Origin of the sequence: Cupriavidus gilardii (assembly GCF_008801915.1) — a bacterium.
Classification (GTDB): domain Bacteria; phylum Pseudomonadota; class Gammaproteobacteria; order Burkholderiales; family Burkholderiaceae; genus Cupriavidus; species Cupriavidus gilardii.
Map to the genome: position 1 here is coordinate 1 of NZ_VZOV01000025.1, position 55522 is coordinate 55522.

At 66.7% G+C, this 55522-nt stretch carries 52 protein-coding genes and 3 tRNA genes (1 of these 55 cut by a window edge); 20 read left to right on the plus strand and 35 right to left on the minus strand.

Annotation, left to right across the window (positions count from 1 at the left end; translation table 11 throughout):
• Positions 1 to 255: 255 nt before the first annotated feature.
• The 3 genes from F7Q96_RS22000 to F7Q96_RS22010 all read right to left on the minus strand — a co-directional run bounded on the left by F7Q96_RS22000 (position 256) and on the right by F7Q96_RS22010 (position 3501).
• Positions 256 to 1641 (minus strand): radical SAM protein, encoded by a 1386-nt coding sequence (locus F7Q96_RS22000; protein ID WP_151023294.1) that lies wholly within the window; start codon positions 1639 to 1641, stop codon positions 256 to 258.
• A gap of 458 nt (positions 1642 to 2099) precedes the next feature.
• Positions 2100 to 2813, minus strand: a complete 714-nt coding sequence (locus F7Q96_RS22005; RefSeq protein WP_144425763.1) for a hypothetical protein — start codon at positions 2811 to 2813, stop codon at positions 2100 to 2102.
• A 292-nt stretch (positions 2814 to 3105) separates the two neighbouring features.
• Complete coding sequence (locus tag F7Q96_RS22010; RefSeq protein ID WP_144425762.1) at positions 3106 to 3501, minus strand: hypothetical protein; 396 nt, start codon at positions 3499 to 3501, stop codon at positions 3106 to 3108.
• A gap of 638 nt (positions 3502 to 4139) precedes the next feature.
• Between F7Q96_RS22010 and F7Q96_RS22015 the strand changes: the two genes are divergently transcribed.
• The 3 genes from F7Q96_RS22015 (at position 4140) to F7Q96_RS22025 (ending at position 5184) form a co-directional block, all read left to right on the plus strand.
• The gene (locus tag F7Q96_RS22015) at positions 4140 to 4478 is read left to right on the plus strand and encodes a hypothetical protein (protein WP_053821575.1); all 339 of its coding nucleotides are present in this window, start codon (positions 4140 to 4142) and stop codon (positions 4476 to 4478) included.
• Positions 4479 to 4500: 22 nt separating this feature from the next.
• Positions 4501 to 4653 (plus strand): DUF4224 domain-containing protein, encoded by a 153-nt coding sequence (locus tag F7Q96_RS22020; RefSeq protein WP_082371428.1) that lies wholly within the window; start codon positions 4501 to 4503, stop codon positions 4651 to 4653.
• A gap of 264 nt (positions 4654 to 4917) precedes the next feature.
• Entirely contained in the window at positions 4918 to 5184 is a 267-nt protein-coding gene (locus F7Q96_RS22025) for a hypothetical protein (protein ID WP_053821574.1), read from the plus strand.
• Between the two features lie 197 nt (positions 5185 to 5381).
• On the opposite strand, the gene F7Q96_RS22030 is transcribed toward F7Q96_RS22025, so the two are convergent.
• From F7Q96_RS22030 to F7Q96_RS22090, 13 genes are all read right to left on the minus strand, one after another.
• A tRNA-Pro gene (locus F7Q96_RS22030) sits at positions 5382 to 5458 on the minus strand.
• Between the two features lie 58 nt (positions 5459 to 5516).
• Positions 5517 to 5960 (minus strand): MerR family transcriptional regulator, encoded by a 444-nt coding sequence (locus F7Q96_RS22035; RefSeq protein WP_053821573.1) that lies wholly within the window; start codon positions 5958 to 5960, stop codon positions 5517 to 5519.
• Positions 5961 to 6106: 146 nt separating this feature from the next.
• Positions 6107 to 6523 carry an integration host factor subunit alpha gene (locus tag F7Q96_RS22040; protein ID WP_023265013.1) on the minus strand — a complete coding sequence of 139 codons (417 nt, stop codon included), beginning with the start codon at positions 6521 to 6523 and terminating at the stop codon, positions 6107 to 6109.
• 61 nt (positions 6524 to 6584) lie between these two features.
• The gene (gene pheT / locus F7Q96_RS22045) at positions 6585 to 9032 is read right to left on the minus strand and encodes a phenylalanine--tRNA ligase subunit beta (RefSeq protein ID WP_053821572.1); all 2448 of its coding nucleotides are present in this window, start codon (positions 9030 to 9032) and stop codon (positions 6585 to 6587) included.
• A 120-nt stretch (positions 9033 to 9152) separates the two neighbouring features.
• Positions 9153 to 10190: a phenylalanine--tRNA ligase subunit alpha gene (gene pheS, locus F7Q96_RS22050; RefSeq protein WP_170265979.1), complete on the minus strand. Its 1038-nt coding sequence runs from the start codon at positions 10188 to 10190 to the stop codon at positions 9153 to 9155.
• 177 nt (positions 10191 to 10367) lie between these two features.
• Positions 10368 to 10724: a 50S ribosomal protein L20 gene (rplT, locus tag F7Q96_RS22055; protein WP_006575465.1), complete on the minus strand. Its 357-nt coding sequence runs from the start codon at positions 10722 to 10724 to the stop codon at positions 10368 to 10370.
• A gap of 28 nt (positions 10725 to 10752) precedes the next feature.
• A complete protein-coding gene (gene rpmI, locus F7Q96_RS22060) occupies positions 10753 to 10950 on the minus strand; it encodes a 50S ribosomal protein L35 (protein ID WP_006575466.1) in 198 nt (65 codons plus the stop codon).
• 161 nt (positions 10951 to 11111) lie between these two features.
• Positions 11112 to 11633 carry a translation initiation factor IF-3 gene (gene infC / locus F7Q96_RS22065; protein ID WP_082371427.1) on the minus strand — a complete coding sequence of 174 codons (522 nt, stop codon included), beginning with the start codon at positions 11631 to 11633 and terminating at the stop codon, positions 11112 to 11114.
• Between the two features lie 41 nt (positions 11634 to 11674).
• On the minus strand, positions 11675 to 13582 hold the full coding sequence (gene thrS / locus F7Q96_RS22070) for a threonine--tRNA ligase (protein ID WP_151023296.1): 1908 nt from the start codon (positions 13580 to 13582) through the stop codon (positions 11675 to 11677).
• A gap of 328 nt (positions 13583 to 13910) precedes the next feature.
• A tRNA-Val gene (locus F7Q96_RS22075) sits at positions 13911 to 13987 on the minus strand.
• A gap of 21 nt (positions 13988 to 14008) precedes the next feature.
• Entirely contained in the window at positions 14009 to 16237 is a 2229-nt protein-coding gene (locus tag F7Q96_RS22080; RefSeq protein WP_053821570.1) for a RelA/SpoT family protein, read from the minus strand.
• Between the two features lie 90 nt (positions 16238 to 16327).
• Entirely contained in the window at positions 16328 to 16690 is a 363-nt protein-coding gene (locus F7Q96_RS22085; RefSeq protein ID WP_151023298.1) for a RidA family protein, read from the minus strand.
• Positions 16691 to 16743: 53 nt separating this feature from the next.
• Positions 16744 to 17634: an alpha/beta fold hydrolase gene (locus F7Q96_RS22090; protein WP_053821569.1), complete on the minus strand. Its 891-nt coding sequence runs from the start codon at positions 17632 to 17634 to the stop codon at positions 16744 to 16746.
• Positions 17635 to 17839: 205 nt separating this feature from the next.
• Between F7Q96_RS22090 and F7Q96_RS22095 the strand changes: the two genes are divergently transcribed.
• A complete protein-coding gene (locus F7Q96_RS22095; RefSeq protein WP_053821568.1) occupies positions 17840 to 18616 on the plus strand; it encodes a 3-hydroxybutyrate dehydrogenase in 777 nt (258 codons plus the stop codon).
• Positions 18617 to 18636: 20 nt separating this feature from the next.
• The gene (locus F7Q96_RS22100; RefSeq protein WP_053821567.1) at positions 18637 to 19137 is read left to right on the plus strand and encodes a DUF411 domain-containing protein; all 501 of its coding nucleotides are present in this window, start codon (positions 18637 to 18639) and stop codon (positions 19135 to 19137) included.
• 106 nt (positions 19138 to 19243) lie between these two features.
• Here the strand turns inward: F7Q96_RS22100 and F7Q96_RS22105 are convergent, their stop codons facing one another.
• The gene (locus F7Q96_RS22105; RefSeq protein WP_006575475.1) at positions 19244 to 19882 is read right to left on the minus strand and encodes a CoA transferase subunit B; all 639 of its coding nucleotides are present in this window, start codon (positions 19880 to 19882) and stop codon (positions 19244 to 19246) included.
• Between the two features lie 18 nt (positions 19883 to 19900).
• Positions 19901 to 20602 (minus strand): CoA transferase subunit A, encoded by a 702-nt coding sequence (locus tag F7Q96_RS22110; protein WP_053821566.1) that lies wholly within the window; start codon positions 20600 to 20602, stop codon positions 19901 to 19903.
• 173 nt (positions 20603 to 20775) lie between these two features.
• Between F7Q96_RS22110 and F7Q96_RS22115 the strand changes: the two genes are divergently transcribed.
• Entirely contained in the window at positions 20776 to 21321 is a 546-nt protein-coding gene (locus tag F7Q96_RS22115) for a PAS and helix-turn-helix domain-containing protein (protein WP_006575476.1), read from the plus strand.
• Between the two features lie 79 nt (positions 21322 to 21400).
• Here F7Q96_RS22115 and F7Q96_RS22120 read toward each other — a convergent pair whose 3' ends face one another.
• The 5 genes from F7Q96_RS22120 to F7Q96_RS22140 form a co-directional block, all read right to left on the minus strand.
• Positions 21401 to 21802: an acyl-CoA thioesterase gene (locus F7Q96_RS22120; protein ID WP_053821565.1), complete on the minus strand. Its 402-nt coding sequence runs from the start codon at positions 21800 to 21802 to the stop codon at positions 21401 to 21403.
• Positions 21803 to 21902: 100 nt separating this feature from the next.
• Positions 21903 to 22931: a DctP family TRAP transporter solute-binding subunit gene (locus tag F7Q96_RS22125; RefSeq protein WP_151023300.1), complete on the minus strand. Its 1029-nt coding sequence runs from the start codon at positions 22929 to 22931 to the stop codon at positions 21903 to 21905.
• An 83-nt stretch (positions 22932 to 23014) separates the two neighbouring features.
• Positions 23015 to 24319 (minus strand): TRAP transporter large permease, encoded by a 1305-nt coding sequence (locus tag F7Q96_RS22130; RefSeq protein ID WP_170265977.1) that lies wholly within the window; start codon positions 24317 to 24319, stop codon positions 23015 to 23017.
• Positions 24316 to 24921, minus strand: coding sequence for a TRAP transporter small permease (locus F7Q96_RS22135; RefSeq protein ID WP_053823055.1), 606 nt, complete (start codon positions 24919 to 24921; stop codon positions 24316 to 24318). The genes F7Q96_RS22130 and F7Q96_RS22135 overlap by 4 nt, the downstream gene beginning before the upstream one ends.
• Positions 24922 to 25308: 387 nt before the next feature.
• Complete coding sequence (locus F7Q96_RS22140) at positions 25309 to 26094, minus strand: SDR family oxidoreductase (RefSeq protein ID WP_053821564.1); 786 nt, start codon at positions 26092 to 26094, stop codon at positions 25309 to 25311.
• 417 nt (positions 26095 to 26511) lie between these two features.
• Here F7Q96_RS22140 and F7Q96_RS22145 point away from each other — a divergent pair, with 417 nt between their 5' ends.
• On the plus strand, positions 26512 to 28200 hold the full coding sequence (locus tag F7Q96_RS22145) for an electron transfer flavoprotein-ubiquinone oxidoreductase (protein ID WP_053821563.1): 1689 nt from the start codon (positions 26512 to 26514) through the stop codon (positions 28198 to 28200).
• A gap of 158 nt (positions 28201 to 28358) precedes the next feature.
• On the opposite strand, the gene F7Q96_RS22150 is transcribed toward F7Q96_RS22145, so the two are convergent.
• The gene (locus F7Q96_RS22150; protein WP_053823054.1) at positions 28359 to 29237 is read right to left on the minus strand and encodes a flagellar brake protein; all 879 of its coding nucleotides are present in this window, start codon (positions 29235 to 29237) and stop codon (positions 28359 to 28361) included.
• Positions 29238 to 29580: 343 nt separating this feature from the next.
• Here F7Q96_RS22150 and F7Q96_RS22155 point away from each other — a divergent pair, with 343 nt between their 5' ends.
• Together F7Q96_RS22155 and F7Q96_RS22160 are read left to right on the plus strand one after the other, a co-directional pair.
• Positions 29581 to 30300, plus strand: a complete 720-nt coding sequence (locus F7Q96_RS22155) for a FadR/GntR family transcriptional regulator (protein WP_053821562.1) — start codon at positions 29581 to 29583, stop codon at positions 30298 to 30300.
• Between the two features lie 107 nt (positions 30301 to 30407).
• Entirely contained in the window at positions 30408 to 31508 is a 1101-nt protein-coding gene (locus F7Q96_RS22160) for an NAD(P)/FAD-dependent oxidoreductase (RefSeq protein WP_053823053.1), read from the plus strand.
• 82 nt (positions 31509 to 31590) lie between these two features.
• Here F7Q96_RS22160 and aroC read toward each other — a convergent pair whose 3' ends face one another.
• From aroC to F7Q96_RS22175, 3 genes are all read right to left on the minus strand, one after another.
• Complete coding sequence (gene aroC / locus F7Q96_RS22165) at positions 31591 to 32703, minus strand: chorismate synthase (RefSeq protein WP_053821561.1); 1113 nt, start codon at positions 32701 to 32703, stop codon at positions 31591 to 31593.
• 92 nt (positions 32704 to 32795) lie between these two features.
• Positions 32796 to 34703, minus strand: coding sequence for an MFS transporter (locus F7Q96_RS22170; protein WP_053821560.1), 1908 nt, complete (start codon positions 34701 to 34703; stop codon positions 32796 to 32798).
• Positions 34704 to 34873: 170 nt separating this feature from the next.
• On the minus strand, positions 34874 to 35320 hold the full coding sequence (locus F7Q96_RS22175; RefSeq protein ID WP_006578180.1) for a CBS domain-containing protein: 447 nt from the start codon (positions 35318 to 35320) through the stop codon (positions 34874 to 34876).
• Positions 35321 to 35630: 310 nt separating this feature from the next.
• Between F7Q96_RS22175 and F7Q96_RS22180 the strand changes: the two genes are divergently transcribed.
• Positions 35631 to 36980: an O-acetylhomoserine aminocarboxypropyltransferase gene (locus F7Q96_RS22180; protein ID WP_053821559.1), complete on the plus strand. Its 1350-nt coding sequence runs from the start codon at positions 35631 to 35633 to the stop codon at positions 36978 to 36980.
• On the plus strand, positions 36980 to 37807 hold the full coding sequence (locus F7Q96_RS22185; protein WP_053821558.1) for an alpha/beta fold hydrolase: 828 nt from the start codon (positions 36980 to 36982) through the stop codon (positions 37805 to 37807). The genes F7Q96_RS22180 and F7Q96_RS22185 overlap by 1 nt, the downstream gene beginning before the upstream one ends.
• A gap of 93 nt (positions 37808 to 37900) precedes the next feature.
• Here F7Q96_RS22185 and F7Q96_RS22190 read toward each other — a convergent pair whose 3' ends face one another.
• Complete coding sequence (locus tag F7Q96_RS22190) at positions 37901 to 39268, minus strand: YihY family inner membrane protein (RefSeq protein WP_053821557.1); 1368 nt, start codon at positions 39266 to 39268, stop codon at positions 37901 to 37903.
• 122 nt (positions 39269 to 39390) lie between these two features.
• Between F7Q96_RS22190 and wrbA the strand changes: the two genes are divergently transcribed.
• The 8 genes from wrbA to F7Q96_RS22230 all read left to right on the plus strand — a co-directional run bounded on the left by wrbA (position 39391) and on the right by F7Q96_RS22230 (position 47185).
• Positions 39391 to 40011, plus strand: coding sequence for an NAD(P)H:quinone oxidoreductase (gene wrbA / locus F7Q96_RS22195; RefSeq protein WP_053821556.1), 621 nt, complete (start codon positions 39391 to 39393; stop codon positions 40009 to 40011).
• On the plus strand, positions 40008 to 40448 hold the full coding sequence (locus F7Q96_RS22200) for a DUF2069 domain-containing protein (protein WP_053821555.1): 441 nt from the start codon (positions 40008 to 40010) through the stop codon (positions 40446 to 40448). The genes wrbA and F7Q96_RS22200 overlap by 4 nt, the downstream gene beginning before the upstream one ends.
• 50 nt (positions 40449 to 40498) lie before the next feature.
• Positions 40499 to 41932 (plus strand): FAD-binding oxidoreductase, encoded by a 1434-nt coding sequence (locus tag F7Q96_RS22205; protein ID WP_053821554.1) that lies wholly within the window; start codon positions 40499 to 40501, stop codon positions 41930 to 41932.
• A gap of 137 nt (positions 41933 to 42069) precedes the next feature.
• Positions 42070 to 43479, plus strand: a complete 1410-nt coding sequence (locus tag F7Q96_RS22210) for a selenium-binding protein SBP56-related protein (protein ID WP_053821553.1) — start codon at positions 42070 to 42072, stop codon at positions 43477 to 43479.
• Positions 43476 to 44132: a hypothetical protein gene (locus F7Q96_RS22215; protein WP_053821552.1), complete on the plus strand. Its 657-nt coding sequence runs from the start codon at positions 43476 to 43478 to the stop codon at positions 44130 to 44132. The genes F7Q96_RS22210 and F7Q96_RS22215 overlap by 4 nt, the downstream gene beginning before the upstream one ends.
• A gap of 200 nt (positions 44133 to 44332) precedes the next feature.
• Positions 44333 to 45328 (plus strand): Bug family tripartite tricarboxylate transporter substrate binding protein, encoded by a 996-nt coding sequence (locus F7Q96_RS22220; RefSeq protein WP_053821551.1) that lies wholly within the window; start codon positions 44333 to 44335, stop codon positions 45326 to 45328.
• A gap of 142 nt (positions 45329 to 45470) precedes the next feature.
• Positions 45471 to 46826 carry an acyclic terpene utilization AtuA family protein gene (locus tag F7Q96_RS22225; protein ID WP_053823052.1) on the plus strand — a complete coding sequence of 452 codons (1356 nt, stop codon included), beginning with the start codon at positions 45471 to 45473 and terminating at the stop codon, positions 46824 to 46826.
• An 8-nt stretch (positions 46827 to 46834) separates the two neighbouring features.
• Positions 46835 to 47185, plus strand: coding sequence for an AtuA-related protein (locus tag F7Q96_RS22230; RefSeq protein ID WP_082371426.1), 351 nt, complete (start codon positions 46835 to 46837; stop codon positions 47183 to 47185).
• On the opposite strand, the gene F7Q96_RS22235 is transcribed toward F7Q96_RS22230, so the two are convergent.
• Both F7Q96_RS22235 and F7Q96_RS22240 read right to left on the minus strand, forming a co-directional pair.
• The gene (locus F7Q96_RS22235; RefSeq protein WP_053821549.1) at positions 47153 to 47989 is read right to left on the minus strand and encodes an IclR family transcriptional regulator; all 837 of its coding nucleotides are present in this window, start codon (positions 47987 to 47989) and stop codon (positions 47153 to 47155) included. The two genes, F7Q96_RS22230 and F7Q96_RS22235, sit on opposite strands and share 33 nt — an antisense overlap.
• Positions 47990 to 47999: 10 nt before the next feature.
• The gene (locus F7Q96_RS22240) at positions 48000 to 49193 is read right to left on the minus strand and encodes an acyl-CoA dehydrogenase family protein (protein WP_053821548.1); all 1194 of its coding nucleotides are present in this window, start codon (positions 49191 to 49193) and stop codon (positions 48000 to 48002) included.
• 345 nt (positions 49194 to 49538) lie between these two features.
• Between F7Q96_RS22240 and F7Q96_RS22245 the strand changes: the two genes are divergently transcribed.
• The gene (locus F7Q96_RS22245) at positions 49539 to 50705 is read left to right on the plus strand and encodes a mechanosensitive ion channel family protein (protein WP_053821547.1); all 1167 of its coding nucleotides are present in this window, start codon (positions 49539 to 49541) and stop codon (positions 50703 to 50705) included.
• Between the two features lie 126 nt (positions 50706 to 50831).
• Here the strand turns inward: F7Q96_RS22245 and F7Q96_RS22250 are convergent.
• The 5 genes from F7Q96_RS22250 to F7Q96_RS22270 all read right to left on the minus strand — a co-directional run.
• Positions 50832 to 50925: transfer RNA gene (locus tag F7Q96_RS22250), tRNA-Ser, on the minus strand.
• Positions 50926 to 51059: 134 nt separating this feature from the next.
• Positions 51060 to 52310, minus strand: coding sequence for an aspartate kinase (locus F7Q96_RS22255; RefSeq protein ID WP_053821546.1), 1251 nt, complete (start codon positions 52308 to 52310; stop codon positions 51060 to 51062).
• Positions 52311 to 52491: 181 nt separating this feature from the next.
• Positions 52492 to 53994 carry a tRNA lysidine(34) synthetase TilS gene (tilS, locus tag F7Q96_RS22260; protein ID WP_170265931.1) on the minus strand — a complete coding sequence of 501 codons (1503 nt, stop codon included), beginning with the start codon at positions 53992 to 53994 and terminating at the stop codon, positions 52492 to 52494.
• Entirely contained in the window at positions 53960 to 54931 is a 972-nt protein-coding gene (locus F7Q96_RS22265; RefSeq protein WP_023264370.1) for an acetyl-CoA carboxylase carboxyltransferase subunit alpha, read from the minus strand. The genes tilS and F7Q96_RS22265 overlap by 35 nt, the downstream gene beginning before the upstream one ends.
• 158 nt (positions 54932 to 55089) lie before the next feature.
• A protein-coding gene (locus F7Q96_RS22270) for a DNA-3-methyladenine glycosylase family protein (protein WP_151023302.1) crosses the window boundary here: on the minus strand, positions 55090 to 55522 show its final stretch. 485 nt of this gene lie beyond the right edge of the window; the window shows 433 of its 918 coding nt (coding positions 486-918); its start codon lies beyond the right edge, outside the window; it ends in the stop codon at positions 55090 to 55092.

Consider the following 55522-nt stretch of genomic DNA (forward strand, 5'->3'; position numbering starts at 1 on the left):
CCTGTCGCTGGGCTGTCGTCTGCGCCATCCTGCACTCCTTCGTCATGGTTACCCGGTAACGTCCCGTATTGCGTACGTTACTGGGTAACGGCTCGACTCAACAAGGTGTGCTGGATTTAGCGGTTACAATCAAATACGAGATTCCCTCGGAATTGGGCGGCGCGTCCTCGGCACCGCCTTCGCGAGGCGGTCAATTGGGACGACAGACGACCGGTACGGTCTGTTGCCTCACTCGCTTCGTGCCGCCGAATCCATTCAAATGAACTTTCTCTCAATATAGGTAAGCGGCTTGGTTGTCGCAGAAGGGGCAAGCTCCCCAGCGATATAGGAACATGACGCCCCTGAGCAGCCCTTCGGAATGATCCCGCGAATGGCATCGCTCCGTGCCTCGATAACAGCGGGATGCCGGTCAAAGTTCATCGGTCCCACTTCGCGCCAATTGAACAACGGAGCTGTCTGGACACAGCACATCTGCGCATTTCCGTTCGCATTGAAGAAATGCTGCCGATGAATCAGAGGACAATCTTTGACACCTTCCTTGTTTATAGGTGCGAATGCACCGTCTTCTTCTCCACCCCAAGAGTATTGGAACGCATCCACAACAGTAACTCCGAGCCGTTCAGCCTCCGCTGCGATCCGTTGAGCCATCGCATGCCAACGGCGACCGTCCCGGGGTATCTGTTCGTCATAGTTGAAGTTTGACGTCGTGCCATGAAACGGGGTTACCCAGGATTCACCTCCGTGCAACCCAGACCCGACCAAAGGCCAATAGCGGAACATGCCATCGAGCTTTGCCGCGTGCGCCACGACTCCATGAACCTCCTCCATGAACTCGTTCATCACGGTACATGTGATCATAATCCGCGGGAAGTGAAGACCTGCTGCATCGCGAGCTTCTTTGAACGCGATGACGTTCTTCATGATCGTGGCTAACGAAGTGCCGCGGACCTTGTAGAACGACTCTTCAGATGGGGCGTCAATCGAAATGGAGATGTTTCGCACCGGGGGCGAGTTCTCCAGCAAACGCCTAGCCACCTTTGATTTCAGAGCTGTTCCGTTGGTGTTGAAAGCGATGTACTTGTGCGGCGGAATCATGTCCAAGAGCTCGCCAAGTTTTGGACTAAGCAGGCTTTCACCTTGGTGGTTGATCTCGATGCATTCGCACTGCAGCAGCATCGGCCTTAGAAGCTCCAGGTCCTCAGAACTAAGCGGTCCGGAGTGAACCCCGAAAGCCTGAGGGCAGATAACGCAACGCAAATTGCAACGTCCGTCAAGCTCAATTTGGACGTTCTTGGGTGAATGGTGATAGATCGGGAATAGCCTACCATCCTCGGCCTCGACCAACATCCCATAGTCATGCGCTTCAGTCGATCCGCCTGGAAGAAGTGCAACGTCCTTCTCAAATGCAAGCGCTCCTTCAGGCAAATCTGACCGTTCGAAGAACTCAGCAACCCGACCAGAAAGGGCGTCTAGCGTTGTGTCATAACAATTCACGCTGCGGACAGCGCCCGCCTCCACCTTCGCCCACCCGCGCAAGCGGAGAACCGGCCCGCCTTCTGTTTGCGCAATGCCAATATCATCAAGGAATCCAACGAAACCATCGCCTCTGGCCTGCCGATACTGCTTTCGCACGAACTCCATGTCGTTTTCCAATCAGTGGGGTCAGGCCACGCATTGTATCTCGTTCCCTCTGAGACTAGGCAGGAGCCGGCCAGGATGGTTTGACATGCGTCGGAAGCGCCATGTAGTACGCGTGCCAGCGAGGGTCCGTTGCTTCGACCACACCTAGGAAATTCCAGTGTTTGGGATCCTGCGGAGACAGGAAAACAGGAGACGATAGTCTGTTCAGTTTCGTCCGCAAACTGGACATGGATCGTTGCCATGGGGGAATTCCTTTCAAAAGGTGTAGCTGCTGCAGTACGCGGTGTACTGGCGAGTACCGGCGCCGTTCAACGTAGCGACCCGATAAATGTATATCGTCTGCTGCGTTGCTAGCGGGACTTCCGTCCAAATCAAGCTGTGACCATATGCGGCTGCGCAGGAGGAGTTAAACGTCTGATTCCCCTTGCCAGTCGCATCAGAGGCAAAGGCAAAGTTCGTTACTCCTCCAACCGTGATCGACGCGTCGCCGGCGGCACTGCACCAGAGAGGCTGATCGGCTGGAACGAAGATGCATCAGTCGTCGAATTAAACACCCCAATTCCAGCGAATGCGACCTTTCTATCCCTCTGAATGAACGGCTTGAGCTGCCCGCTCGGATTCGTCGCTACGATGCTCACCACGGCCGATGCCGTGTATCCGACCGGCATGTTGGCGCCGCCATAGACTTCAGGAGCAACGTTGCTCCCAGTGTTGTAACCCAGCAGTGCGCTTGCGCCGGTAGAAGGGTTGTAGATCAAATAGATCGCGACCCAGGTGCTAACCGGAGAAGCCCCGGTGTCCATGCCGCCGGCACCGGTCGTTGCTATGTTGATCGTCTTGTTCACGTTGGCAAGACGGATTGGGGCGCCTCCAACAGCCGTTGTGACTACGACTTCGTCGGCGGTGAAGGTCGCCGTTGAACTTGCCGCAGCAATACTCATGCTCGCGTTCCGCATCCCGCCGACTACACCGCCGGTTCGGTTCGCAAAAGCCGTAGTTGCGATGGTCGTATCGTTGCTACCTCCTGCGGCAGTCGGTGCAGTGGTCTTCGCCTCGAGGACATTCGTACCGTCGCAGACCAGTTCGGTGTTCTTCCCCTGCGCGACCACGATGCCGGTACCCGCGGCGGTTTTGACAGTCAGCGAGAACGCACCAGTCGTCTTGTTGAGCACGACCCACCGGCCGGCGACGGTCGGAACGACCACGGTCCTGTTGCCCGTCAAGGCGCCGGTGAACTCCAGGATTGCATAGCCAGCCTAGGTTGCCGTCAACGTGACCGTGCCTGTGCCCGTGCCAGCAACGGACTTCGAAAGGCGGCCATTGACGGACGACTGGACAAAGGCGGTCGATGCGGCCGACGTGTCGTTATCGCGGACGGCCGCGGTCGGCACAGCGACAGGGCCAGGGATTTGACAAGCTGGTCAGCTAAGGAAGCTAGGCAACGCATGGGAGTAGCGGCATGACCTACAGTGCCAACGCGATTCCGAGCCCGACAACGAAACAACCGCCAATAAACGCGGCCATTGCCGCCGCAATCCACAGGGTCGATTTGATGTCGCGTTGTACTGCCGTGTCCTTGTCGCCCACCAGGATCGAACGGAATACTGAGGATCGGTGGCCAAATGCCGTAACGACGCAAAACGTCCCCACTAGGAAAATTAGCACGGCAAGCAATGCGCACCACTTGAAGGTGCTATTTGGCCCACGCGTGAGGACAGCTTGGAGCAGCCCCAGTGTGGCCACAGCAGAACCGCCATTCAAAACAAGACATGCCTTAATGGCTTCAATCAGCGCAGTGTCGAGACTGTTCCAGTGCCGCCGCGCATCCTCGGCGGCAAGACGAAGCTCGTCTGAAGTCATGTGCTTCCCCGGCAAGAAAATATGAAGGCTAGCATGACGAAAGAACGCCCCATCCTCTTTCCCGGCGCCTTGGTGCGCCATTCTCGACGGCGGAAGACGCAGACCGCCGGATGGTCAAGCCGCAGGGCAGCTCCGTGCAGCCGGACGGGCTGTACAACGGTGTCCCGATGTTCGTTACCGACGCGCGACACCGTTACGGATCCACGACGAACATGCCCTGCCCTTACGGCCGGCCTGGCGACCGCCTGTGGGTGCGCGAGACCTGGACCCAACCGGTGGCTCTGGATCCGGGCCCGACCGTCTACCGGGCCGACTACCCCGCTTGCGTGCCGGCAGGTTTCGAAATCATCCCGCGTGGGCCATCACCTAGAAGCGAGCATCCACATGCCGCGTGCCCTATGTCGCCTCGTGCTGGAGATCACCGGCGTGCGCGTTGAACGGCTCTAGGCCATCACCGAAGCGGACGCAGTACTGCAGGCGCCGAGCCGATCCTTGTCCCGTCAGATGGAGGCTCGTGCCCGCATTACGAAGGCTTCCGTGCGCTGCGGGGCCGCATCAACGGCGCCGGCGCTTGGGATGCAATCCGTTCGTCTGGGTGGTTGAATTTCGGCGGGCCGACGGCCTTGGAGCATTGAACGATGCACGAAGACTGGTTGGCATGCCCCTTCTGCGGCGACGACGGCGAGAAAAGCGAAGTCGAGATGACTGTGTTTCCCTCGCCGAACCAATACAAGGTCATCCGGTGCCAGACCTGCGGCGCCTCGTGCCCGTGGATGAACTGGAACATGCGTGCAGGACAACAGATGGTTGCCACCGCGCCGGCACCGACCTTCGCCGACTGGCAGGCCCTCCACGACTCGCTGCCTCAGGCCGGCGCCACTGAACAGGAGATCGCCGAGGCGCTGGCTGTGTGCGACGAGACTGGGGCCGAGATGCTGGCCGGTGCGATCGGAAAGGCGACGGCTCATCAACCGTGACGACAGCGGTAGAGGCATTGGAATGGACAACAGATTGATGAGCGAGCAGGACCTGCGCGACGTGACCGGCTTGAAGCGGCACAAGCTGCAGATCCTGTGGTTCCAGCGGCAATTTGGCGTCACGCCGGTCCAGCGGGCCGACGGCCGGATCATCATGAGTTGGTCGGTCTTCTAGGCGCTGCAGGCCAAGCGCGCCGGCGTGCTGCCGCACGCAGACGAGGCGATCGACCGCCCCGCTCTTCAACGGTTGCCGAGGGCTCCATGAAGGGCCGCAGGAGATCGCGTGCCGACGGATTGCCGCGCTGGTTCTACACGAAGGGCGGGAGCTTCTACTGGGTGCGGCCGACAGACCGGAAACGGTTCCGCCTTCCCGCGTCGACGAGTGCGAGACGACGATGCTTCATTGCCTCGCAGGGGAAAAGTGGAAAGTCGAGGCACCATGTCGCGCCTGGTCGCGATCTACATGGATCAGGAAGCAGGCAAGTACGCCGACTCGTTCCGGAACGAGTGGAAGCGCCGAGGCGAGGACGTTCGCAAGGCCTTCAACGCATTCGCCATTCAGCAGGTCGACGCAGCTTCTTTCGCCGATTTCTCGAAGGGGACTGGGGCGACAAGCTGCCGACGCAGCGGCCATGAAAGGATGGCCGTCGACGTTCTTCAGCTGGGCCGTCCTGAGCCGTCACGTCGCCACGAACCCGTGCCGTGAGGTCAGAGTGAAGAAGCCGAAGCCCAAGGCTACCTACATGCCGCATGACCATTTCATAGCCATCGAACGTCCGACTGCATCCGCCGATTGGCTATGCCAAGCAGGCTAATTAGAAACCTTCTAACTACCTGTCGACAGGCCACTACCGTGCCAAAAGCAAAAGCCCGCGCAATCTTGCGATTACGCGGGCTTCAATTTGGTCGGGGCGAGAGGATTTGAACCTCCGACCACCTGCACCCCATGCAGGTACGCTACCAGGCTGCGCTACGCCCCGAAAGCACAAGAGTATATCAGAAGCCCCACCGAAATGAATAGGCGGTTGGGCGCATTTTTTAGCCCTTGGCGGCGATCTGCTTCAGTTGCGCGAGCACGTGCTGCACCTGGATCAGGTCGGCGCGCAGCGCGGGGACGTCGACAGTCAAGACGGACGCGGACGGCGCGATGCCGGTGCTGGCCGGAGGCAGCGGCGCGGCCTCTTCGGGCATGGCCGGTTCGGCGTGATGCCGCCCTTCGTCGAGCCGGTTGCGCGCGCCGTTGATGGTGAAGCCTTGCTCGTACAGCAGTTCGCGGATGCGGCGAATCAGCAGCACTTCGTGGTGCTGGTAGTAGCGCCGATTGCCGCGTCGCTTGACGGGCTTGAGTTGCGTGAATTCCTGTTCCCAATAGCGCAGCACGTGTGGCTTGACGGCGCACAGTTCGCTGACTTCACCGATGGTGAAATAGCGCTTGGCGGGAATAGGCGGCAACGTGATGCGCTCGCTCGATTTATCCGACATGCAATGGACGGACGGGTTTCAGGCCAGGCCGGCGGTGGTTGGAGGGGGATGGCGCGCGCCGACACGGCGCGCAGCAGCAGCATACAGACTGGCCGCCGGAGCGGCAATGGACCGGGTCGTTACGGCAATCGACTGTCGTCGGTGGGTCAGTCGCTGGACGCCAGCCCGGCGCGTTCCTCGACCAGGCTCTTGAGCTTCTGGCTGGCGTGGAAGGTCACCACGCGGCGGGCAGTAATCGGGATGATCTCGCCGGTCTTCGGGTTGCGGCCGGGACGCTGCGGCTTGTCGCGCAACTGAAAGTTGCCGAACCCGGACAGCTTGACGCTGTCGCCCTGCTCCAACGCTTCGCGGATCACGTCGAAGAACGCTTCGACCATGTCCTTCGATTCCCGCTTGTTGAGACCGACCTGGTCGAACAGCATCTCGGCAAGTTCGGCCTTGGTCAGGGTAGGCACCTCGGTGACGCGCGGTTCCGGCGCTTCTTCCGGCTGCGTAGCCGCGCGCCGGTCGTCAGCTTCGCCCAATGCTGCTGCGGTCATCAGAGTCGCGTGTTGGTCGTTCATCTCGTCAGTCTGCCGCCCGGATGCGGGTGCCCGGGCGGCCCATTCAGGGTTCGGGCTGTGGCTAGCCGCGCAGCCGGGCGCCGAAGGCGGCGGTGGCGGCTTCGACCATGCAGCGCACGGCGCTGTCGACGGTCTCGTCCTGGAGGGTCGCCCCAGTATCTTGCAAGGTCAAGCGGAAGGCAAGGCTTTTCTCGTCCGCGCCGATGGCTGCGGAAGCGGCCTTCGGGCGGAACTCGTCGAACAGCACGAGGCTCTGCAGATAGCGTCCGAAACCCTGCTTGTCGAGCGCGGCGCGCATCGCGTCGGTCAGGTCCTGCACGCGCACGGACTGCTTGACCACCAGCGCCAGGTCGCGCACGGCAGCCGGGAACTTGGAGATCTCGGCATAGCCAGGCAGACCGATGTCGCGCACGGCATCCAGGTCCAGTTCGAACAGCACCGGTGCGTTGCTCAGCTCGTATGCCTGCAGCCACTGCGGATGCAGCTCGCCAATGACGCCGACCGGCTTGCCGTCGAGCAGTACCGTAGCCGCGCGACCCGGGTGCAGTGCGGGATGCGAGACCGGTTCGAAGCGCGCCTGGCGCGGATGCAGCAGCGCTTCGACATCGCCCTTGATGTCGAAGAAATCGACCGGCCGCGTCGGCACGCCCCACTGTTCTTCGAAGGCCGGGCCGTAGGCGATGCCGGCCACGCGCATCGGCTGATCGTAGCCTGCGACCGTCAGGCCGCCATCGGCGGTAGCGGCATTGCGCAGGAACACGCGGCCGACTTCGAACAGGCGCACGCGTGCGGCCTTGCGGTTCAGGTTGTAGCGGACCTTGTCGAGCAGGCCGCCGATCAGCGTCGAACGCATCACGGCCAGTTGGCTGGCGATCGGGTTCAGCAGACGGATCGGGTTGTCGTTGGCGGCGAAATCGCGCTCCCACTTCTCCTCGACGAAGGCGAAGTTGATCACCTCCTGATAGTCGCGGGCGGCGACGGCATGGCGCACCGCATGGGTCGAGCGGCGCGCCTCGCCGGTCGGGCGCATCTCGCTCTCGGCGACCGGCGGCCGGGCCGGAATCCGCTCGAAGCCGTAGATTCGGGCGACTTCCTCGATCAGGTCTTCTTCGATTTCCAGATCGAAGCGATAGCTCGGCGGCGTGACCTCAAAAACGGTGCCTTCGGCGCCCTCGCTCTGCGCGAAAGGCAGGCCCAGCCGCTGAAACACGTCGGCGATGTCGGCGGGATTCAGCGCGATGCCCAGCACGCGCTCGGCGCGCGCGACACGCAGGCGCACCGGCGGACGCTGCGGCAGATTGACCGCCTGATCGTCGACGGGGCCGGCCTGGCCGCCACAGATCTGCAGGATCAGCGCGGTGATGCGCTCGATATGCTCGACCGTGGTCGCATAGTCGACACCGCGCTCGAAGCGATGCGCGGCATCGGTCGAGAAGTTGTAGCGGCGCGCGCGGCCCTGGATCGCCTGCGGCCACCAGAACGCGGCCTCCAGGTAGATATTGGTCGTGTCCAGCGTCACGGCGGTGCTGTCGCCGCCCATGATGCCGGCCAGGCTCTCGATCTCCTTGTCGTCGGCGATCACGCCGACGGTCTCGTCGACCTCGACGGTATTGCCGTTCAGCAGCTTCAGTTGCTCGCCCTTGCGGCCCCAGCGCACGTCGAGGCCACCGTGGATCTTGTCGAGATCGAACACGTGCGACGGACGGCCCAGTTCGAGCATCACGTAGTTCGAGATGTCGACCAGCGCCGAGATGCTGCGCTGGCCGGCGCGCTCGAGCCGCTGCACCATCCACGCCGGCGTCGCGGCACGCGCATTGACGCCGCGGATCACGCGGCCGCTGAAGCGGCCGCACAGGTCGGGCGCGGAAATCTTGACCGGCAGGCGGTCATCGATGGTGACCGCCACCGGTTCCATCGCCGGCAGCGTCAGCGGCGCGCCGGTCAATGCGGCGACCTCGCGCGCGACGCCGTGGATCGACAGGCAATCGGCCTTGTTCGGCGTCAGCTTGATCACGAAGACCTGGTCGTCGAGATCCAGGTAGCGGCGGATGTTCTCGCCGACCGGAGCGTCCTCGGGCAGGATCAGCAAGCCTTCATGGTCCTCGGACAGCTTCAGTTCGCGCGCCGAGCACAGCATGCCGTAGCTGCCGACGCCACGCAGCTTGCCAACCTTGATCTCGAACGGCTTGCCGCCGGCTTCGGTCGGCGGCAGCACGGCGCCCACCAGCGCGCACGGCACCAGGATGCCCGGCTTGACGTTGGGCGCGCCGCAGACGATCTGCAGCGTCTCGCCGGTGCCGGCGTCGACCTGGCAGACGTTGAGACGATCGGCGTTCGGATGACGCTCGGTGGCCAGCACGCGGGCGACTACGATCTTGTCGAACGGCGGCGCGACCGGCCCGACCTCCTCGACTTCCAGCCCTGCCATGGTCAGGCGGTGCGAAAGCGCGTCGGTGGTCAGATTGTCGGGATTGACGAAGGTACGAAGCCAGGATTCCGAGAATTGCATGGCGCTACTGATCCGGTGGGTATGCTGTGGGCGGCGGCACGGCGCCGCCAGGGTTCGACGATGACGCTACGGCCGTTCGGGCAGGCAGGCAAGGCGCGGTGAAATCACGCGCCCGGGCCTTCACGCAAACTGGCGCAGGAAACGCACGTCGCCTTCGAAGAACAGGCGCAGGTCATTGATGCCATAGCGCAGCATCGTCAGCCGCTCCAGCCCCGAGCCGAACGCGAAGCCGATATAGCGCTCGGGGTCCAGCCCCATGTTGCGCATGACGTTCGGGTGCACCTGGCCCGAGCCGGAGATCTCCAGCCAGCGGCCCGCATTCTTGCCCTCCTCGAAGGCCATGTCGATCTCGGCCGACGGCTCGGTGAACGGAAAGTACGACGGACGGAAGCGCACCTGGATATCGTCGCGCTCGAAGAACTTGCGCAGGAAATCGGTATAGACGCCCTTCAGGTCGGCGAAGCTGACGCTCTCGCCGATCCACAAGCCTTCGACCTGGTTGAACATCGGCGAATGGGTCGCGTCGCTGTCGACGCGATAGGTGCGGCCCGGGCAGATCACCTTGATCGGCGGCATCGCCTTGCCGCGGTACTTCTCGACGTGCATGCGCGCATAGCGGACCTGCATCGGGCTGGTATGCGTGCGCAACAGCAGCAGCTTGTCTTCGCTGTCGCGGCCGTCGACATAGAACGTGTCCTGCATCGAACGCGCCGGGTGGTTGTCCGGGTTGTTCAATGCCGTGAAATTCATCCAGTCGGTCTCGATCTCGGGACCGTCGGCGACATCGAAGCCGATCGAGCCGAAGATCTGCTCGACGCGCTCCCAGGTGCGCATCACCGGATGCAGGCTGCCGCGCGCGACGGCGCGTCCGGGCAGCGTGACATCGATCGCCTCGGCCGCCAGCCGCGCGTTCATCAACGCGTCGGCCAGCGCCTGGCGGCGCGCCTGCAGCGCGGCCTCGACCTGCTGCTTGGCCTGGTTGATGCGGGCGCCCTGCTCCTTGCGGGCCTCCGGGTCCAGTTTGCCGAGGCCCTTGAGCAGCTCGGTCAGCGCGCCGGTCTTGCCGAGAAAGCGCGCTTTCTCGTTTTCCAGCGTGGCGTTGTCGTTGGCGGCGGCGAAGGCGGCCTGCGCGTCGGCGACGATTTGGTCCGGATCCAGTGACATGGCGGTGGTCGGCGATGAATGGTGTATGGCTCTGGGCCCCGCACGCGGCGGGACCGGCAAAAAAAAACGGGACTCGATTGGGAGCCCCGTTTCGGCGACCCCTTGGCGGAGGCCGCTTTCGACCTTGCGGTCGGTGCATGCGCCCGGCAGCTTGCGCGACCGGAACCGGCATCAGGCAACGGCGGCTTTCACCTGGTTGACGATGGCGGCAAAGGCAGGCTTGTCGTGAATCGCCATGTCCGACAGCACCTTGCGGTCCAGCTCAATCGAGGCCTTCTTCAGACCGTTCATGAACACGCTGTAGGTCATGCCATGCTCACGCGTCGCCGCGTTGATACGTGCAATCCAGAGGGCGCGGAACACGCGCTTCTTGTTGCGACGATCGCGGTATGCGTACTGGCCAGCACGCATGACCGCCTGCTTGGCGATGCGATAGACATTATTGCGACGGCCGCGGTAACCCTTGGCAGCGTCAATGACTTTCTTGTGGCGGGCCCGTGCGGTGACCCCACGTTTGACTCGAGGCATGAAACTCTCCTTTCGTTTTCGTCAGGGGTTAGGCGTAGGGCATCATCGCGCGAACGGACTTCAGGTTCGTCTCATGGACGTCCTGAGTGCCACGCAGTTGACGCTTGTTCTTGGTGGTCTTCTTCGTCAGGATGTGACGCTTGAAGGCCTGGCCACGCTTGAACGAACCGTTCGGACGCGCAGTAAAGCGCTTGGAAGCGCTCTTCTTGGTCTTCATCTTCGGCATGAAAAACTCCAGCTCTATGACATGCATGCAGGTGGACGGCTGACGCCGACGCTTGCAAGACCCGCATCCACTTGTTTTGCACGGCGCCGCAAGCGGCCCGCGCTGTGTTCGCGTGTCGTCCGGACGCACAGCAGGCGTCCGCACGCCACGCAAAACCCGGCTTACTTTTTCTTCTTGGGCGCCAGCACCATGACCATCTGGCGGCCTTCCATCTTCGGCATCTGCTCGACCTGGCCGAACTCCTCCAGGTCGCTCTTGAGCCGCTCGAGCATGCGCGCGCCGATTTCCTGGTGGGCCATCTCGCGACCACGGAAACGCAACGTGATCTTGGTCTTGTCGCCGTCTTCCAGGAATCGCTTCAGATTGCGCAGCTTGACGTTATAGTCGCCATCATCCGTGCCCGGGCGGAATTTGACTTCCTTGACCTGGATGATCTTCTGCTTCAGCTTGGCCTCGTGGGCACGCTTGGCTTCCTCGTACTTGAACTTGCCGTAGTCCATGATGCGAACCACGGGAGGAGACGCGTTGGGCGCGATCTCCACCAGATCCAAGTCCTTGTCTTCCGCCTGGCGCAGTGCGTCCATGAATTTGACGATGCCCAGCTGCTCGTTATCAACCCCTACCAGGCGCACTTCGGGCGCGCTGATCTCGCGGTTGATGCGATGACCTTTGTCCGTAGCGATGTTCCGTTACCTCAAGAAGAAAAAAACAAGCCGTGCTCCCATCAGGCTTTGGTGGCGACGTCGTTGTTCAGACGCTCCACGAACGCGGAGACGGGCATCACACCCAGATCCACGTTGCCACGGGCACGCACGGCCACTTGATTGGCGTCCCGCTCCTTGTCGCCGACCACGATCAGGTACGGCACCTTCTGGAGCGAGTGCTCGCGGATTTTATACGTAATTTTCTCGTTACGCAAATCCGCCTTGGCCCTAAACCCTTGTTTTTGCAGCAGTTGCACGACGTTTTCCGCATATTCCGCCTGCGAATCCGCAATATTCATCACCACGACCTGCTCCGGGGCCAGCCAGGCGGGCAGCGCGCCGGCGTGGTTCTCCAGCAGGATGCCCAGGAAGCGCTCGAACGAGCCCAGGATCGCCCGGTGCAGCATCACGGGACGCTTGCGGGAATTGTCCTCGGAGACGAACTCGGCATCCAGCCGCTCGGGCAGCACCAGATCCAGCTGCAGCGTGCCGCACTGCCACGAACGGCCGATCGCGTCCTTGATGTGGTATTCGACCTTCGGGCCGTAGAAGGCGCCCTCGCCCGGCAGTTCCTCCCACTGCACACCGCAGGCGCGCAGCGCCATCCGCAGCCCCTCTTCGGCGTGGTCCCAGACCGCGTCCGAACCGGCACGCTGCTCGGGACGAAGCGACAGCTTGACGGCGACGTCCTTGAAGCCAAAGTCGTCGTAGACCGAGAACGCCAGGTCGTTGAAGGCCTTGGCCTCGGCGACGATCTGCTCTTCCGTGCAGAAGATGTGGGCATCATCCTGAACGAAGCCGCGCACGCGCATCAGGCCGTGCAGCGCGCCGGACGGCTCGTTGCGGTGGCAGGAGCCGAACTCGGCCAGCCGCAGCGGCAGGTCGCGATACGAGCGCAGGCCGTGATTGAAGATCTGCACATGGCCGGGGCAGTTCATCGGCTTGATCGCGTAGTCGCGCTTCTCCGACTCCGTGACGAACATGTTTTCCTTGTAGTTCTGCCAGTGGCCGGACTTCTCCCACAGCGAACGGTCCATCACCTGCGGCGTGCGTACTTCGCTGTAGCCGGCCTCCGTCAGCCGGCCACGCATGTACTGCTCGACCGCCTGCCAGATCTGCCAGCCCTTCGGGTGCCAGAACACCATGCCGGGCGCCTCTTCCTGCAGATGGAACAGGTCCAGCAGCTTGCCGAGCTTGCGGTGGTCGCGCTTCTCAGCCTCCTCGAGCATGTGCAGGTAGGCGTCCTGGTCTTCCTTGCGGGCCCAGGCCGTGCCGTAGATCCGCTGCAGCATCTCGTTGTTGGCATCGCCGCGCCAGTAGGCGCCGGCCACCTTCATTAGCTTGAATACCTTCAGCTTGCCCGTGGACGGCACGTGCGGGCCGCGGCACAGGTCGACGAACTCGCCCTCGCGATACAGGCCGATTTCCTCGCCGGCCGGAATCGACGCGATGATCTCGGCCTTGTACTTCTCGCCCATCGACTCGAACAGCTTGACCGCCTCGTCGCGATCCCAGACCTCGCGCGACACCTTTTCGTCCTTCTTCGCCAGCTCGGCCATCTTCTTCTCGATGGCGGCCAGGTCTTCCGGCGTGAAGGGACGCTTGTAGGCGAAGTCGTAGTAGAAGCCGTTCTCGATCACCGGGCCGATCGTGACCTGCGCGTCGGGATAGAGCGACTTGACCGCATAGGCCAGCAGGTGGGCCGTCGAGTGGCGAATGACCTCGACGCCCTCCGGATCCTTGTCCGTGACAATGGCCAGCGAGGCATCGCGATCGATCAGATAGCTGGTATCGACCAGGTTGCCGTCGACCTTGCCGGCCAGCGCGGCCTTGGCCAGGCCGGCACCGATGCTCTGCGCGACCTGGGCGACCGTGACGGGTTCGGGGAACTCGCGGCGGGAGCCATCCGGCAGCGTGATTGCGATCATCTTGGACCTCTTACAGGGAATCCGCCGGCAACGATCGTGGCCTCGGGGCGGATGAATAGTTCTCGACTGGCCGCCCCGCACGGGACCGGGCGACCGGCAGCTTATCAGGGTGCTGGCAGGCGACAGACGAAAAAAAACGCGGCCAAGGCCGCGTTTTTCATAATTTCACCCAATCGATCGACCCGATGTTCCGGGCGACCTGGGACGAAGACGCACCTCGACCTACTGTCGCTTGTCAGCGGTAGTAGTTCGCGGTGTCATAACCATGGCGTCTGGATATCCTTCGGTGAAATGTCTGGGTACTGCTGTCTTCGGTACTGCAATTCGTTGGTAGGCTCGATTGGACTCGAACCAACGACCCCCACCATGTCAAGGTGGTGCTCTAACCAGCTGAGCTACGAGCCTAGCGAAGCCGCAAGTATAGCATCACTTTCTTTGAGCCTGCAACACCCCGGACACCTCTTCGATCAGACCGAGCGCGCGCTGCAACTGCGTCGCCTCCGCCACCTCGGCGGTGAACTGCATCCGTGCCACGCCCTTGCTGCTCAGCGTCTTGACCCCGGTGACGTTGATCTTCTCGCGCGACAAGACCTCGGAGATATCGCGCAGCAGCCCCTGGCGGTCGATCGCCTCGACGTGGATCGCCACCGGATAGACCGCGTCGCTCTTCTTGCCCCACTCGGTCTGGATGATCCGCTCGGGCGCGCGCGCCGCGAGCTGCTGGAAGGTATGGCAGTGGCGCCGGTGGATCGACACGCCGCGTCCGCGCGTGACGAAGCCGACGATGTCGTCGGGCGGCGCCGGCTTGCAGCAGCGCGACATCTGCGTCATCAGCGAATCGACGCCGACCACCAGCACGCCGCTCTTGGCGCCGCGGGCGACGCTGGTGGCGCGGCTCTTCTTGGTGACCGCCTCCTCCTCGCTGACCTGCGGCGCCGCCTCGCCTTCCGGATGGCGCAGCGCCTGCTCGACGTGGCGCAGGCTGAATTCTTCCTTGGCCACCGCCGCATACAGTTCGTCCGGCGTCTTGAAGCCCAGCCGCGTCGCCAGCACGTCCAGATTGACCGCGGTCTTGCCCTCGCGCTGCAGCGTCTTGTCGATCAGCACGCGGCCCTGAGCGATGGTCTCCTGCGAATCGAGCGCGTTGAACCACGCGCGCACCTTGGCGCGCGCCCGCGAGCTGACCAGGTAGCCGAGGTCCGCATTGAGCCAGTCGCGCGAGGGCCCGCCCTGCTTGACCGCGACAATCTCCACCGTCTGGCCGTTCTTCAGCGGCGTGTTCAGCGGCACCATCGCGCCGTCCACGCGCGCGCCGCGGCAGCGATGGCCGAGGTCGGTATGCAGGTAGTAGGCGAAGTCGACCGGCGTCGCGCCCTGCGGCAGCGCCACCACGCGCGCCTGCGGCGTCAGCACGTAGATGTGGTCATCGATCGCCGCATGCTTGAGCTGCTCCCACGGCGACTCGTCGTGCGCCACCGTGTGGTCGGCATCGTCCTTCCACGCCAACAACTGCCGCAGCCAGGCGATCTTCTCGTCGTAGCTCTCGTTGGCGGCGAACTGCCCACTGTAGCCCTTGCCGCCGGCCTCCTTGTAGCGCCAGTGCGCGGCCACGCCGTACTCGGCGAAGTGGTGCATCTCGTGCGTGCGGATCTGCACCTCGAAGGCGCGCCCATCGTCGCCGATCACCACCGTGTGCAGCGACTTGTAGCCGTTGGCCTTGGGGCGGGAGATGTAGTCGTCGAACTCGCGCGGAATCGGTTGCCACACGTGGTGCACGATGCCGAGCACCGCGTAGCAGTCCTTGATGTCGTCGACGATCACGCGGAAGGCGCGCACATCGTACAGATCGGCGAAGTCGAGATCCTTGCCGCGCATCTTCTTCCAGATGCTGTAGATGTGCTTGGGCCGGCCGCTGACCTCGGCGCGGATGCCGGCCGCGGCCAGCTCGCGCTGCAGCCGTTCGATCGCCTGCGAGATGTAGCCCTCGCGCTCGATGCGCTTCTCGTCGAGCAGCCGCGCGATGCGCTTGTAGGTGTCCGGCTGTTCGAAGCGGAAGGCCAGGTCTTCCAGCTCCCACTTCATCTGCCAGATGCCGAGCCGGTTGGCCAGCGGCGCGTAGATGTCCAGCGTTTCCCGCGCCACGCCGGGCAGCGGCGCGTTCTTGGTCTGTGCCAGCCAGCGCAGCGTCTGCAGCCGCGAGGCCAGACGCACCAGCACGACGCGGATGTCCTGGGCGAAGGCCAGCAGCATCTTGCGCAGCGCCTCGACCTGCTCGTGGCGCGCCTGCGCCTCGTTGCGCGAGGACGGCGCCTCGACGGCATCGCCGCGATTGACGGCGATCGCGCCAATGCGCAGCAGCTGGCGCACGTCCTTGACCAGGCGGGTGACCTCGTCGCCGAAGCGTTCGGGGATCTCGGCTTCGGTGTCCGGGACGAAGGCCGCCACCGGGAACAGGCAGGCCGCGGCGCGCGCGGCGTCGTCGATGCGCAGGCCGTCGAGAATGCGCAGCATCCCCTCGGCATGCGACAGCACGCTCTCGCCGGTGGGCAGCGCTACCGCCTGGCCATGCTCGCGAGCGTACGCCAGCGCCTGCTCGACCAGGCCCGCGTCCGGCGTACCGGCGATCTGCCCGGCCGCGTCGGTGGACGTCACCATGTCACCACTTCCCCTGCTGCACCTTTCAACCTACCTTCAATGCACCCTCAACGCACCTTCAACGCCATTCGAACCAATACGCGTTCCGGCTCAATTCAGCGCCGCGGTGACCACCACTTCGATCCGATACTTCGGATTGGCCAGCTTCGCTTCGACCGTCGCGCGCGGCGGCGTATTGCCCTGCGGCACCCATTCGTCCCAGACCTCGTTCATCGCGCCGATATCGGCGATGTCGGTCAGGAAGATCTGGCACGACAGGATGCGCGTCTTGTCGCTGCCGGCCTCGGCCAGCAGTCGGTCGATATGGCCGAGCACCTCGCGGGTCTGGCCGCGGATATCGGCGTCGGGATCGACCTCGGGCACCTGGCCGGCCACGTAGACCACGCCGTTGTAGACGGCATATTCGGAAAGGCGTTTGCCCACATTGGCGCGTTTCAGTTCGGTCGTGCTCATCGTTCTATGAAGGCAGCCTGCGCTGCTCTGGGTTGACTGGCGCGGCAAGGGGCTCAGGCCCCTGCCGTGCCGATGAAGAATTCTCGCGCAATGGCGATCTGCGCCGGATCGACGAAGGTCGGCGCATGGCCCACGTCCGGCACCTCGACCGAACGCACCTGCTTGCCGCGCGACACCATCTCGGCGACAGTTTCGCGCGTCAGCAGGTCGGACTGCGCGCCGCGCACCACCAGCACCGGCACCGGAATCGCCTCGAACATGCGCCACATCGTCGCCTCGCCGGCCGCGGCCATCTCGGGCGTGGTCTCGCGGAACGGCACCGCCAGCGCGGGATCGTAGTGCAGGCCCCATTCCAGCCCTTCCGCGCCCTGCACCGGCTTCAGGATCGCGCCATTCAATTCGCGCCACTGCTCCGGCGTATGGCGGCCGAACGACGCACTGATGGTCTGCAGATACGCCAGCCCCTCCTCGAAGGTCTTGAAGCGGACCGGCAGCCCCAGATAGGAGCCGATCCGCTCCAGCGCCGAGGCCGCGATGCGCGGGCCCACGTCGTTGAGCAGCAGCTTGCGCACCGGACTCTTCGGCAACGCGGCCAGCCCCATGCCGATCAGTCCGCCCATCGAGGTGCCGAACCAGTCCACCTGCTCGACGTTCAGTCGCGCGATCAGCGTCACCATGTCCGAGACGTACTGCGGCACGATGTAGCGGCGCGGATCGGCGAGCCAGTCGGAACGCCCGCGGCCGACCACGTCGGGACAGACCACGCGATATTCGCCGCTGAACGCGCGCGCGGCCTCATCGAAATCGCGGCCGGTGCGCGTCAGGCCGTGCACGCACATCAGCACGCGCGGATTGCTTGGGTCGCCCCACTCGTGGTACGCCATGCGGTGCAGGCCAGCGGGGCTGATGCACTGCACGAAGCCGAGGCGCGGACTGGCTGACATCTTGACTCCCTACGCGAGGAACGCGAATAAGGCGCGGCAATGGCGCGCGACGGTAACCGCGACACATGAGCGTCGCGCATGACGCCGCGGGGCGGCGCCGGCTGGGCAAAGCCCGATTGTACGCCAGCGCTACAATGCGACAGCAACGACGGCCGTGCCGCGGCGGCACGGCGCATTGCCATCCCATTTCTCCACGGAGGCTCATATGCTGAAGGGCAAGACGGCGCTGGTGACCGGTTCGACCAGCGGAATCGGTCTGGGCATCGCCCAGGCGCTGGCGGCGCAAGGCGCGCATCTGATCGTCAACGGTTTCGGCGATGTGGACGGCGCCAGGCGCCAGATCGAGCAGGCCGGCAGCGGCATCCGCGTCGGCTATCACGGCGCCGACATGAGCAAGGCCGCCGAGATCGAGGACATGATGCGCTATGCCGACAGCGAGTTCGGCGGCGTCGATATCCTGGTCAATAACGCCGGCATCCAGCATGTGGCCAATATCGAGGACTTCCCGATCGAGCGCTGGGACGCGATCATCGCGATCAACCTGACCTCGGCCTTCCACACCACGCGGCTCGCGCTGCCCGGCATGAAGCGCAAGGACTGGGGGCGCGTGATCAACGTCGCGTCGACCCACGGACTGGTTGCCTCGGCGCAGAAGTCCGCCTATGTCGCCGCCAAGCATGGCATCGTCGGCCTGACCAAGGTCACCGCGCTGGAGACCGCGCAGACCGGCGTCACCGCCAACGCGATCTGCCCGGGCTGGGTGCTGACGCCGCTGGTGCAGAAGCAGGTCGAAGCCCGTGCCGAGCGCGAGGGCATCCCCATCGAGCAGGCCAAGCGCGAGCTGGTGCTGGAGAAGCAGCCCTCGGGGCAGTTCGTCACGCCGGACGAGCTCGGCGCGCTGGCGGTCTTCCTGGCAAGCGACGCCGCGCGCCAGGTGCGCGGCGCGATCTGGAACATGGATGGAGGCTGGGTCGCGCAGTGATGGCGTGCTCAGCAAAGACGATGAAGCGAAGAGAAGTCCTGAAGGGCCTGCTTGCAGGCGCTACGCTGTCGGCCGGCCTGCTGCCGCTCGCCGGGGCCGCAACCCCGGCGGCGAAGGCCTCGGCCACCGGCACCCCGATCGAGGTCTACAAGAGCCCGCTGTGCGGTTGCTGCGATGGCTGGGTCGCGCATCTGCGCGAGCATGGCTTCGAGGTCAAGGTGCACGACGTCCAGGACACCGGCGTGCACCGCGCGCGCCTGGGCATGCCGGAGCGCTTCGGTTCCTGCCATACCGGCGTCGTCGGCGGCTATGCGATCGAGGGCCATGTGCCGGCCGCCGAGATCCGCAAGCTGCTGGCAGGCAAACCGAAGGCGGTCGGGCTTGCCGTGCCAGGCATGCCGGTCGGCTCGCCCGGCATGGAGCAGGGATCGCGTGTCGATCCGTATTCGGTGCTGCTGGTGCGGGCCGACGGCGGCGCGTCGGTTTTCGCGCGCTATCCCGCTTCCGCCGTGGCGCGCTGACCGGCGCTGACCGGCGGTGAGCGGCGCTGACCGGCGCCCTGGTCAATAAAAAACCCCGCCTCCATCGAGGCGGGGTTTTACGTTGCGCCAGGCGACCGCGCCCGCCTTACAGCAGCGGCACGCCGGTCTTGCTCTGGATCTCCTCGCGGCTGACGCCCGGTGCGGTCTCGACCAGCTTCAGACCTTGCGGCGTGACATCCATCACGCCCAGGTCGGTGATGATCTGGTCGACCACGCCCACGCCGGTCAGCGGCAGCGTGCAGGCCTCCAGGATCTTCAGGTCCTCGCTGCCGTCCTTCTTCTTGGCGGTATGTTCCATCAGCACCACCACGCGGCCGACGCCGGCCACCAGGTCCATCGCGCCGCCCATGCCCTTGACCATCTTGCCGGGGATCATCCAGTTGGCCAGGTCGCCCTTCTGGCTGACCTGCATCGCGCCGAGGATGGCCAGGTTGATATGGCCGCCGCGGATCATCGCGAACGAGTCCGCCGACGAGAAGATCGACGAGCCCGGCAGCGTGGTCACGGTCTGCTTGCCGGCATTGATCATGTCGGCGTCGACCTCTTCCTCGGTCGGGAACGGGCCGATGCCCAGCAGGCCGTTCTCGGACTGCAGCCACACCTCGACGCCCGGCGGCACATGGTTGGCCACCAGCGTCGGCAGGCCGATGCCCAGGTTCACATAGAAGCCGTCCTGCAGTTCGCGCGCGGCGCGCGCCGCCATTTCATCACGTGTCCATGCCATGATCTGTCTCCTTGATCGTCAGGCCGCGGCACGCACGGTGCGCTGCTCGATGCGTTTCTCGGGATGGGCATTCAGCACGATGCGCTGCACGAAGATGCCCGGGGTGTGGACCTCGTCCGGATCGAGCTCGCCGATCTCGACGATCTGCTCGACCTCGGCGATGGTGACCTTGCCCGCCATCGCGCACATCGGGTTGAAGTTGCGCGCGGTGCGGCGGTAGATCAGGTTGCCGGCCTTGTCGGCCTTGTACGCCTTGACCAGCGCGACGTCGGCGGTCAGGGAGCGCTCCATCACGTATTGCTCGCCGTCGAATTCGCGGATCTCCTTGCCTTCGGCGACGATGGTGCCGACGCCGGTCTTCGTGAAGAAGGCCGGGATGCCGGCGCCGCCGGCGCGCAGCTTCTCGGCCAGCGTGCCCTGCGGCGTGAATTCGAGCTCGAGTTCGCCGGCCAGGTACTGGCGTTCGAACTCCTTGTTCTCGCCGACATACGACGAGATCATCTTGCGGATCTGCCGCGTGGCCAGCAGCAGGCCCAGGCCGAAGCCATCGACGCCGGCATTGTTCGAGATGCAGGTCAGCCCTTTCGCGCCGCTGTCGCGCAACGCCGCGATCAGGGCCTCGGGGATGCCGCACAGGCCGAAGCCGCCGACCGCGATGGTCTGTCCATCGCGGACCACGCCGGCAAGCGCCTCGGCGGCGCTGGCGTAGACCTTGTTCATATCGTCTCTCCTTCCTCGATGATGTTCCCGGACGAGGCGGCGACGCCGCCCGCGGGTAACGTTACAATCGCTACGGCCGCGCCGGGCGGGACCCGGGCGCCGGCCGTCGACAGCGCTCCAAAGGATACGCAAGCCCCGCAGCGGACGCCAGTACGTAGAAATACATAAGGACAATGCCTGCCATCGACTATCAGACCGCCTTCCAGCTGGCGCCGGTCGGCCTCGTGCTGTCGCGCGAGCGCAGGATCGAGGACTGCAACGACGAGGTCTGCCGCATCTTCGGCACGACGCGGGAGGCGCTGATCGGCCAGTCGTTCCAGGTACTGTATCCGACCGCCGACGAGTTCGAGCGCACCGGCGCCCGCATCGTGCCGATCATGAACGCGCGCGGGCTCTATTCCGACGAACGGATCATGAAGCGGGCCAACGGGGAACTGTTCTGGTGCCATGTCACCGGCCGCGCGCTGGACCGGCAGCAGCCGCTCGGGGCCGGCATCTGGAGCTTCGAGGACCTGTCGCAGAAGCGCCCGGTGACCGCGCAGCTGACCGCGCGCGAGCGCGATATCGCGGCCCAGCTGGTCGAGGGCAAGACCAGCAAGCAGATCGGCAAGTCGCTATCGATCAGCCCGCGCACCGTCGATATCTACCGGGCGCGGCTGATGAAGAAATACGGCGCGCATACCGCGGTCGATCTGGTGCAGCGGCTGGTCAATCATTGACCGTTGCGGCCCACCCAAGTCGCCACTCTCCCGCCCCTCTCCCGGCCACTCTCCGCACACGAGAAAGGGGCGCAAACCCTCAGCCTTCCAGCAATTCCCGGATCGCCGCCGGCAGCGGCACCGATTTCTCCGCCTCGTAGTCGCACCAGACCACCTTGGCGCCGCCATCGGCGAACACGGTGTCCGCGTCGTCGCAGCGGCGGATTTCCGCCCGCGTCTCGAAGCTGCTGCGGCCCAGTTCGCCGGCGTAGACGCGGCATTCGATGTCGCCCGGATAGCGCAGCTGGCGCCGGAAATTCATATGGGCGTTGACGATCACCGGGCCCTGGCCGTTCTCGTCGCGGCCGTTGCAGCCCAACGATTCGAACCACGAGATGCGCGCCTGCTCCAGGTAGCGGAAATAGACGGTGTTGTTGACATGGCCCATCGCGTCCATGTCGCCCCAGCGGATCGGCATGCGCAGCGTGAAGACGTGTTTCATCGCGTATGGTTCGAGGTTGCCGTGTGGTTCGGGATCGGGCCGGATGGGCGTTCCCGCGCGGGCAGGCGCGGGAACGCTTCACGCCGGGCTCGCGCAGAAATCAGCGCTTGGCGATGGCCGCCTCGGCCTTGCCGACCAGGTCGGCGCCGATCTGCTTCTTCCACTTGTCGTAGACCTTGGCGGTGGCCTTGCGGAAGGCGTCGTGCTCGGCGGGGCTCAGGTGCGTGACCTTGACGCCGTGCGCCTCCATCTCCTTCCAGGCCGGCGCGCCCGGCTCGGCCAGCCCCTTGCGGGCCAGCGCGACTTCCTGCTTGCCGGCATCGATCGCCGCCTGCCTGACGATCTCGCGGTCGGCCGGCGTCCAGCTTTCCCAGATCTGCTTGTTGACGACGAAGATCAGCGGGTCGGCGACATAGCCCCAGGTCGTCACGAACTTCTGGCCGACCGTGTACAGCTTGGCGGCGGCGAACACCGACTGCGGGTTCTCCTGGCCGTCCACCGCGCCCGAAGCCATCGCCGGCTGCGCGTCGGCCCAGCTCATCTGCGTCGGGTTGGCGCCCAGCGCGTTGAACGTGTCGATATACAGCGGCGAGCCGACGACCCGCAGCTTCAGGCCCTTCAGGTCTTCGGGCTTGCGGATCTCGCGCTTGGAGTTCGACACCTCGCGGAAGCCGTTTTCGCCCCAGGCCAGCGGCACCACGCCGGCCTTCTCGAGCGTGGCGAACAGGTGCTTGCCGACCTCGCCTTGCGTCAGCGCATCGAGCGCCTTGTAGTCGGGCATCAGGAACGGCAGCGAGAACAGGTTCAGCTCGCGCACCTGCGGCGACCAGTTGATGGTCGAGCCGATCGCCATGTCGATCACGCCCTGGCGAATCGCCGAGAATTCGCGGGTCTGGTCGCCGGCCACCAGCGAGGTGCCCGGATAGAGCTTGATATTGATGCGGCCGTTGGTGCGCTGGCGGACCAGATCGGCCCAGATCTCGCCGCCCTTGCCCCACGGGAAGGCCGGGCCGAGCACCAGCGACATCTTGTATTCGGACTTGTAGGTCTGCGCCATCGCACCGGCGGGCGCGAGCGCGGCGGCGGCGATGGTGGCGGCCATCGACAGCATCAGGACACGGCGTTTCATGAGTCAGTTCTCCTCTCGGGAATCGTTATTTGGACTGAAGATCAAGCAGAAAATACGGGGCCGGGGCACACGCACCCCGGACCTCAATAGCCGAGCCGCGCCGGCAGCCACGTCGCCAGCGGCGGGAACGCCAGCACCAGCAGCATCGCGCCGAACATCGCCAGCAGCATCCACACCACCCACGGCACGGTCTCCTCCATCCGCACGCGGGCGATCCGGCAAGATACCATCAGGTTCACCGCGAGCGGCGGCGTGAACTGGCCGAGCGCGACCTTCAGCGTCAGCACCACGCCGAACCACACCGGGTCCCAGTTGAACGCATTGGCGATCGGCAGCAGCAGCGGCACGAAGATCAGGAAGATCGAGATGCCGTCGAGGAACATGCCGACCGTGATCAGCAGCAGCACGATCAGCGCCAGCACGCCGTATTCTCCGACGCCCGAATTGGCGATCGCCTGCGCGAGCGGGTCGATCACGCCCAGCGTCGACAGCGCGTAAGCGAAGATGCCGGCCAGCGCCACCACCAGCAGGATCACCGACGAAGTCTCGGCGGCCTCGCGGAAGATCACGTACAGGTCGCGCAGGCCGATCGAGCGGTAGACCACCATGCCGACGAACAGGCCGTAGACCACCGCCACCACCGCGGCCTCGGTCGGCGTGAACCAGCCCGCGCGCATGCCGCCCAGGATCAGCACCGGGGCGAACAGCCCCCAGGCCGCCTCGCGCAGGCTGCGCCAGAACGGCGGCCGCGGCAGCGAGGCCTCGGCCGCGCCCATCCGGTGCTTGCGCGCCAGCCAGACCGCCGGCACGATCAGCGCGATGCCGGCCAGCACGCCGGGAATCATGCCCGCGGCGAACAGCGCCGGCACCGAGGCGCCGGGCACCAGCACGCTGTAGACGATGAAGGCGACCGACGGCGGAATCAGGATGTCGGTGGCGGCGGCCGCGCCGACCACGGCGGCGCTGAACGAGCCCGGATAGCCGGCGCGCGACATCGCGGCGATCATCACGCCGCCGACGGCGGCGGCATTGGCCGGCCCCGAGCCCGAAATCCCGCCCAGGAACATCGCCACCAGGATCGCCACCAGCGGCAGCATGCCGGGGCCGCGGCCGACCACCGCGATCGCCAGCGTGACGAGCCGCTGCGCGACGCCGGAGCGGTCGAAGATCGAGCCAACCAGCACGAACATCGGAATCGCCAGCAGCGGATACTTGGCGAGCCCCGCGTAGAAGTTCTGCGGCACCGCCAGCAGGCCGAACATCTGCGTGTCCAGATTGGACAGCCCGATCGCGGCGAGGCCACCGAGGCCCAGCGCGACGCCGATCGGCACGCCGAGCAGCATCAGCACGATGAAGACGGCAAACAGCACGATGGCGATCAGCGTCATGGCTGGCGCTCCCCGCCGTCCTGCCGGCGCTGCGCGTGCAGCGCCTTCAGCGCGCGCAGGTTGCGGCCCGCCAGCGCCAGCGCGCGCAGCGCGATGCAGGCCGACAGCACCGGCAGCCAGACCGAGTACCACCAGCTGGGCACGCCGATGCCGGGCGAGGTCTCGCCATAGGTGTATTCATCCCAGGTGATACGCGCGCCGAGCACCGCCAGCGCGACGAACATGACCGCCACCGCCAGCGCCGACACGACGGCCAGCCGGTGCTGCCGCGCGATGCTGCCGCGCTCGAAGAAGAATTCGATGCGGATGTGCCGGTCCCGCGCGACCGCGGCGCTGCCGCCGACCAGCGCCAGCACGATCATCAGGAACACCGAGAACTCCTCGGTCCAGGCGAACGACTCGTCGGTCAGATAGCGCACGACGACGTTGGCGAAGGTGATGACCACCAGCAGCATCATCACGACGATGCCGATCCAGTCTTCGATGCGGGGGCTGATGCGGAATTCGGCATCCGCTGCCTGGTCCACGGGTTCGGTGATCAACGCCGAATCGACCGCGTGCTGTGGCGCGGCGTCGCGCCGTGCCTGCTCTTGCTGCTCCATCTCCCCGGCCTCCGGTCCGGTCTGCCGTGCCCTGCGGGACCGCGGCAGCTGCTGCATGACGCCTTGGCGGCGTACTTTTTGCGAATGCGTTCTTTTCTTGCCGACGCCGCCGCCGCGTGGCCGCAGGGCGCGGCTAATTAAAGGCTTACGGAATCGGCACCAGCGAATTATGCCCACACTGGCGATGGGCGGACACCTCCAATACCCTAGGCAATGGCAGCGGCATGCAGGTGGCCAGGCGTCGGCGCTGGCGCCCGAGGGGACCGGATAAGCCCCGGGCTGAATGGCCCGCCCCGCTTCTGGCGGGCGGCAGGCACAGGCGATCGCCGTGGGTCGCGCTCGCCGACTCGCGGATGAAGTCGGTATCGGCGGCGCGCGCGGCTGGCTTTATACCATACCGTCGTCGGCGGTGATCACGGCGCCGTTGATGAACTGCGACTGGTCCGAAGCCAGCAGCAGCAACAGCCCATCGAGATCCTCGGGCTTGCCTAGCCGCTTGCGCGGCAGCAGCTGGATCAGCTTCTGGCCGGCATCGGTGTCCCAATGATGGTGGTTGATATCGGTGTCGATATAGCCCGGGCAGATCGCATTGACGTTGATGCCATAGCGGGCCCATTCGAGCGCCATCGCCTTGGTCATGTGGACCACCGCGGCCTTGCTCATGCAGTAGACGCCGATCTGCGACAGCACCTTCAGGCCCGCCACCGAGGCGATATTGATGATGCGCGACTGCGGCAGCGGCGTGCCGTTGCGCTCGGCGCCCTTGGACCGCGCGATCATCCGCTTGGCCACTTCCTGCGCGACAAAGAAGGCGCCGCGGGTATTGGTGTCGAAGACGAAGTCGAAGTCCTCGGCGGTGACATCGGTCAGCCGCTGCGTGGTCGACACGCCCGAGTTGTTGACGACGATATCGATCGCCCCGGCCTCGGTCTCGGCATGCGCCACCGCGGCGCGAATGCTGTCCGGGTCGGTCACGTCGAGCCGCACTACGTGCGCGCTGCCGCCATCGGCCTCGATCGCCGCGCGCAGTTCCTTGAGCCGCTCGGCGCGGCGGGAGGCCAGCACGACCTTGGCGCCCGCGGCCGCCAGCACCTGCGCGAAGCGCATGCCCAGCCCGCTCGACGCGCCGGTCACCATCGCGACCTTGCCTTCCAGATTGATCGACAAACCCATATGGACCTCTGCAGTGGAACGCGCGCCGACAGCGCCGGCGATCGCGTTCGATGGCTGCCCTCGTTTGACGGGAACGCGGGCAGTATATTAAAAAACGAACGATCGTTCCAAAAAATTGCTTGCCTGTGGGTGTCGAGTCCCGGACAATGCCGGAGATTCTAAGAACTCGGGCACAAAAAGGAAACAGCGAGGCAGAAGCGGGCGGGCAAAAAACCGCGCGCCGATCCGTCGCGATCCAGCAGAAGAGCCGACCACAAGCAGCCGGACCGCGCGCCAACCCGCAGCACTCCGCCCCCGCCTGCCGGCCCGATGCCATCCTTGCCGACCTTGCCGTCGCCCGGTTCCGGCAACACAGGCCACCCCGGATCACCGCTTCCCCCAACACAAGTACGCAGCAACAAAAGAGGGTTAGAGACAATGGACCAGCAGCAGCTCGTGGAGCAGTTCGGCCCCCGCGAATCCATGGAATACGACGTCGTCATCGTCGGCGGCGGTCCCGCCGGCCTGGCGACGGCCATCCGCCTGAAACAGCTGGCGCAGGACAATGGCAGCGAAGTCAATGTCTGCGTGCTGGAAAAGGGCTCGGAGCCCGGCGCCCACATCCTGTCGGGCGCAATCATGGACCCGCGCGCGCTGAACGAACTGCTGCCGAACTGGAAGGAACTGGGCGCGCCGCTGAACCAGCCGGTCACCGAGGACCAGTTCCTGTTCCTGAACGAGACCGGCTCGCGCGGCACGCCGCCGGCGCTGCTGCCGGAGTGCTTCCATAACGAAGGCAACTACATCGTCAGCCTGTCGAACTTCGTGCGCTGGCTCGGCCAGCAGGCCGAGGCGCTGGGCGTGGAGATCTTCCCGGGCTTCCCCGCCGCCGAGGTGCTGTACAACGAAGACGGCTCGGTCAAGGGCGTGGCCACCGGCAACCTGGGCATCGGCAAGGATGGCGAGCCGACCGACAACTTCCAGCTCGGCATGGAGCTGCACGCGAAGTACACGATCTTCGCCGAAGGCTCGCGCGGCCACCTGGGCAAGCAGCTGATCGAACGTTTCCGCCTCGACGCCGGCAAGGATCCGCAGAGCTACGGCATCGGCCTGAAGGAGCTGTGGGAGATCGACCCGAGCAAGCACAAGCCCGGCCTGGTGGTCCATACCGCGGGCTGGCCGCTGGACCCGGCCACCTACGGCGGTTCCTTCCTCTATCACATGGAGGACAACAAGGTCGCGGTGGGCTTTGTCGTCGGGCTGGACTACACCAACCCGTGGCTGTCGCCGTTCGAGGAATTCCAGCGCTTCAAGACCCATCCGCAGATCCGCCAGTACTTCGAGGGCGGCAAGCGGATCGGCTACGGCGCACGCGCGATCACCGCCGGCGGCCTGCTGTCGCTGCCCAAGACGATCTTCCCGGGCGGCGCGCTGGTCGGCTGCGACGCCGGCTATCTGAACGCCTCGCGCATCAAGGGCAGCCACGCCGCGATCAAGACCGGCATGCTGGCCGCCGAGGCCGCCTTCGAGGCGCTGCAGGCCGGCCGCCAGCACGACGAGCTGACCGCCTACCCGGCTGCGTTCGAGAACAGCTGGCTGTACAAGGAACTGCTGCAGGCCAAGAACTTCAAGCAGTGGTTCAAGAAGGGCCGCACCACCGCCACGCTGATGACTGGCATCGAGCAATGGCTGCTGCCCAAGCTCGGCATCCGCAACCCGCCGTGGACGCTGCACCGCGAGAAGCCGGACCACGTCTACCTGAAGCCGGCCGCCGAATGCCAGCAGATCGTCTATCCGAAGCCGGACGGCAAGCTGACGTTCGATCGCCTCAGCTCGGTGTTCATCAGCAACACCAACCATGAGGAAAACCAGCCCGCCCACCTGACGCTGAAGGACGCCAGCGTGCCGGTGCAGATCAATCTGGACAAGTACGCCGGCCCGGAAAGCCGCTATTGCCCGGCGGGCGTCTACGAGTTCGTCGCCGACGAGGAACGCGGCGGGCAGCGCCTGCAGATCAACGCGCAGAACTGCGTCCACTGCAAGACCTGCGATATCAAGGACCCGACCCAGAACATCGTCTGGGTGACGCCGGAAGGCGGCGGCGGTCCGAATTACGTGGGGATGTAAGGCGGCTCACCGCCTTGCTGTTCTCCCCTCTCCCAGCGTGGCAGAGGGGTCGGTGGGAGAGCAAGCGGCGTCCGCCATCGCGAACGCCGCCGTTCATCGAACGCTGGCCGCCCCTCTCCCCCAGCCCCTCTCCGGCCAGGCGGGAGAGGGGCTGCTCTCTACACCGGCATGCTCGCCGCGGCCAGCAGCTGCTCGTAGATATAGCAGTGCAATAGCGCCGCTTCCCTTTCCCCCAGCAGATCGAACGCGACGCCGAACGCCGGAAACTCGGCATCGCCGTCGTCGCGCGCCGGATTGCGCGCCCAGGCGTCGACCGTGATCTCGCTGTCGGTGCCGACGGTGCGCAGCACGAAACGCAGCCGCAGGCGCGTGCCGGGAGCCGGCGCGGGGCCGGCGGTCTGAACCAGCGCGCCGCCCGCGCCCAGATCCGACAGCACCGCCAGACGCGGCGCGCCGGCCGCGTCGCCGTCCTGAGGCATCAGCTGCGCCGCCAGCCGGGTCTGCACGCGCGGACTGCTGCGCACCGGCACCTGCTGCACCTCGGTCGGCACCGACAGCACCAGGTAGCGGAACGGACTGCGGCATACCGCGGTCACGGTGCAGCGGAAGCTGTGGATCGACTGGCCGGTGAAGCCGCGCAGCAGCACCTCCTCGCCCGCCTGGAAGGTGGCATCGTGGCCGCCGAATTGCGGCCAGCTGACGAACAGCCCCTGCTCGATAAAGCCGATCAGCCGGCTCGCCGCCGCACGGCCGCCGCCGTCGGGCGCCTGGATCTGCAGCAGCGTGCCGACCTGCAGCCCGAGCGGGCCCGAGGCCTGCGCCGGCACCGGACCGACACGCACGGCATCGACCGGGGCAGCATCGTCGGCCGGCAGCGGATCGGGCCGGCACACCGAGCCATGGCGAAACACCAGCGCCACGTCGCGGCCATCGGCCAGCACCTTGCCGCTGCCGAGCAACAGATTGCCCTGCCCGTCGAGCAGCGACCACGGCAAGGGCTGGCCGACCGGCAGGTCGTTCGGTGTCAGAGGAATCATCGGCATCCCAATCTCAATGCCCACCGGCGTGGGCGACAGTGCGGAGGCGGCCGCCGGGCCGCGGTCCCGCCTTCCCGATTCCACAGCTATCGGCGCCCGGCTCCAAAGGTTTAGCGACACCCTACCTAAGGGGGATAGCGAAGCGCGCGGTGGCGCCGATTGACGAAGGGCAAAGGACGAGCGCCACCGACGAGCGCCACCATTTCGCCTTGACGCTGACGCCGAGTCCGGCCAGAATTGCGCAAAGCTGTCTGACAGCCTTACAGATTTACCTGACAAACCGGCGCGCGATGCCGGCTCGCGACCCTGGCCCTTTCACCTACGACCTGCCTGCGCCATCCCCTTGGAACCTCTTAGCCGCCCCTCTTCCCTGGCTTCGCGCATCGCCGACGCGATCCGCGCCGATATCGGTGCCGGCCGCTTCGTCGCCGGCGCCCGTCTGCCGGCCGAGGCCGCGCTGGCGGCGGCCTTTGGCGTCAGCCGCCCGATCGTGCGCGAGGCCATCGCGCAACTGAAGGCCGACGGCGTGCTGGTCACGCGCAAGGGCTCTGGGGCCTACGTTTCCGACACGCCCGGCGGACAGGTCTGGCGGCTGCGCGGCGATGCCGCCGGTGCGGACGGCAACCCGGCCGACGGGCCGACGCTGGCGCACCTGTTCGAACTGCGCGTGATGGCCGAGACCGCCTGCGCCGAACTGGCCGCGCGCCGCCGTACCGACGCCGATCTTGCCGCGATCGCCGCCGCCCTCGCCGCGATGCGCGAGCGGCGTGACGACCCGGCCAGCGCCGCGGCGGCCGACGTGGCGTTTCACCAGGCCATCGCGCAGGCGGCGCACAACCCCTGCATGGCGGGGCTGACCGATTTCGTCGGCCAGCAGCTGCTCGCCGCGCGCCGGCTGGCCTGGGAAAACGCCGCCCGCTATCGCGGCGGGCCGGGCGCGGCCGAGCAGGAGCACGCGGCGCTGGCCGAGGCGATCGCCGTCGGCGATGCCGGCGCGGCACGGCAGGCGGCGCGCCGGCATCTGGAAGCGGCCGCCGCGCGCATGGGGCTCGAACTGGATTGATCGACGGGACCGGCAAGCCGGTTCGCGAACGCGGCTCCGGCCGCGCATCGGCTCACGTCGGCCCGCGTCGAATCGGCAAGCAAGACAAGCAAAGCAAGGAAGCAACGATGGAATCAGTGGATTGCGTGGTAATCGGCGCCGGCGTGGTGGGCCTGGCGGTCGCGCGGGCGCTTGCGCAGCAGGGGCGCGAGGTGGTGATCCTGGAGGCGGAGAACACCTTCGGCACGATCACCAGCGCGCGCAACAGCGAGGTGATCCACGCGGGCATCTACTACCCGGCCGGCTCGCTGAAGGCCAGGCTGTGCGTGCGCGGCAAGGCGATGCTGTACGACTATTGCGCCAGCCACCAGATCGCGCACCAGCGTTGCGGCAAGCTGATCGTCGCGACCAGCGCGGCCCAGGTCGCCACGCTCGAAGGCATCCGGGCAAAGGCGGCCGCCAACGGCGTCGGCGATCTGCGGCTGCTGTCGCGCGAACAGGCGCTGGAACTGGAGCCGAATCTGCAGTGCGAGGCGGCGCTGCTGTCGCCGTCGACCGGCATCGTCGACAGCCACGGCGTGATGCTGGCGCTGCTGGGCGATGCCGAACGGGCCGGCGCGATGCTGGCGGTCTGTTCGCCGGTGCAGGCCGGCGCCGTCACCGCCGACGGCATCGTGCTCGAAGTTGGCGGCGACACCGCGACCACGCTGCTGGCCCGCACCGTCGTCAACGCCGCTGGGCTGACGGCGCCCGCGCTGGCGCGCCGGATCGACGGCATGCCGGCGGCGCATGTCCCGCCACAGTTCTACGCCAAGGGATGCTATTTCACGCTGGCGGGCCGGGCGCCATTCTCGCGGCTGATCTACCCGGTGCCCGAGGCGGCCGGGCTGGGCGTGCATCTGACGCTGGACCTGGGCGGCCAGGCCCGTTTCGGCCCGAATGTGCGATGGATCGACGAGATCGAATATGGCGTCGATCCGCACGATGCCGACAGCTTCTATGACGAGGTGCGGCGCTACTGGCCGGCGCTGGCCGATGACGCCCTGCAGCCCGGCTATGCCGGCATCCGCCCGAAGATCGGCGGCCCGGGCGAGCCTGCCGCGGACTTCCGCATCGACGGCCCTGCCGTGCACGGCGTGCCGAGGCTGGTCAACCTGTTCGGCATCGAATCGCCGGGACTGACCGCGTCGCTGGCGATTGGGGAAATGGTGGCGGCGATCGCGGAATAGAAGCGCCGCACACGACAATCGAGCTTCCCTCTCCCGCCCCTTTCCCGCATGCGGGAGAGGGGGAGAAAGCAATCGGGATGACTTAACCGTGCGCCTTTGGCGCCTGCGCCGGAATCCGCGGCGTCTCCACCCGCACGTCTGCGCATTGCGCGCGATGGCGCAGCGCGTGGTCCATCAGCACCAGCGCCAGCATCGCCTCGGCGATCGGCGTCGCGCGAATCCCCACGCAAGGATCGTGGCGGCCGAAGGTCTCGACCGTCGCGGCCTGGCCAGCCTTGTCGATCGATTCGCGCGGCGTGCGGATGCTCGAGGTCGGCTTGATCGCCAGCGACACCATGATGTCCTGGCCGGTCGAGATGCCGCCCAGCACGCCGCCGGCATTGTTGGTGCGAAAGCCCGCCGCGGTCAGCTCGTCGCCATGGACGCTGCCGCGCTGCGCCACGCTGGCGAAGCCGGCGCCGATCTCGACGCCCTTGACCGCATTGATGCCCATCATCGCGTGCGCGATATCGGCATCGAGCTTGTCGAACAGCGGCTCGCCCAGACCCACCGGCACGCCGCTGGCCACCACTTCGATGCGCGCGCCGACCGAATCGCCGTCACGGCGCAGCGCGTCCATATAGGTCTCCAGCTCGGGAACGATATTGGCGTCGGCAGCGAAGAACGGGTTGCGCGGCACTTCCGCCCAGTCGGTGAACGGCACCTGGATCTCGCCCAGCTGCGACATATAGCCCCGGATCTCGGTGCCGTACTGCTCGCGCAGCCACTTGCGCGCGACCGCCGCGGCGGCCACCACCGGCGCGGTCAGCCGGGCCGACGAGCGGCCGCCGCCGCGATGGTCGCGGATGCCGTATTTCTGCCAGTAGGTGTAATCGGCGTGGCCGGGGCGGAAGGTCTCGACGATATTGCCGTAGTCCTTGCTGCGCTGGTCGGTATTGCGGATCAGCAAGCAGATCGGCGTGCCGGTGGTCTTGCCCTCGAATACGCCCGACAGGATCTCGACCTGGTCCGGCTCCTTGCGCTGCGTCACGTGGCGCGACGTGCCGGGCTTGCGGCGGTCCAGGTCACCCTGGATATCGGCCTCGCTCAGGCTCATGCCCGGCGGGCAACCATCGACCACCGCGCCGATCGCGGGTCCGTGCGACTCGCCGAAGGTGGTGACTGTGAAGAGCAGGCCGAGGGTATTGCCGGACATGATGAAAACCACGCAGGAATTGGGAAAGGCCTACATTGTACGGCCTGGTGCCGCACAGCACCGCACCGTACGGCGCCGCGGGCGGGCGCGGCTCAGCGCCATTCGCCGCGCAGCCCCTGCACCACCTGCTGCAGGCCTTCGGGCGTGGCCTGCTCCGGCGCGATCGGCTCGCCGACCACCAGTTCGAGCCGGCTCAGGATGCCGCGCCGGAACGGCCGCGTCATCGCCGCCCCGCCCTTGCGCGAGAAAAAGCTGCCCCACAGGCCGCGCAGCGCCATCGGCACCACCGGCACCGGCGTGCGGCGCACGATCTGCTGCACGCCCTGCTTGAACGGATTGATGTCGCCGCTGGCGGTGATCTTGCCTTCCGGGAAGATGCAGACCAGTTCGCCGGCCGCCAGTGCACGCGCGACCTCGTCGTAGGCATGCTTCAGCGTCTGCGGATCTTCATGCGCGGGCGCGATCGGAATCGCGCGCGCCTGCCGGAAGAACCACGACAGCAGCGGCACGCGGAAGATCCGGTGATCCATCACGAAACGCACCGGCCGCGGGCTCGCCGCCATCAGCACCACCGCATCGGCGAAGCTGACGTGATTGCAGACCAGCACCGCCGGCCCTTCGGCCGGAATCCGGTCGGTGTGGATCCGCTTGAGCCGGTACACCGTATGCACGAGGATCCAGGCGACGAAGCGCAGCAGGAATTCCGGCACCAGCGAATAGATGTAGATCGCCACCGCGGCATTGAGCAGCCCGACGGCCAGGAACAGCTCGGGAATGCTGTAGCCGGCGCCGGTCATCGCCATCGCCAGCAGCGCCGAGGCGATCATGAACAGGCTGTTCAGGATGTTGTTGGCGGCGATGATCCGCGCCCGATGCGTGGGCGCGCTGCGGCTCTGGATCAGCGCGTACAGCGGCACGCTGTAGAAGCCGCCGAACATTGCCAGCAGGAACAGGTCGGCCAGCACGCGCCAGTGCGCGGGCTCGGCGATGAAGGCGGCGACGCCGCTCAGCGCCGCCGGTGCCTGGCCGCGGCTGGCGAAGTACAGGTCGATCGCGAACACCGTCATGCCGATCGAGCCGAACGGCACCAGGCCCACTTCGACATGCCGGCCCGACAGCCGCTCGCACAGCAGCGAGCCGACCCCGATGCCGACCGAGAACACCGCCAGCAGCAGCGTCACCACGCTCTGGTCGCCGCCGAGCACGGTCTTGGCGAAGGCGAAGAACGAGGTCAGGAAGGTCGCGCCGAGGAACCACAGCCACGAGATGCCCAGCAGGCTCAGGAACACCGTGCGGCTCTGGCGGGCCAGCATCAGGTTGCGCCAGGTCTCGGTGACCGGATTCCAGTTCAGCTTCAGGTCCGGTTGCGGCGCCGGCGACAGCGGCACGCGCGACGCGGCCACGCGGCCGGCGATCGCCAGCGCCACGCAGGCCGCGCCGATATAGAGCGTGGCGGGAATGCCTTGCTGCGCCGCCGTCCCACCCACCGCCGCGAGCTCGCCGCCGAGCACGGTGCCGAGCAGGATCGCGACGAAGGTTCCCATCTCGACCAGCCCGTTGCCGCCGACCAGCTCGCTATCTTCCAGGTGCTGTGGCAGGTAGGCGTACTTGACCGGGCCGAACAGCGTCGAATGCAGGCCCATCAGGAAGGTCGTCAGGTACAGCAGCGGCGCGCTATACCAGGCGAAGCCCGCCAGCCCGACCAGCATGATCGCGATCTCCAGCGACTTGACCAACCGGATCAGCCGCGACTTCTCGATCTTGTCGGCGATCTGCCCGCTGGTGGCGGAGAACAGCACGAACGGCGCGATGAAGATCGCCGAGATCAGGAAGGCCGCGCTGGCCCCGTCCACGCCCTCGAAGCGCGCGGTCTGGTAGGTCACCAGCGAGGTGAACGCGACCTTGAACACGTTGTCGTTCATCGCGCCCAGGAACTGGGTCCAGAAGAACGGCGCAAAGCGGCGCTCGCGCAGCAGGCGGGACTGGCTCGATTGGCTCATGGATGGCGGGGAATTCGCAGCGGAGCTGGCGGGAAATCGACGGGCAACGCTGGCGAGCCCCGATGGCAGGCGGCGCCATCGAAGCTGCGGCTACCCGATCGGCCGTGCCGGAACGGCGGCCGCTGGGCCCCCGCATGCGCGGGCGCCGCCCCCCTGCCCGCGCGGACGCTTCAGCTGGCCTTCTCTTCCGGCCAGTCGCGGATATAGGCCTTCAGCATCCGGTTCTCGAAGCTCTGCTCCTCGACCACGGCCTTGGCCACGTCGTAGAACGAAATGACGCCCATCAGCGTGCGGCTGTCGAGCACCGGCATATAGCGGGCATGGCGCTCGAGCATCATCCGGCGAACTTCATTGACATCGGTCTCGGGCGTGCAGGTCAGCGGCGCGTCGTCCATCACGCGGCGGATCGTTGCGTTGCCGACATTGCCGTTGTTCGACGCCAGCGTCTGGATGATCTCGCGGAAGGTCAGCATGCCGACCAGTTCGCCGTACTCCATCACCACCAGAGAGCCGATGTCGCGCTCGGCCATCGTGGTGACCGCCTCCAGCAGTGACGTATCCGGCTTGACGGTATAGAGCGTATTGCCCTTGATCTGCAGGATGTCGCTGACTTTCATAATGGTCTCCCCTCGATGATGCCGGTGCGGCGGGCGGCGGGCATGGCCCCGCCCGATCAGGCCCGAACCGCGTGGCTGCGCAGGCTTTGCGCGCCATCCGCGATAGATGTGGCCGATGCTAGCCGAAAGCGGGCGCCCAAGTAAAGCCGGAGCCCTTCGGCCCCGCGCGGCCCCCGCCGGCGGCCAGTGCTACGATGCAGGCCGGCACATCCGCATGCCGCCGGACGTTCGCCCCGCGCGAGCGTGTCGGTACCGGCCGCTGTCAGACGGCTTCGCTGGAACCACGATACAAGGAGACACGAAAGAGACCATGTCCGATACCCGTTTCGATACCCTCGCGCTGCACGCCGGCGCCGCGCCCGATCCCGCCACCGGGGCACGCGCCACGCCGATCCACCTGACCACCTCGTTCGTGTTCCGCGACAGCGAACACGCGGCCTCGCTGTTCAATATGGAACGGGCCGGCCATGTGTATTCCCGCATCTCGAATCCGACCGTGGCCGTGTTCGAGGAGCGCGTCGCCGCGCTCGAGAACGGCGTCGGCGCGATCGCCACGGCCTCGGGCCAGGCCGCGCTGCATCTGGCGATCGCGACGCTGATGGGCGCCGGCTCGCATATCGTCGCGTCGGCCGCGCTCTATGGCGGCTCGCACAATCTGCTGCACTACACGCTGCGCCGTTTCGGCATCGAAACCACCTTCGTGCAGGCGCGCGATATCGACGCCTGGCGCGCGGCGATCCGGCCGGAGACGCGGCTGCTGTTCGGCGAGACGCTGGGCAACCCGGGCCTGGACGTGCTCGACATTCCGACGCTGGCGCAGCTGGGCGACGAGCATGGCATTCCGCTGCTGGTCGACTCGACCTTCACCACGCCGTATCTGCTGCAGCCGTTCGCGCATGGCGCGGCGCTGCTCTACCACTCGGCGACCAAGTTCCTCGGCGGCCATGGCACCACCATCGGCGGCGTGCTGGCAGAAGGCGGCAATTTCGATTTCGAGGCATCCGGGCTTTTTCCCGAGCTGTCGGAACCGTATGCCGGCTTCCACAACATGGTGTTCACCGAGGAGAGCACCGTCGCGCCCTTCCTGCTGCGCGCGCGCCGCGAGGGTCTGCGCGACTTCGGCGCCTGCATGAATCCGATGGCCGCGTGGCAGCTGCTGCAGGGGATCGAGACGCTGCCGCTGCGGATGGCGCGCCATGTCGACAATGCGCGCCGGGTGGTGCAGTTCCTGGTCTCGCACCCGATGGTCGAGTCGGTGGCCTATCCCGAGCTCGAATCGCACCCGGACCATGCCATCGCCAAACGGCTGCTGCCGCGCGGCTGCGGCGCGGTATTCAGCTTCAACCTGAAGGGGGACCGTGCCGCGGGCCAGCGCTTCATCGAAAGCCTGACGCTGTTCTCGCATCTGGCCAATGTCGGCGACGCGCGCTCGCTGGTGATCCATCCCGCCTCGACCACGCACTTCCGCATGGATGCCGCGGCGCTGCGCTCGGCCGGCATCGCCGAGGGCACGATCCGGCTGTCGATCGGCCTGGAAGATCCGGACGACCTGATCGACGACCTGAAGCGCGGGCTGAAGGCGGCGCAGAAGTCGATGGAGAAAGGCAGCAGCGGTGGCAGCGGCACTGCCGGCAACAAGACCAACGGAGGGAACGCCTGATGTATCTGAACGTCGATGGCCAGCGGGCCTACGCCTATACCGGCGGCAAACCCTTCGATCCCGCCCTGCCCTGCGCCGTGTTCGTCCATGGCGCGCAGAACGACCACAGCGTCTGGGGCCTGCAGACACGCTGGTTCGCGCATCACGGCTATTCGGTGCTGGCCGTGGACCTGCCCGGCCACAACCGCAGCGAAGGGCCGCCGCTGGCCACGGTCGAGCAGATGGCCGACTGGATTGCCGCGCTGCTGCGGGCGGCCGGCGTCGAGGCGCCCGCACTGGTGTTCGGCCACAGCATGGGCTCGCTGATCGCGCTCGAATGCGCGGCGCGCCATGCCGATACGGTGCGCGCGATCGGCATGCTGGCGACCGCCTATCCGATGAAGGTCTCCGACGCGCTGCTCGATGCCGCGCAGAACCGCGAGCACGAGGCGATCGCGATGGTCAATGCGTGGTCGCATTCGAGCCTGGCCAACAAGCCGTCGGCGCCCGGTCCGGGCTTCTGGATGCATGGCGTCGGTCAGCGGCTGATGGAACGGGTCGGCCGCCGCAATCCGCAGGGCCAGGTGTTCCATACCGACTTTGCCGCCTGCAACGCCTACGCCAACGGCGAGCGCGCCGCGGCGGGCCTGCAGTGTCCGGCGCTGGTCGTGATCGGCAGCAAGGACATGATGACGCCGGCGCGCTCGGCCCGCGCGCTGGCGGCGACGATGCCGCGCGCCAGCGTGGTCGAAGTGCCCTGCGGCCACGCAATCATGGGAGAGAGGCCGGACGAGGTGCTGGACGCGCTGGCGGGCTTTGCGCGGCGCGTGATGGTGAGCGGCGGTTAATCGCGCATACCGTCATCCCCGCGAAAGCGGGGACCCAGTGGCTTGAAAAGACGCTGGGTTTCCGCGTCCCCGGGAACGGCGCGATATCCCCCCTCAGACCTGCCCGTGCCAGCCGGGCGGGACCACCTCGAGCGTGCGGCGCTGCCCCTCGGGGGCCGGTGTCTGCGGCGTCTGCGGCGACATCGCACCCGTGTCGAAGATTTCCTGCAGCGTCTTGTCGAGCATCGGGTTCTCCAGCACGCCGCGCAACGCGTCGGCGCCATGGAGCAGCTGTGCCACCGCGGTGCGCGGCAACCGCGGCAGATTCAGCACCAGCCGGTCGTGCAGCAGCCGCAGCGGCACGCGCGCCGGGTCGCACAGCAGCGCCCAGTGTGCCTGGCCGCGATGGTGCTGCAGCTTGCCGACCAGATGCATCGCATTGAGCTTGCCCAGCAGCACCGCCAGATAATCGGCCTCGACCCGCAGCTTGCGGCCCAGGTCGAGCTCGCCGACGCTGCGCGGTGGCTGCTCGCGCGCGCGGTACAGCACGTACAGCACGCCCAGCGCATCGTAGAACTCGCTGCCGGCAAAGGTGCGGCGGCGCCAGTAGCCCTGCCGCACCACCGGCAGGTTGGCCGCGATGGTGGCGCCCAGCAGCGTCACCAGCCAGCTCAGGTAGATCCACAGCAGGAAGATCGGCAGTGCGGCAAAGGCGCCGTAGACCGCGGTATAGGTCGGGAAACGCGTGACGAAATAGCCGAACCCGCGCTTCGACAGCTCGAAGGCGAGCGCCGCCACCAGGCCTGCCAGAATGGCATCGCGCCATTCGACATAGGCATTGGGCACCGCCGTATAGAGCAAGGCGAAGGCGATCGCCGACAGCAACACCGGCGCCAGACTCACCGCAAAACCGACGCCGAACGGCATCGTGCCGACATAGCCGGCGGAGATCGAGATCAGATACGAGCTGATCGACAGGCTGCCGCCGATCAGCACCGGCCCGCAGGTCAGCACCGCCCAGAACACCAGCACGCGCTGCGCGAAGCGCCGCTTCTGCTTGACCCGCCAGATTGCATTGAGCGCGTCCTCGACAGTCAGCATCGTCAGCACCGCGGTGACCATCAGGCCGACCAGGCCCACTGCGGTCAGGCCCTTGGCATTGCGCGCGAACTGCCCCAGATAGCCGGTGATCGAATCGGTCAGATTGCCGGGAATCAGATTCTGGAACAGGAAGCCTTCGATCGCGCTGCGGAAGTTCGCGAACATCGGAAAGGCGGCGAGCAGCGCGAACGCGACCGTCAGCACCGGCACCACCGACAGCACGGTCGTGAAAGTCAGGCTGGCGGCAACCTGCGGCAGGCGGTCCTCGCCGGCGCGCCGCGTGGCATAGCGCAGCAGCGCACGCAGCTTCTGCCAGTTCCATTCGCGGCGCAGCCGCGCGAGACGGTTGGTGCTGCGGGACAGAAGACTCGGATGGGACATGCGGGGCAAACTCCAGGGCGGCGGGCGCCGAGCCCGCCACTATAATACGCCGGTTGCCCTGCATGGGATGCGTTGCCGCGCAATGCAATGCCCTTCCCGTTTCCGCCTGCCCTCCTGCCCTCATGTCCGACATCCTGGTCCTCTACTACAGCCGTCACGGCAGCACCCGCAAGCTCGCCGAGCTGATCGCCACCGGCATCGACAGCGTGCCCGGCGCCCACGCGCGGCTGCGCACGGTCCCGCCGGTCTCGACGGTATGCGAGGCTACCGCGCCGGACATCCCCGCCGACGGCCCGCCCTATGTGGAACTGCGCGACCTGCACGAGTGCATCGGCCTCGCGCTCGGCAGCCCGACCCGCTTCGGCAACATGGCCGCGCCGATGAAGTACTTCGTCGACGGCACCATCGCCGAATGGCTGTCGGGCACGCTGACGGGCAAGCCGGCCTGCGTGTTCACGTCGACCGGCAGCCTGCATGGCGGCCAGGAAACCACGCTGCTGTCGATGATGCTGCCGCTGCTGCATCACGGCATGCTGGTGATGGGGCTGCCCTACAGCGAGCGCGGGCTGATGACGACCGTGGGCGGCGGCACGCCATATGGTCCGAGCCATCACGCGCTGGGCGACAACAGCCGGCCGGTCAGCGAAGACGAGTCGGCGCTGGCCATCGCGATGGGCAAGCGGCTGGCGCAGACCGCGCTGCGGCTTGCCGACAACGCCTCCGCCAACGGAGCGTCGCGATGAACCCGGCCGATCCGCGCGACGACGCGCTGCACAGCCCCCTGCTGTACCGGCTGAGCATCGCCAGCCTGCTCGCGCTGATTGCGCTGTCGATCGCCTGGGAGTGGTTCCTGGCCCCGCTGCGGCCGGGCGGTTCGTGGCTGATCGTCAAGTTCGTGCCGCTGCTGCTGCCGCTGCGCGGCATGCTGACGCGAAACCGCTACACGATGCAGTGGTCGTCGATGCTGATCCTGCTGTATTTCACCGAAGGGGTCGTGCGCGCCACCAGCGACCGCGCGCCGTCGTCGTGGCTGGCATGGTGCGAGGTGGCCCTGACCGTGCTGTTCTTCTTCGCGACCATCTTCTATCTGCGCCCGTACAAGCGCCGTGCGCGTGCGCAGGCTCGCGTGCACGACAAGGCCGAGGCCGACGCCGCGGCCTCCACGCCGACGCGGCGCTGAAGCGCCGCGCCATTTCCCTTCGACGTCTTCCCGATCCGAACGCCAACGCCATGACGCAAGCCCCGACCGACGCCAGCCTCCACTCCTTCCTGTCGCTGTGCCGCGCCGCGCTGGGACCGACGCACGTGCTGACCGAAGCCGAGGACAAGGCGGCCTACCTGACCGACTGGCGCCGCCGCTATACCGGCGATGCGCTGGCGGTGCTGCTGCCGGGCACCACCGAGGAAGTGGCCGCCGCGGTGCGCGGCTGCCACGCGCACCAGATCGCGATCGTGCCGCAGGGCGGCAACACCGGGCTGTGCGGCGGCGCGACGCCGGACACCGCGCAGCCCTCGGTGGTGCTGTCGCTCAAGCGCCTGAACCGCATCCGCCAGGTCGATCCGCTGAACAACACGATCACGGTCGAGGCCGGCGCGATCCTGCAGCAGGTCCAGCAGGCCGCCGCCGAGCACGAGCGGCTGTTTCCGCTGAGCCTGGCCGCGGAAGGCAGCTGCACGATCGGCGGCAATCTGGCCACCAATGCCGGCGGCACCGGCGTGCTGCGCTATGGCAATACGCGCGAGCTGTGCCTCGGCCTGGAAGTGGTGACGGCCAGCGGCGACATCTGGAACGGCCTGCGCGGCCTGCGCAAGGACAACACGGGCTACGACCTGCGCGACCTGTTCATCGGTGCGGAAGGCACGCTCGGCGTGATCACCGCGGCGGTGATGAAGCTGTACCCCGCGCCCCGCGCACGCGTGACCGCGCTGGCCGCCGTGGAGGACCCGCGGGCCGCGCTGGCGCTGCTCGCGCTGGCGCAGAGCCACGCCGGCGCGATGCTGACCGGCTTCGAGCTGATGTCGGCGATGTGCCTGGAACTGGTGACGCGGCACTATCCGCAACTGCGCTACCCGTTCGACCGGCTGCATCCGCAGGTGGTGCTGCTCGAGCTGTCCGACAGCGAAAGCGCCGAGCATGCGCGCGCGACCTTCGAAACGCTGATGGAGGCGGCCTTCGACGCCGGCATCGTCGCCGACGCGGTGGTCGCCGAATCGGTGCAGCAGTCGCGCGATTTCTGGAATCTGCGCGAGCACATCCCGCTCGCGCAGGTCGAGGAAGGCAAGAACATCAAGCACGACATCGCGGTGCCGATCTCGCGCATCGGCGACTTCATTGCCAGCACCGACGCGCAGCTGCAGGCCGCCTTCCCCGGCGTGCGCATGGTCACCTTCGGCCATCTGGGCGACGGCAACCTGCACTACAACGTGTCGCCCCCGGCGGGACAGGACCACGACGCCTTCCTCGCGCATCAGGATGCCATCAATCGCATCGTGCACGACAGCGTGCATGCGCATGGCGGCTCGATTTCCGCCGAGCATGGCCTGGGCCAGCTCAAGCGCGAGGAGAATCGGCGCTACAAGAGCGAGGTCGAACTGGCGATGATGCGGGCCATCAAGCAGGCGCTGGACCCGCTCGGGCTGATGAATCCGGGCAAGGTGGTGTAAGGCGCGGCGGCGGCAAGCGCGCATAAGCTCATGCGAAATCCGTCGTAGCGCCAGGCCCCGGTTTCGTTGACGCCCCTTTCGTCGCGACCTAGTGTAGATAGGTTCGCGCGGCATATCCGTGCCAGGAGGGGCCTTCCATGAGCCTGCGGCCAGATCCCACATTCCACGCTTCACCGGCGCTGGCGATGCAAGCGCCGGCCGAGGAGTACGCCTACACGGTGATGCTGAGCCCCGATGGCTCCCAGCCCGATGCGCTGGCCGTCATCGACGTCAAACCGGGCTCGCCGACCTACAGCCAGGTCGTGCATACGGTGCCGATGACCCATCGCGGCGACGAACTGCACCACTTCGGCTGGAATGCCTGCTCCTCCGCGCTGTCTCCGCTGACCGGGCATGCGTTTCTGGAACGGCGCTTCCTGATCATCCCCGGCATGCGCTCGTCGCGGATCTATATCGTCGACACGAAGCCGCATCCGACCCAGGCGGCGATCCACCGCGTGATCGAGCCCGACGAGATCTTCCGCAAGACCGGGTATTCGCGGCCGCACACCGTGCATTGCGGCCCCGAGGGCATCTATGTCAGCACGCTCGGCGGCGCCGGCAAGGATGGCACCGACGGCGCGCCCGGCATCTTCATCATGGACTGCGAGACCTTCGACGTGCTGGGCCGCTGGGAGATCGACCGCGGCCCGCAGGACAAGCACTACGACTTCTGGTGGAACCTGCCGCGCGATTACATGGTATCGAGCGAATGGGCGCTGCCGCCGCAGTTCGAGAACGGCCTGGTGCCCGAGGACCTGCTGTCCAACCGCTATGGCCATCGCCTGCACTTCTGGGACCTGCGCGCGCGGCGCAACGTGCAGACCATCGACCTCGGCGCGCAGCATCAGATGGCGCTCGAAGTGCGCCCTGCCCACGACCCGGTGCGCGAATACGGCTTCGTCGGCGTGGTGGTCGACACCACCAATCTCGAAGGATCGATCTGGACGTGGTGGCGCGAGGACGGGCAATTCCACGTCGAGAAGACCGCGACAATTCCGGCCGAACCGGCCGCCGCCGACCTGTTGCCGCCGATGCTGCAGCCGTTCGGCGCCGTGCCGCCGCTTGTGACCGACATCGACCTGTCGCTCGACGACCGCTTTCTCTACGTGTCGTGCTGGGGCACCGGAGAGATGCGCCAGTACGACGTCACCGACCCGCGCAAGCCACGGCTGACGGGTTCCGTCCATCTGGGTGGCATCGCGCGCCGCACGCCGCATCCGAACGGCAAGCCGTTCGCCGCGGGACCGCAGATGGTGGAGATCAGCCGCGACGGCCGCCGCGTCTACTGGTCCAATTCGCTCTATTCGAGCTGGGACGACCAGTTCTATCCCGACGGCGTGCCGGGGGCCCAGGTGATGGCGCATGCCGATCCTGACGGCGGCCTGACGCTGGCCGACGACTTCTGGGTCGAGTTCCCCGCGGGCTACCGCGCCCATCAGATCCGCCTCGAAGGCGGCGACTGCTCGACCGATTCGTTCTGCTATCCGTCCGTCGGACCGCGATGACGTGGGAACAGGCCGGCCTCTGGACCGGCGTGCTGGTCAGCGGCCTGTACCACGGCCTGAGCCCCGCGATGGGCTGGCCGCTCGCCGTGTCGAACGGGCTGATGGCGCGGCGCGACGACGCCGTGTTCGCCGCGCTCGGCTATCTGGGCCTCGGCCATGCCGGCGCGGTGATGGCGCTGACGCTGCCGTTCGGCCTGCTCGCCTCGCTGGCCGCCTGGCAGCGCGAGATCCGCTTCGTCGCCGCCGCCCTCGTGATCGGCTATGGCATCGCGCTGCTGGCGCGGCGGCGCCATGCGCGCGCGCTCGCCCGCATCCCGCCGTCGCGGCTGGCGCTGTGGTCCTTCGCGATCGCGCTGGCCCATGGGGCGGGGCTGATGCTGGTGCCGCTCTATCTCGGCCTCTGCGGCACCGCGGCCGACACGGGCCATCAGGCCGCGGCCTCGCTCGCCTTCGGCAACGCCGGCATGGCCGTGCTCGTCGCGCTGGCCCACACCGCGGCGATGATCGCCGGCGGCGGCGCGATGGCATGGGTCGCCTATCGCCACGTCGGCCTCGCGCTGGTATCGCGCAGCTGGCTCAATACGGACGCCGCCTGGGCGTTGAGTCTCGTGCTGGTGGGTGGGATGTCGCTGATGGCGGCGACGGCGCGCTGAACGTACCTGCATGCCGAACGCGCCTGGCGCCGATGCAAGGTGTAGCGCGACGGAACCCAGCTCGCCCACACCCAGAATTTTCATCCAATGAAAATCTGATCGCTTCGTTTGACGCTGCTTTTGGCCGCGCCCTACGCTGTGCCGCACAGAGTTTCCATTGACGAAACCAGCGTGCGCCATGGCGCCGAGGAGACAAACCGATGAAGCGTCATTCCCCTGCGCGGCGCGCCCTGCTCGCCGCGATGGCGGTGCTGTGCGGCGCGGCCGTTCCCGCGATGTCGGCCATCGCGGCAGAGGCCTTCCCCAGCCGGCCCATTCGCCTGATCGTGCCGTTCACGCCGGGCGGCACCACGGACATCCTGGCGCGGCTCGTCGCGCAGAAGGCCGGCGAGACGCTGGGCCAGCCGATGGTGGTCGAGAACCGCCCCGGTGCGGGCGGCAACATCGGCGCGGAGGCGGCCGCGCGCAGCGCCGCCGACGGCTACACGCTCGTGATGGGCACGCTCGGCACGCAGGTCACCAACCAGTTCATCTATCCGCGCATGCCGTATGACAGCGCGAAGGACTTCGCGCCGGTGACGCTGGTCGCCAATTCGCCCAATGTGCTGCTGGTCAACAGCACGTTGCCGGCCAACTCCATCGGCGAGCTGATCGCGCTCGCCAGGCGCGAGCCCGGCAAGATCAACTACGCGTCGACCAGCACCGGCGGCTCGCCGCATCTGTCGGGCGAGCTGCTGAGCATGATGGCCGGCGTCAGGATGCAGCATGTGCCGTACAAGGGCGCGGCGCCCGCGATGACGGACCTGCTGGCCGGTCAGGTCAACCTGATGTTCGACAACCTGCCCTCTGCGCTGGCGCAGATCCAGGGCGGCAAGATCAAGGCGCTGGCCGTCACCGGCGCCAAGCGCGCCTCGGTGCTGCCGTCGGTGCCGACGGTGCGCGAGTCGGGGTTGCCGGACTACGAGGTCAATTCCTGGTTCGGGCTGCTGGCACCAGCAGGCACGCCGCCCGAGCGCGTGCGCCAGCTGCAGCAGGCCGTCGACAAGGTGCTGGCGATGCCGGACGTGCGCAAGCGCATCCAGGAACTCGGCGCCGAGCCCGGCGGCGAAGGCTCCGCGGCGTTCGCGGCGCAGATCAAGGCGGATACCGACAAGTGGGCGCGCGTGATCCGCAGCGCGGGGATCAAGGCGCAATGAGCGTGCTGCACGTATCGGACGTACCGCGCGTACCGCACGTACTGCACCACGTACTGCACGTACCGCACGTCGTGCACGTGCGGCTCGTATGGCACGCACGACACGTACCGCAGCAAAGAAGGACCCAGGCATGACGGACACCATGACTCGCAGCAGCACCCTTCGCATCGGCTCGGGATCGGGCTGGTGGGGCGATCGCGTCGAACCCGCAGAACGCTCGGCGCGCCTCGGCAAGCTCGACTATCTCTGCTTCGAAACGATGGCCGAGGCCACGGTCTCGGCCGCGCAGGTCCGCAAGCGGCGCGACCCGGCCTTCGCCGGCTACGACACCTATCTCGATGAGCGCATGCGCGCGGTGCTGCCGCACTGCATCGCCAATGGCACGCGCATCGTCAGCAATCAGGGATGGATCCATCCGCTCGGTGCCGCCAGGCGCGTGGCCGAGCTGTGCGAGGAGCTGGGGCTGCCCGGCGTCAGGATCGCGGCGATCACGACCACCGACCTGACCGGCAGCATCTGCGATCTCGACCTGACGCTGCTGGAGAGCGGCGCGCCGGTGTCGTCGCTGCGCGGCACGCTGATCAGCGCCGAGCCGTACGAGGGTGCCGCGCCGATCGTCGAGGCCTTGCGCGCGGGCGCGCAGATCGTGATCACCGGTCGCGTCGCCGACCCGTCGCTGTTCCTCGCGCCGATGATCGCGCATTTCGGCTGGTCCCCCGACGACGTGACGCGTCTCGCGCGCGGCAGCGCCATCGGCCATCTGCTCGAATGCGGCGCGCAGGTGACCGGCGGCTACTTCGGCGATCCGGGCTACAAGGACGTGCCCGAACCATGGAATCTGGCCTTCCCGATCGCGGAGGTCGAGGCCGACGGCAGCGCGGTGATCGCCAAGGTCGACGGCAGCGGCGGCCGCATCGATCTGCAGACCGTCAAGGAGCAGATGTTCTACGAGGTCCACGATCCGCGCCGCTATATCACGCCGGACGTCATCGTCGACTTCTCGACCGCGGTGCTGGAACAGGTCGGGCCCGACCGCGTGCGCGTCAGCGGTGTCAGCGGGCTGCCGGCCACCGACACGCTGAAGGTGTCGCTCGGCTGCACCGAGGGCCATATCGGCGAGGACATGTTCTTCTACGCGGGACCGGGCTGCCTGGAGAAGGCGAAGCTGGCCAGGCGCATCCTCGAGGAGCGCTTCGCCATCGCGAAACTGCAGGCCGACGAGTTGCGCATCGACTTTCTCGGCGTCAACGCCGTGCATGGCGCCGCGTCGCCGGAACCCGCGTGCGAGCCGAACGAGATCGCGGTACGCGTGGCGGCGCGCACGCGCACACGCGAGGAAGCCGCCAAGGTCGGGCGCGAGATCGACAGCATGGCCGTCTGCGGGCTGGCATCGACCGGCAAGCGCGTGCCGCATCAGGACCGCACCCGCGAGATCATCGGCGTCTGGTCCGCGCTGGTGCCGCGCGCGGCGATCCGCTCCGAGATCCACTATCTGTGAGGAAGACCATGCGCGTCCCCCTGCGGCGTCTGGCCCATAGCCGCTCCGGCGACAAGGGCAATACCTCGAACACGGCCGTGATCGCCTACGCGCCCGAGTTCTATCCCCATATCAAGTCGCAACTGACGGCGGCGGCATTCAGGTCGTGCTACGGCACGCTGATCACGGGCGAAGTGACACGCCATGAAGTCGATGGACTGCAGGTACTCAATTTCGTCGCCGAGGGCGCGCTCGGCGGCGGCGTGTCGCGCAGCCTGGCGATCGACAACTATGGCAAGGCGCTGGCCAGCGTGGTGCTGCGTTTCGAGATCGAGATTCCGGACGCACTAGCGCCGCTGCTGCGTGGGCCGGCGCGATAGGCGAACCGCTGTCCCGCGCGCTGTCACGCGACCCGGGTCCCCCTGCGGCGACAACGCCGAGCCGGTCCATGCGCTGGCGATATGGCTGGCCTCCGCCTTCAGCCGGCGTGCCAGAACCGCTTCGCGGGCGCGCAACCGTACCGTCTGCGCCGCGACGCTGAGCGCGCCGATCGGCCACCCCTGCTCGTCGAGAATCGGCACCGCGATGCCTCCCATGCCCTCGACCACCCAGTCGAGAAACATCACGTGCCTGCGCGAGCGGGCCGCCTCGATCTCGGCGGCGATGACGGCGGCATCGAGCCGCGGATAGTTGGCCAGCTTGCGCGAGGTCTGCTGCAAGCGCCGCGCGCGTTCTGGCGGCGGCAGCCAGGCCAGCACGGCCAGGCTGCCCGCTCCCACGCCGAGCGGCCGGCGCGTGCCGACCGAGACGTAGTTCGCGCTGAACGTGAACGTGCCCGGCTCTACGTCCGAACAGACCGCCTCGCCGCGGCTGGCCTCGGTCAGCACGGCGGTATCGCCGAATGCCTCGACCAGCCGCTGCAAGGCCGGACGCGCCAGCTTGCGCAACTCGGCCCGGCGCTGCGCGACATCGGCCAACTGGAAGACCTCCGGGCCGATGCCGTAGCGGCGCATCGGGTCGCGCGTGGCAAAGCCCTCCCGCACCAGCAGGTCCAGCATGCGCGACGCGGTGGCGGGATCGAGCCCGGTCGCGCGCGCGACATCGCTCATGCGGCGCACTTCGGGATCGGACAGCGCGCGCAGCACGGCGAGGGCGCGCTGGACCGGTGAGGGACGCGACGACATATCGCGCGGTTCAGCTTGCTTGCGTGCCGGCCAGCGTCTCGCGCTTGATCTTCTTCGCGAGCGACCACTTGTGGACCTCGGTGGGACCGTCATAGATGCGGAAGGCCCGCACCTCGCGCAGGATCTGCTCGACGATGGTGTCGCGCGACACGCCCAGGCCGCCCATGATCTGCACGCAGCGGTCGGCCACGCGGTACAGCGCCTCCGACACCGCGACCTTCGCCATCGAACTCTCCGCCGTGCCGGCCGCGCCGCCGTCGAGCACGCCGGCGCACCAGTCGATCATCAGCGCGGCCTGCTGCAGATCGATCAGGTTCTCCGCAAGCATGAAGCCCACGCCTTCATGATCGATCAGCAGCTTGCCGAAGGCCTTGCGCGTGGTGGCATACGTGCGCGCGATCTCGTCGGCCCGGACCGTGCCGCCGAACCAGCGCATGCAGTGCGACAGCCGCGCCGGAGACAGGCGCACCTGCGCATAACGGAAGCCCTCGTTGACCTCGCCGAGCACCTGGTCGGCCGGCACGCGCAGGTCGTCGAGCAGGATCTGCGCATGGCCGCCGGGCATCGAGCTGTCGATGGTGTCGATCACGCGCTCGATGCGGACGGCCGGATGCGGCAGGTCCACCAGGAACATCGTCGCCTGCGCATGTTCGCCATCGCCGGTGCGCGCCATCACGATGCCGACCTGCGCCCCTTCGGCGCCGGTGATGAATTTCTTGCGGCCGCGGATGACCCAGTCGCCGCCGTCCTGCGTCGCCGTGGTCTGCAGCATCGAAGGATCCGAACCGGCCCCGCCCTCCTCGGCAGGCTCGGTCATGAAGAAGGCGGAGCGGGCCTCGCCGCGTACCAGCGGCTCGAGAAAGCGCTGCTTCTGCGCCGGCGTGCCGACCTTGCCGAGCAGGAACATATTGCCCTCGTCCGGCGCCATCGTGTTGACGGCCACCGGGCCCAGCGGCGACAGCCCCGAGCGCTTGAGCACGGCCGCGGTCTCCCGCTGCGTCAGATGCGAGCCGTCGGGCAGGATATGCGGCGTCATCACGCCCGCGGCGCGGGCTTTCGCGCGCATCTCGTCGATCAGTTCGCTGGTCGGCCCGTGCGCCGTGCAGCGGGGATCGGCTTCATAGGGGACGACGATATCGCGGACAAAGCGCTCGACGCGGTCGGCAATGACGCGGCTGCGTTCGGTGGGACACGGGGTGAACATCGTGGCAGTCTCCCTGGATCTGGCGCATTGGCAGGCCGCTCTGCATGCCGCATGCCCGTCGCCGATTGTGTTGGATAGCGTGACCCGATTGTAGGGGATTCCATCGGCGCGGCCGGCCAGCCATGAGCACCATGTCAGCATTGCCCTCGTTTGAATTTTCGAAGGTCGAATGCCTGCGGCCATCCCGATGCGCGAGTCACTGCGTTGGAAAGGCTCTTGCCGCGATCCGTTGATAAAGACCCATTGCACGCCCGGTGTGGCTTGACGTGCCGATGCCTTGCGCGCAGTGGCATCAATCCTGCAAGCCCCTACCCCATGCGTCCGTCCCGGCACAGGAGGTAAGGCATGAAGGCATGGCTCGATCTGAACGTCTTCCTGGGCATCCCGGCCCTGAACTGGCTGCATGCCGGCATCGCAGCCGTCGTCAGCTATCTGGTGCTGATCACGCTGCTGCGTTTCACCTGCGCCCGCCTGGACCGGCTTGCGGCCCGGACAAGGCCGGTGATCATCGACCGCATGGCGGACATGCTGCGGCATACGTCGCGCTTCGTGCTGCTGCTGGCCGCGCTGCTGATCGCCGTCGACTTCCTCGACCTGCCGCCGAAATGGGCCAGCCGCATCGGCCATCTGTGGTTCCTGCTGATCGGACTGCAGATCGCCATCTGGATCAATCATGCCGTGACGCTATGGACGTATGACCGGCTGACCGGCACCGGGCCCACCGCGCACAATCCGGTGTTCACCACGGTGATGGCGTGGGGCATGCGCGTGATGCTGTGGTCGGTGCTGCTGCTCGCGGTGCTGGCGAACATGGGCGTCAATATCACGGCCTTCGTCGCCAGCCTCGGCGTCGGCGGCGTGGCGGTGGCGCTGGCCGTGCAGAACATCCTCAGCGACCTGTTCGCGTCGCTGGCCATCGGTCTGGACAAGCCCTTCGAGAACGGCGATTTCATCGTGTTCGGCGACATCGCCGGCAGCGTCGAGCGCATCGGCCTGAAGACCACGCGGCTGCGCGCGCTCAGCGGCGAACAGATCGTCTGCAGCAATACCGAGCTGCTGAAGACGACGATCCACAACTACAAGCGCATGGCGGAACGCCGGATCCAGTTCAATTTCCGCGTGACATACCAGACGCCGCCGGAGACGCTGCGGCGCATCCCCGAGATCGTCAAGTCGGCCGTCGTCGCGGCAGGCAGAACCCGCTTCGATCGCGCGCATTTCAAGGGCTTCGGCGAAAGCGCGCTGGAGTTCGAGGTGGTCTACTTCGTCACCGATCCGGACTACAACCTGTACATGGATATCCAGCAGTCGATCAATCTGGCGATGGTGACGGAGCTGGAAAAGCTCGGCGTGGAGTTTGGCGTGCCCGTGCGGACGGTGCAGCTGGCGGCAACGAATGCGGATGCAGATGCCGATGCAGAACCAGCCTCGCGCGATGCGAACGCGCCCGCGCGCGCCTGGCCCCCACAACCGCGCCAACGCGGCCAGGCTTCGTTGACGCAGGCACGGTAGACGTCAGCAGCATCGCGATTGCAGCGGTCGGCATCGCCGCGCTGCCAACGACATCGAGGGCCACAAAAAAACAAAACCCCGGAAGACCGCGATCTTCCGGGGTTCCGCCGCCATGTACCGATGTACTGGCGGAGACGGAGGGATTCGAACCCTCGATCCAGGTTTTGGCCCGGATGCTCCCTTAGCAGGGGAGTGCCTTCGACCTCTCGGCCACGTCTCCCAAACTTGCGTTGTGCGAGGGAGGCCGCACAACGAAGCGCGTATTCTAGCGAGGGTGCGGCAATTGGTCAACGACGAATCGATGACACCTCACTTGCTCTCTCTCGCCAGGGCCGGGGCGCGAACGCGCCGAAATCAGGCCTGTTCCAGTTCGAACGCCTTGTGCAGCGCGCGGACCGCCAGTTCCATGTACTTCTCGTCGATCAGCACCGAGATCTTGATTTCCGAGGTCGAAATCATCTGGATATTGATGCCCTCTTCCGACAGCGTGCGGAACATCTTGCTGGCGATGCCGACATGCGAGCGCATGCCCACGCCGACCACCGACACCTTCGACACCTTGGGATCGCCCGACACGCTGCCCGCGCCGATATGCGCCTTGACGCCGTCGTTGAGGATGCCCAGCGCGCGCTGATAGTCGGCGCGCGGCACGGTGAAGGTGAAGTCGGTCTTGCCCTCGACGGACTGGTTCTGGATGATCATGTCGACGTCGATATTGGCGTCGGCGATCGGACCGAGGATCTGGTAGGCGATGCCGGGCTTGTCGGGCACGCCGAGAACGGTGATCTTGGCTTCGTCACGGGCAAAGGCGATGCCGGAGATGACGGCTGCTTCCATGTCAGGGTCTTCCTCAAAAGTAATCAGCGTGCCCGAATGCATTTCCTGCTCGAGCGGCATCAGGGGATCGGTCAGCGACGACAGCACGCGCGTCTTGACGCGGTATTTGCCGGCGAATTCCACCGAGCGGATCTGCAGCACCTTGGAACCGAGGCTGGCCATTTCCAGCATTTCCTCGAAGGTGATGCGGTCCAGCCGGCGCGCGTCTTCGACCACGCGCGGGTCGGTGGTGTAGACCCCGTCCACGTCCGTATAGATCAGGCACTCGTCGGCCTCGATCGCGGCGGCGATGGCGACGGCCGAGGTATCGGAGCCGCCGCGGCCCAGCGTGGTGATATTGCCCAATGCGTCGATGCCCTGGAAACCGGTGACGATCACGACGCGGCCCGCGTCGAGATCGCCCAGGATGCGCTCATCGTCGATCGATTCGATGCGTGCCTTGGTGTATGCCGAGTCGGTCTTGACCGGGACTTGCCAGCCGGTATAGCTGATCGCGTCGATGCCCTCGCCGTGCAGTGCGATGGCCAGCAGCGCGACGCTGGCCTGTTCGCCGGTCGAGGCCAGCATGTCGAGTTCGCGCGGATCCGGCTGCGGCGAAATCTCCTTGGCGAGTCCCAGCAGGCGATTGGTCTCGCCCGACATGGCCGAAGGCACCACGACTACGCGGTGACCGGCGCGGTGCCACTTGGCCACGCGCTTGGCGACATTCTTGATGCGTTCCGTGGAACCCATCGAAGTGCCGCCGTATTTGTGAACGATGAGAGCCATCTTCTTGTCGACGCCAGCGATTGTGCAAAACCACTGAAAATACACCAAGCACCGGCGCCCGGCAAGGCGGAATAGCGGCCGTTTGGCCTTGTCAAGCCTTGCGGCAGCGACGTCCCGTGCGGTAGCCGGCGGGGCGGGCGCGGCCGCGACGCCCACGCCACGCGCCGATCGCTGCGGTCAGTCAAGGCAACGGTCCGGGTTGCGGAGCCCAGGCGTGCCATTCGACGCGCCAGCGTGGGGCCGGCGCGGCGTCGAGCCAGCGGCGATGCATGCCGAGCCCGGCGGCGAACACGATCTGCTCCCCTGCCCGCAGCAGCGGCAGATACGGACGGCGCCAGGCCGGCACGGCGGCCTCCTGATAGGCCTGCTTCAGCGCGCGGGCCGGGCCGCCCGGCCGCAGCACGATGCGCTCGCCGCCGCTGCGCGGCCCCAGCGTCAGCGGCTGCCGCAGCACGGCCTCGGGCACGCCGAAGGTGTCGTCGCGCGTAAAGCGCAGCTCGCCGCGCCAGGCGGGAACCGGCAGGCTGCCCTGCCCGGCCCACTGCAGCGCAACCGCCTCCGTGGGCGGCGCGCCTGGCGGCATGCAGGCCAGCACACGGGATCGAAAACGCCGCAGCACCAGGCCGTCATGGGGCAGCGCCGGCTCGCCGCCGCGATGCTCGATCAATTGCGCCCGCATCGCCGCCAGCCGGGCCACCGAGGGCGCCCGCACGCCGAGGTCGCGCAGCCACAACCGCAGCACGGCGTCGCCTTGCGCGGCCGGCAAGGCGCCCAGTCCGTCGAGATCGAGTTCGGCAAGCGTGGCGGCATCGCGCCCGGGATGCGCCAGCGCCGCCAGTTGCCGCGCGGCCAGCGCATCCAGCGCGTGGGCCGCTTCGGCCAGATGCGCCGCGGCCTGGGCAACGTTGGCGCGCAGCGCCGGGAAGGCGGCGAGCAAGCCGGGCAACTGCTGGCGCAGCGCGTTGCGGGCGAAGCGAGTGTCGTCGTTGGACGGATCGTCGATCCAGCGCAGGCCATGCGCCAAGCAATAAGCCTCGATCTCGCGCCGTTCGATCTCGAGCCAGGGCCGCAGCAGCGCGATGTCGCGATGCTCGGCGAGGCGCCGCAGCGCCGGCATGCCGGCCAGGCCATGCACGCCGCTGCCGCGGAACAGCCGCATCAGCACGGTCTCGACCTGGTCGTCCAGATGGTGGCCGAACAGCAGCCAGCTGACGTTGTGCTGCTCGCAGAGCTCGGTCAGCGCCTGGTACCGGGCGCGGCGGGCGGCGGCCTCGAGCCCCTCCCCGTGCGCGGGGACGACCGTGACCCGGGCGGCGCGGTATTCGACGCCCCAGTCCTGGCACAGCCCGGCGCAGAAGCGGTCCCATTCGTCGGCCTGGGCCTGCAGGCCGTGGTGGACATGCAGCGCCAGCAGCGGCACAGGTTCGGCCTCGCCAACACGGGTGGCGGCGAGCGCGGCGCGCGTGGCATGCAGCAGCGCCACCGAATCGCGGCCGCCCGACAGGGCCACCGCCACCGCCTTCGCACCATGCTGGCCGGATTGGCCGGCCCCGTAAACGACAAAGGCCGCACCGGCCTGCAGGGCCTGTGCGACCTTGTCGGTCAGCGTGGCGGTCGAGTCGCGCAAATCGGGCGCGGCGGGATCAGCCTCAGCCCTGGGCGCCGGTTTCCTTGAACTTGCCATAGGCCATCAGCCGCTCGTGGCGGCGCGCCTGCAGTTCCTTGACGCTGATGCCCTGGAACTGGCGCAGCGACTCGGCCAGCGAACGCTTGAGCATCGCGGCCATGGCCTTCGGATCGCGGTGCGCGCCGCCCAGCGGCTCGTTGACGATCTTGTCGATCAGGCCCAGTGCCTTCAGTCGATGCGCGGTCAGGCCCAGCGCCTCGGCGGCCTCGGGCGCCTTCTCGGCGGTCTTCCACAGGATCGAGGCGCAGCCTTCCGGCGAAATCACCGCATAGGTGGCGAATTGCAGCATCTGCACCACGTCGCCGACCGCGATCGCGAGCGCGCCGCCCGAACCGCCTTCACCGATGATGGTGGCGATCAGCGGCACCTTCAGGCCGGCCATCACGTACAGGTTGTGGCCGATCGCCTCCGACTGGCCGCGCTCCTCGGCGTCGATGCCCGGGAAGGCACCCGGCGTGTCGACGAAGGTGAAGATCGGCAGGCCGAACTTGTCGGCCAGTTCCATCAGCCGCTTGGCCTTGCGATAGCCCTCGGGCTTGGACATGCCGAAATTGCGCAGCGCGCGCTCCTTGGTGTCCCGGCCCTTCTGGTGGCCGATCACCATGCACGCCTGGCCGTTGAAGCGGGCCAGCCCGCCCACGATCGACAGATCGTCGGCGAAGGCGCGGTCGCCGTGCAGTTCGTGGAAGTCGGTGAAGATCTCCCGCACATAGTCCAGCGTGTAGGGGCGCTGGGGATGGCGGGCAATCTGGGCCACCTGCCATGGGGTCAGGTTGGCGTAGATGTCCTTGGTCAGCTGCTGGCTCTTGCCGGCCAGCCGCGAAATCTCTTCGGAAATGTCGACGGCCGAGTCGTCCTGCACGAAGCGCAGTTCTTCGATTTTTGCCTCGAGTTCGGCGATCGGCTGTTCGAAATCCAGGAAGGTGGTTTTCATTGAATCACACGTACCTGTCTGTGAAGGGGCGCATTCTACCGGAATTTGCCGGCGCGCCGGGCGCTGAAATCGCCTCGTATGCGCCGCTTGCGCCGCCTGAAGATGGTGAAAGGAGCACTTTCGCGCCCCGCTATCGGCTGCCGGTTATCGAAGCCAGACTAGTAAGTGACAGGCAGCGGATCAAGGCTGCGCCACATGTACCAGGTCGCCACGGTGCGCCATGGTTCCCAGTTCGCTGCCACTTCGCGGGCCTCGCTGCGCGTGACCGGTTCTCCGCTGAAATAGTTGGCGGAGATCGCGTTGATCAGCCCGATGTCGTCCAGCGGCAGCACGTTGGGCCGCATCAGGTTGAACATCAGGAACATCTCGGCGGTCCAGCGGCCGATGCCGCGGATCTGCGTCAGTTCGGCGATCACCGCCTCGTCGTCCATCTCGGCCCATTTGTCGACATGGACGCGTCCCGCCTTGAAGTGATCGGCCAGGTCGACGATGTATTCGGCCTTGCGGCGCGACAGCCCGCAGGCGGCCAGCTTGTCGACGCCGGCCCGCAGCAGCTGCGCCGGGGTCAGCTTCGGACAGGCGGCCGCCAGC

What these genes read in the sequence shown, in the direction of transcription:
- wrbA (WP_053821556.1), top strand. Translation starts at nt 39,391, where the DNA reads ATGTCCGACATCCTGGTCCTCTACTACAGCCGTCACGGCAGCACCCGC.
- F7Q96_RS22145 (WP_053821563.1), top strand. Translation starts at nt 26,512, where the DNA reads ATGGACCAGCAGCAGCTCGTGGAGCAGTTCGGCCCCCGCGAATCCATG.
- F7Q96_RS22090 (WP_053821569.1), bottom strand. Translation starts at nt 17,634, where the DNA reads ATGTCAGCCAGTCCGCGCCTCGGCTTCGTGCAGTGCATCAGCCCCGCT.
- F7Q96_RS22180 (WP_053821559.1), top strand. Translation starts at nt 35,631, where the DNA reads ATGTCCGATACCCGTTTCGATACCCTCGCGCTGCACGCCGGCGCCGCG.
- F7Q96_RS22000 (WP_151023294.1), bottom strand. Translation starts at nt 1,641, where the DNA reads ATGGAGTTCGTGCGAAAGCAGTATCGGCAGGCCAGAGGCGATGGTTTC.
- F7Q96_RS22230 (WP_082371426.1), top strand. Translation starts at nt 46,835, where the DNA reads ATGCGCGTCCCCCTGCGGCGTCTGGCCCATAGCCGCTCCGGCGACAAG.
- F7Q96_RS22140 (WP_053821564.1), bottom strand. Translation starts at nt 26,094, where the DNA reads ATGGGTTTGTCGATCAATCTGGAAGGCAAGGTCGCGATGGTGACCGGC.
- F7Q96_RS22135 (WP_053823055.1), bottom strand. Translation starts at nt 24,921, where the DNA reads ATGGAGCAGCAAGAGCAGGCACGGCGCGACGCCGCGCCACAGCACGCG.
- F7Q96_RS22210 (WP_053821553.1), top strand. Translation starts at nt 42,070, where the DNA reads ATGAGCCTGCGGCCAGATCCCACATTCCACGCTTCACCGGCGCTGGCG.
- pheT (WP_053821572.1), bottom strand. Translation starts at nt 9,032, where the DNA reads ATGCAATTCTCGGAATCCTGGCTTCGTACCTTCGTCAATCCCGACAAT.
- F7Q96_RS22120 (WP_053821565.1), bottom strand. Translation starts at nt 21,802, where the DNA reads ATGAAACACGTCTTCACGCTGCGCATGCCGATCCGCTGGGGCGACATG.
- F7Q96_RS22110 (WP_053821566.1), bottom strand. Translation starts at nt 20,602, where the DNA reads ATGAACAAGGTCTACGCCAGCGCCGCCGAGGCGCTTGCCGGCGTGGTC.
- thrS (WP_151023296.1), bottom strand. Translation starts at nt 13,582, where the DNA reads ATGATCGCAATCACGCTGCCGGATGGCTCCCGCCGCGAGTTCCCCGAA.
- F7Q96_RS22220 (WP_053821551.1), top strand. Translation starts at nt 44,333, where the DNA reads ATGAAGCGTCATTCCCCTGCGCGGCGCGCCCTGCTCGCCGCGATGGCG.
- rplT (WP_006575465.1), bottom strand. Translation starts at nt 10,724, where the DNA reads ATGCCTCGAGTCAAACGTGGGGTCACCGCACGGGCCCGCCACAAGAAA.
- F7Q96_RS22190 (WP_053821557.1), bottom strand. Translation starts at nt 39,268, where the DNA reads ATGTCCCATCCGAGTCTTCTGTCCCGCAGCACCAACCGTCTCGCGCGG.
- F7Q96_RS22020 (WP_082371428.1), top strand. Translation starts at nt 4,501, where the DNA reads ATGGACAACAGATTGATGAGCGAGCAGGACCTGCGCGACGTGACCGGC.
- F7Q96_RS22100 (WP_053821567.1), top strand. Translation starts at nt 18,637, where the DNA reads ATGAAGCGAAGAGAAGTCCTGAAGGGCCTGCTTGCAGGCGCTACGCTG.
- tilS (WP_170265931.1), bottom strand. Translation starts at nt 53,994, where the DNA reads ATGGCAAGTTCAAGGAAACCGGCGCCCAGGGCTGAGGCTGATCCCGCC.
- F7Q96_RS22200 (WP_053821555.1), top strand. Translation starts at nt 40,008, where the DNA reads ATGAACCCGGCCGATCCGCGCGACGACGCGCTGCACAGCCCCCTGCTG.
- F7Q96_RS22175 (WP_006578180.1), bottom strand. Translation starts at nt 35,320, where the DNA reads ATGAAAGTCAGCGACATCCTGCAGATCAAGGGCAATACGCTCTATACC.
- F7Q96_RS22025 (WP_053821574.1), top strand. Translation starts at nt 4,918, where the DNA reads ATGTCGCGCCTGGTCGCGATCTACATGGATCAGGAAGCAGGCAAGTAC.
- F7Q96_RS22255 (WP_053821546.1), bottom strand. Translation starts at nt 52,310, where the DNA reads ATGGCTCTCATCGTTCACAAATACGGCGGCACTTCGATGGGTTCCACG.
- F7Q96_RS22130 (WP_170265977.1), bottom strand. Translation starts at nt 24,319, where the DNA reads ATGACGCTGATCGCCATCGTGCTGTTTGCCGTCTTCATCGTGCTGATG.
- F7Q96_RS22035 (WP_053821573.1), bottom strand. Translation starts at nt 5,960, where the DNA reads ATGTCGGATAAATCGAGCGAGCGCATCACGTTGCCGCCTATTCCCGCC.
- F7Q96_RS22095 (WP_053821568.1), top strand. Translation starts at nt 17,840, where the DNA reads ATGCTGAAGGGCAAGACGGCGCTGGTGACCGGTTCGACCAGCGGAATC.
- F7Q96_RS22015 (WP_053821575.1), top strand. Translation starts at nt 4,140, where the DNA reads ATGCACGAAGACTGGTTGGCATGCCCCTTCTGCGGCGACGACGGCGAG.
- aroC (WP_053821561.1), bottom strand. Translation starts at nt 32,703, where the DNA reads ATGTCCGGCAATACCCTCGGCCTGCTCTTCACAGTCACCACCTTCGGC.
- F7Q96_RS22010 (WP_144425762.1), bottom strand. Translation starts at nt 3,501, where the DNA reads ATGACTTCAGACGAGCTTCGTCTTGCCGCCGAGGATGCGCGGCGGCAC.
- F7Q96_RS22125 (WP_151023300.1), bottom strand. Translation starts at nt 22,931, where the DNA reads ATGAAACGCCGTGTCCTGATGCTGTCGATGGCCGCCACCATCGCCGCC.
- F7Q96_RS22115 (WP_006575476.1), top strand. Translation starts at nt 20,776, where the DNA reads ATGCCTGCCATCGACTATCAGACCGCCTTCCAGCTGGCGCCGGTCGGC.
- F7Q96_RS22245 (WP_053821547.1), top strand. Translation starts at nt 49,539, where the DNA reads ATGAAGGCATGGCTCGATCTGAACGTCTTCCTGGGCATCCCGGCCCTG.
- F7Q96_RS22160 (WP_053823053.1), top strand. Translation starts at nt 30,408, where the DNA reads ATGGAATCAGTGGATTGCGTGGTAATCGGCGCCGGCGTGGTGGGCCTG.
- rpmI (WP_006575466.1), bottom strand. Translation starts at nt 10,950, where the DNA reads ATGCCGAAGATGAAGACCAAGAAGAGCGCTTCCAAGCGCTTTACTGCG.
- F7Q96_RS22225 (WP_053823052.1), top strand. Translation starts at nt 45,471, where the DNA reads ATGACTCGCAGCAGCACCCTTCGCATCGGCTCGGGATCGGGCTGGTGG.
- F7Q96_RS22080 (WP_053821570.1), bottom strand. Translation starts at nt 16,237, where the DNA reads ATGGTGACGTCCACCGACGCGGCCGGGCAGATCGCCGGTACGCCGGAC.
- F7Q96_RS22265 (WP_023264370.1), bottom strand. Translation starts at nt 54,931, where the DNA reads ATGAAAACCACCTTCCTGGATTTCGAACAGCCGATCGCCGAACTCGAG.
- F7Q96_RS22040 (WP_023265013.1), bottom strand. Translation starts at nt 6,523, where the DNA reads ATGAACGACCAACACGCGACTCTGATGACCGCAGCAGCATTGGGCGAA.
- F7Q96_RS22240 (WP_053821548.1), bottom strand. Translation starts at nt 49,193, where the DNA reads ATGTTCACCCCGTGTCCCACCGAACGCAGCCGCGTCATTGCCGACCGC.
- F7Q96_RS22085 (WP_151023298.1), bottom strand. Translation starts at nt 16,690, where the DNA reads ATGAGCACGACCGAACTGAAACGCGCCAATGTGGGCAAACGCCTTTCC.
- F7Q96_RS22150 (WP_053823054.1), bottom strand. Translation starts at nt 29,237, where the DNA reads ATGATTCCTCTGACACCGAACGACCTGCCGGTCGGCCAGCCCTTGCCG.
- F7Q96_RS22205 (WP_053821554.1), top strand. Translation starts at nt 40,499, where the DNA reads ATGACGCAAGCCCCGACCGACGCCAGCCTCCACTCCTTCCTGTCGCTG.
- F7Q96_RS22170 (WP_053821560.1), bottom strand. Translation starts at nt 34,703, where the DNA reads ATGAGCCAATCGAGCCAGTCCCGCCTGCTGCGCGAGCGCCGCTTTGCG.
- F7Q96_RS22215 (WP_053821552.1), top strand. Translation starts at nt 43,476, where the DNA reads ATGACGTGGGAACAGGCCGGCCTCTGGACCGGCGTGCTGGTCAGCGGC.
- F7Q96_RS22105 (WP_006575475.1), bottom strand. Translation starts at nt 19,882, where the DNA reads ATGGCATGGACACGTGATGAAATGGCGGCGCGCGCCGCGCGCGAACTG.
- F7Q96_RS22185 (WP_053821558.1), top strand. Translation starts at nt 36,980, where the DNA reads ATGTATCTGAACGTCGATGGCCAGCGGGCCTACGCCTATACCGGCGGC.
- F7Q96_RS22235 (WP_053821549.1), bottom strand. Translation starts at nt 47,989, where the DNA reads ATGTCGTCGCGTCCCTCACCGGTCCAGCGCGCCCTCGCCGTGCTGCGC.